Below are 56,724 nucleotides of genomic sequence, written 5' to 3' on the forward strand. Positions count from 1 at the left end.
GATCATTTCGGCCGGCTCGACGGCGTCGTCAACAATGCCGGAATCTTGCGCGACATGATCTTCCACAAGATGAGCGTCGAAGCCTTCGAAGCCGTCATCAAGGTGCATCTGATGGGCTCGTTCTATGTCAGCCACGCCGCGGCGCGCATCTTCCGCGAGCAGGAGTCGGGCTCCTTCGTGCACTTCACCTCGACTTCCGGCCTGATCGGCAATTTTGGCCAGGCCAACTACGCCGCCGCCAAGCTCGGCATCGTCGGCCTCTCCAAATCCATCGCGCTGGACATGGGCCGTTTCAATGTTCGTTCGAACTGCGTCTCGCCGTTCGCCTGGACGCGCATGATCGGCACCATCCCGACCGAGACTGAAGCGGAGAAGGCGCGGGTCGAAAAGATCAAGCAGATGGGGCCGGAGAAGATCGCGCCGCTCTGCGGCTATCTGATCTCCGATTCCGCCAAGGACGTCACCGGCCAGATCTTTGGCGTGCGCATGAACGAGATCTTCCTGTTCAGCCAGAACCGTCCGATCCGCTCGGTGCAGCGGAGCGAAGGCTGGACGCCGCAATCGATCGCGGAACACGGCATGCCGGCGCTGAAGGGCTCGTTCTACAAGCTCGACCGTTCCGCCGACATCTTCACCTGGGATCCCGTCTAGCCGCATTTCCGGCATCCCTGCCCTGCGATCTCCGGTTGTCTTGTCCGGAGATCGCCCCGGTTTACGCCTGATTGCGGGCGAATGGTCGCCTCCCAACAAAACTTTGGGAGGAAACCATGACAAGAATACTGACCAACCCCGACGACACGACTGCAGGCGGCGGTCTCGGCCGCCGCGCGCTGCTGCAGGGTGCAGCGACACTCGCCGCATCGACCCTGCTCGCCTCCAATGCCGACGCCCGCGACTTCGGCGCCAATGCCGAGCCGCAGCGCTATCCCGACCCCGACATCATCGCCATCGATCCCAAGCGCTTCAAGGCCAAGGTCGGCAACACCGCGATCAAGCGGCTCTACACCGGCTGCCTCTGGGCGGAAGGGCCGGCCTGGAATGCGCAGGGACAATATCTCGTCTGGAGCGATATCCCGGCCAACCGGCAGCTGCGCTATCTCGACGATGACGGCCATATCTCCGAGCAATTCCACAAGCCGTCGAACGAGGCCAACGGCAATTCGTTCGACACCGAGGGACGCCAGCTCAGCGCCGAGCGCACCCGCCTCGTCCGCTACGAGCACGACGGTTCGGTGACGACGCTGGCCGAGCAGGCGGGCGGCAAGCCGCTCAACGGCCCGAACGACATGGTGGTGCATCCCAACGACAAGGCGATCTGGTTCACCGATCCCGGCTACGGCGCGATCAGCATCTACGAGGGCAAGCTCGCAAACACCGGCTCGCTGCAGCCGCACCAGAAGGAAGCCGTCTATCGCCTCGACACCCAGACCGGACAGGTGGCGAAGGTCGCGGACGAGCCGTTCAAGCCGAACGGCATCGCCTTCAGCCACGATTACAAGAAGCTCTATGTCTGCGACACCGGCATCACGCACTATCCTGAAGCCAAGAACGTGGTGTGGGCCTACGACATCGACGGGGCCAAGCTGTCCAATCCGAAAAAGCTGATCGACATGACGCTCGACGGCAAGTCCGGCTTCCCTGACGGCTTGCGCGTCGACACCGAGGGCAACATCTGGGTCGGCGCCGGCTGGGTCGGTCCCGGCTATGACGGCGTGCAGGTGTTCGCGCCGACCGACGGCGCGCGGATCGGGCAGATCCTCTTGCCCGAGACCTGCGCCAATGTCTGCTTCGGCGGCAAGAAGCGCAACCGCCTGTTCATGACTGCAAGCCAGTCGCTCTACGCGGTCTATGTGGAGACGCAAGGCGCGCATTTCTGTTGATACTGCGCTCTCATCACGCGTCATGGCCGGGCTTGTCCCGGCCATGACGGCCGAGGGTGTAGCTCTTACCCCGTATTCCGCAACCCCGCCGAAATCCCGTTGATCGTCAGCTGAATCCCGCGCAGCACCTGCTCGTCCGGGTTCTGCGCGCGATGCTCCTTCAAGAGCTCGACCTGCACGTGGTTGAGCGGATCGAGATAGGGGAAGCGGTGGCGCACCGATCGCTCCAGCAGCGGATTGCCCTGCAGCAACCGGTCCTGCCCCATGATGTCCAGGAGCGTCTCGATGCAGGAATGCCATTCGCGGCGGATGCGGCCGAAAATCTTCTCGCGCAAGGCTTCGTCCGGCACCAGCTCGGCATAGCGCGAGGCGATCGCGATCGAGCTTTTGGCGAGCACCATGTCCATGTTCGAGAGCAGCATGCGGAAGAACGGCCATTCCCTGTAGAGCTCTTTCAGGAACGGCATGCCCTTGTCGGGATGCTCCGCGATCCACTGCTCGACCGCGCTGCCAAAACCGTACCAGCCCGGCAGCATCAAGCGGCATTGCGCCCATGAGAACACCCAGGGGATCGCGCGAAGATCCTCGATCGCCCGGGTCTTCTTGCGCGAGGCCGGACGGCTGCCGATGTTCAGCGTCGCGATCTCGTTGATCACGGTCGAGGACCAGAAATAATCGACGAAGCCGTCGGTCTCGTAGACGAGGCCGCGATAAGCCTTGAAGGCGAGATTCGACAATTCGTCCATCGCGGTCAGATATTCGCGACGCGGCGCGCTCTGGCGCGGATGCAGCAGACTTGCTTCAAGCGTCGCCGCCGCAAGAATCTCCAGATTGTTGCGACCGACCTCGGCGTTGGAATATTTCGACGAGATGATCTCGCCCTGCTCGGTGATGCGGATCTGGCCGTTCACGGCGCCGCCGGGCTGCGCGATGATGGCATCATAGCTCGGACCGCCGCCGCGGCCGACCGAGCCGCCGCGGCCATGGAACAGGCGTAAGCGCACGTGATGGCGCTCGAACACTTCGACGAGATTGATCTCGGCCTTGTAGAGCTCCCAGCCCGAGGTGACGAAGCCGCCATCCTTGTTGCTGTCGGAATAGCCGAGCATGACCTCCTGCACGCTGCCGCGGCTGTCGACCAGGCGGCGGTAATCGTGCAGCGACAGCATGCGGTCCATGATGCCGCTTGAAGCCTGCAGATCCTCGATGGTCTCGAACAGCGGCACGATGTTGATGGCGCTGCGCCCGGAGGGATGGACGAGGCCGACCTCCTTCAGGAGCACGGCGACCTCGAGCATGTCGGACATGCCCTTGCACATCGAGATGATGCATTGGGGAATGGCGTCCGAGCCGAACATCGCATGCGCTTCAGCTGCGGCATGGAAGACGTTGAGCTCGCCCATGGTCTCGTCGCTGTATTTGACGAACGGGGAGACCAGTGCGCGCGTCGAGCGCAATTCGTTGGTGAGCAGCGAAATGCGCGCCTCCTCGCCGAGCGCGAGATAGGACATGCCGGGGTTGGCGGCATCCATCAGCTCGGCAATGGTGCGTTCGTGCACCGCCGAGTTCTGGCGGATGTCGAGCCGGGCCAGATGGAAGCCGAAGCAGTCCACCGCGCGCCGCAGCAGCCGCAGCCGGCCGCGGGCGATGACGCGAGCGTTGTTGGAGATCAGCGAGCGGTGCAGCACGTCGAGATCGGCCTGCAGCTCCTTCACGCTCGCATACGGCGCACCCTTGCCGACCGGCCGGCGCGTGATCTCGACCGCGAGCTTTTCGGCCGTCGCGGTCAGGCGCGCATAGATGCCTGACACCGCGAGGCGATAAGGCTCGCCGCTCCGGTGCGGCGAGGTGTCGGGCGAGCGCTCCGCCAGGTTGCGCAGCTCCTCGGAGACGTCGGCGAGATGCGCCGCGATCGACAGTTCCGAGCCGAGCACGTGCAGCTCTTCCAGATAGAACTGCATCACCCGGCTCGACTGCAGCCGCAGCGTGCCGCGCATGACGTCGGCGGTGACGAAGGGATTGCCGTCGCGGTCGCCGCCGATCCAGCTGCCCATGCGCAGGAACGAGGCGAGTTCGGAGGCCGCCTGCTCGCCGCCCTCCTCCAGCCGGTCTTCGAGCGCGTTGACGAGGCGCGGCACCTCGCGCAGGAAGGTGTAGTCGTAGAACGACAGGCCGTTGGCGACCTCGTCGAGCACGGTGAGCTTGGTCCGGCGCAAGAGATTGGTCTGCCACAGCGTCAGCACCTCGCGGCGCAGCTGCTCGTCGCTGGCATCGGCCTCCTCCGCGGTCAGCGCCACGCGCTCGCGGCGGTCGAGCAGGCCGGCGACCTTCATCTCGCGGTCCATGGTGCTCTTGCGGCGGACTTCGGTCGGGTGCGCGGTCAGCACCGGGCTGACCAGCGCGGACTTGAAGAAGCTGCGGAGCTGATCGGGGCCGATGCCGGCGTCCCTGGCGTGGGCCAGCGTCTCCGCCAGCACGCCGGAGCTCTTGCCTGCGCTGCGAGCCCGCATCTGGCGGATGTTGTTCTGGTCCTCGGCGATGTTGGCGAGGTGGGAGAAATAGCTGAAGGCGCGGACGATCCGCACTGTTTCCGAGGTCGACATGCTGTCGAGGATCTGCTCGAGCTCGCGGCGGGCGAGCCGGTCCTCGTCGCGGTGGAAGCGGATCGAGGTCTGGCGGATACGCTCGACCAGGTCGAACACATCGGCGCCCTCCTGATCGCGCACGGTGTCGCCGAGGATGCGCCCGAGCAGGCGGATGTCGTCGCGCAGCCGCGCGTCGGCCTCCAGCGCCTGGACGTCCTCAGGGCGGTTGGCGCGATGCTCGGCGCTGTCGGATGGTGCGGTCTGGAGGGACATGGCTCGCTCCTCTTCAAGAGCTCCCTGCGGCTCCTCAGTCCGGTGGAGTGTGCGATATTTTTCTACCGCAGTGCAAGACGAAGTTGGGGGCGGTGCAAACTGGCCTCGATGCCGCAGTGCCCCGGACGCAGCGCAGCGCGCTTGCGGTGCGCTGCAGAGCCGGGGCCCATCTCTCCCGAGCAATTGTGGAGCTTCTGGGTCCCGGCTCTGCGCAGCAGCGTTGCACGCTGCAGCGCGTCCGGGACACAAGCGGCTGGGACCTTCATCGCCAGACACGCCTTCGCGGTCTCGCGGCGCGTTCCGCCCGAGCTTTGCTGTCCGTTTCGCCCTCCTCGAGAACAAAGGGCGCAGGGAAGGCCGGGGCGCCGGCTGGCACCCAGGGTCCGCACGCGACAAGACGCACGCGGGGTGACCACAGGTGACGCCGGGACATCCCGGCCTTCCCTGCGCAATGGCTTTACGGCTTATGGCGCGCTCTCCCCGGGGAGCGATGCACTATTGCCCCCGTCGCCTTGCGGATGGCTGATGCGCACGCCCGGTTGGGCAGCTCACATCACCGCAAGCCTTGACGCACAGACCCCGGGCGTCAGGACGACACGCTTTTGCCGTACGCGGACCGCACCGGTCGTGTGCGCGCTGCTCAACCGCTCACGGGCCAAACCCGCCCTGCGATTGCTGGCGCGCCGATGCGCTCCCCGTCCACCGCCACCCGGCCCGCGCATCGTGACGATCGCGAAACGCCCCTTATCCTTGGGCCAGGATGCGCGACACATACGACATTTCCGAATTTCGGTCAAGCAGAATTTTGAGATCGCGGCACGGTGTGTCCCGGCTCTGCAGCGCACCGCTGAAGTAGCGCTGCGCTGCGTCCGGGGCACGAGAGAGAGGGAGGCACGCCCTCTCCCGTCATTGCGAGCGCCTCGTCCGCCGAAGCTCGAAGAGCGAAGGCGGAAGCGAAGCAATCCAGGAATGCATCCGCGGAAACGGTCTGGATTGCTTCGTCGCAAGAGCTCCTCGCAATGACGAGGAGGAGAGATTATGCGTGTGGACGCGTTCGACTTCGCCGCGCCAGTCCCTATATCCTGTGGCAACAATCCGATGCAGCGGACAGTTTGATGGCCAGGACACGCAGGACGGACGCCGACGACCTCCCCCGCTATTTCGTCTGGGTTCGGGGCCTCGAAGGCCCCGAACCGCAGAAATGGATGGCGATGGATTTCGGCGTCGGCGACTGGAAGCGGCCGCTCGTGCTGGCCTATCTGGAGCTGCCGGCGGACGAGCGGGATCTGTCGCTATCGCTGTTGGCGCGGCGCTACCCGCCGCCGCGGGTGGATCTCTCGTAACGGCGTCAACACATCCAGCACAAAGCCGTCGCCACGGAGACAACGACCGCCGGAAGCAGCGCCACGGGATCGCCGCTGCCATTCAGCGACGACCCGACACGGCGGGGCGGCATGATCCCACTTGCTACCTCAGCGGGATTGTGCGCAGAATGCACCTGTATTTTCATGTTTCAGAGATTTCAACCATTGATTGATTCCGGGAAATGATGCCCGGTTTGGCCTGACGCTTTCCTTGTTGAATTGCCGGAGGGGCCCATGACGCATCATGATGTCGGGGGGAACGCCGATTCTCCGAGGCCGGAACGCGCGCCCAGCGACAGTGATGGGAATGCCAGCGGGAGCGCGAGCGCGGCCCTGCCAAGACGCAAGCTGGTGCTGTTCGCCGACGGCACCGGCAATGCTTTCACCACGCAGGAATCCAGCGTCTGGCGTCTCTATGAAGCCCTGGACCATACCCAGCCCGATCAGATCGCGCATTACATCAAGGGTGTCGGCACCGCCGGCTGGGCACCGCTCGCCGCGCTCGACGGCGCCACCGGCGTCGGCGTCCCCGGCAACGTCCGCAAGCTCTATCGCTTCCTGTGCTGGAACTGGCGACCGGGCGACGACATCTACATCTTCGGCTTCAGCCGCGGCGCCTTCACCGCGCGCACGCTGGCGGCGCTGATCTCGAGCCAGGGCCTGGTGCCGGCGGAGATCGACGACACGCCGGTGTCGCATGCGGAGATGGGGCGCAACGTCAAAGCCGCCTGGCGCGAGTACCGGCGCGAGACCGTGCCCTGGACCAAGAGCCTGCCGACGATCTGGGTCACGCGCTGGATTCGCGATGTCCTGCTGTTCGTCTATCACTGGCTTTGCCGGCACCGTAGCTATGCCGAGGTGCGGAGCAAGATGAACGGGCGCACCGAGGTCGAGATCGCATTCCTCGGTCTGTTCGACACCGTCGAGGCGTTCGGCGTTCCGGTCGAGGAGCTCCGTCTCGCCGTCGACTGGGCGATCTGGCCGATCTCGTTCCGCAATCACCGGCTGTCGCACAAGGTCAGGCATGCCTGTCACGCGCTCGCGCTCGACGACGAACGCACCACTTTTCATCCGCTGAGGATCGACCAGAGCCATCTGGCGCAGGGACAGATCGTCAAGGAAGTGTGGTTCACGGGCGTTCATTCCGATATCGGCGGCGGCTATCCGGAATCCACGCTGTCCTTCGTGCCGCTGGTCTGGATGGTCGAGCAGCTCGGCGGCCGGCTGCGCTTCCAGGACGGCGAGATCGAGCATTTCAGGGAATATCAATCGGCGCTCGGACCCAGGCATGATTCCCGCAGCGGCGCGGCGGTGCTGTACCGCTACGGGCCGCGTCCGATCCTCGGCGGAGATGAGAATGGCGGGCTGCCGGTGGTGCACTTCGCCGTCATCGAGCGCATGCTGCTCGGCTGCGACGATTACGCGCCGATCATGCTTCCGGCGAACTGCCTGGTGCTGCTGCCGGACGGAACGAGGTTGCCGCTGCGTTCCGAGGGAGAGGACCGCGAGCTCGAAGAGCAGCGCGCGCGCGAGGCTCTGAAAGACGCCTATCTGGCAAAGGCGACGGGCCCTCGACGCGAGGAGGAGGCGAAAGCCTTTACCGCGATGAGCACGCCCGATCCCGATATGTCGAGCCTGACGCGCGACACGGTGTGGTGGCGGCGCGTTGCTTATTTCTCGCTGCTGTTCATGGTCGGATTTATTGCCGTCTTTCCCTGGATCGCGCGCGGCCTCGTCGGCTCGTCCGAGGACGGAGGCCTGCATGACACGTGGTTCCTGAAGCTGATCACCAACGCGGATTGGCTGCTCGGCGCCGTCGTGGCGCCGGTCACCAACATCCTGCGGGACGTGCTGCCCTCCTATGCAAAGCCCTGGCTCGACATCGCGACGTATTACCCGGTGCTGACCTCCATCGTGCTCTTGATCACGCTGTGGGTGTGGAAAGAGAACGCCGCGCTGCGCGACAACATCCAGGAGCGCGCGCGGCTCGCCTGGAACACGCCGCGCCGCAAGGCCAGCAGGAAGCACGTCGCGACATCCAGCCGGGCGCTCGCGATCGCCAACTGGATGCGGCACCATGCCGGACCGGCGCGAACCCTCTTCGCCAGGCGGCTGGTGCCGCTCGCCTTTCTCTTCATCATCTTCAGCTCGGTCTTGCTGATCGCATCCACCAGCTATTTCACCGGCCGCGTCGCGCTCGGCGAAGTCTGTTCACTGCCGGAGACCAAGTCCGCAAGCGGCACGCGCGTCGAGCGCGGCAAGCCCGTGCTCGACGAGCCCTTGCCCGCCCGCGCCGTGTTCGAGACCAGGGACCTTTGCTGGTGGAGCGGACTTGCGGTCGAGAAAGGCCGCAAATACCGGGTCTGGCTCGACATCGACGAGCCCTGGTTCGATCGCACCATCATGACCGGCGTGAACGGCTTCGAGACCGACCTGGCCCACACCGTCTTCGTGCCGATGCGACGGCTCTTTGACGCCGACTGGTTCCAGCCGGTGGTGCGTGTCGGTTCGAAAGGCATGAACGACATTCCGCTCACGGCCGTCAACGTGATGCCGGCAGATGAACTGCCGCGCCGGAAGCGTCCGACGCTTCCCGCCGAGGACGATCTCAACAAGGATCCCGACCACAGATATTGGGTTCGCGTCGAGGAAGAGCTCGGCAAGAACGATCCACATCGCGCGCGGCTGGAAGCGCTCGACGATTTTCAGCCCATCCCCACAGACGACCTGCCTGCCGCCCGCGACGTCTGGAACAGACAGAATCTGACCGGCCGTGTCGTCGCCGAATTCGTCGCACCCGATTCCGGCGAGCTGTTCTTCTATGTCAACGATGCCGTCCAGATATTTCCGACCGTCCTGCCCGGCAGCATGACGCCGTCGTTCCTGGCGCCTTTCCAGGGCCGGCTCAGGAAATTCTACGACAACAACAGCGGCACGGCGCTTATCAGGGTGCAGCGGCTTCCGCCGCCCACCGATCCCGCGAAACCCGCGGAAGCGCCGAAACCTGCCGAAGCGAAATTGTAGGCGCCGGCCTGGACAGGCAGGCCGGCACGGCCCGGTGCTGTTCGGTCCAGACCGCTGGATTCTCCCGCCCCCATGATTATGGGTGTCACGACATCCGCACTGCGGCTAAACTTGCCCTTGCGCCGCGGGGGACACGCGGGTCGCGGGACCAGGATCATGACCGAACAGGGCGGGACGGGTGAAGCCATCACCATCCTCCTCGTCGAGGACGACGCGCCGACCTGCTGGCGGCTGCAGGATGCGCTGGTCAAGGCCGGCTACGAGGTGCGCAGCGCCGGCACGCTCGGTGAAGCCCGTTCCGCCCTCGCCGGCGGCGCGCCCCGCGTGCTGCTGACCGATCTGCGGCTGCCCGACGGCCACGGCGTCGAGCTGATCCGCGAGATGAGGCAGCGCTTCCCCGACACCGAGATCATGGTGATCTCGGCCCTCGGCGACGAGGAAAGCGTGATCTCCGCGATCACGGTCGGCGCCACCGGCTATCTGCTCAAGGATGCCTTCCCTACCGACATCGCCACCACGGTGCGCGATCTGGTCGCCGGCCATTCGCCGATCTCGGCCTCGATCGCGCGCTTCATCGTGCGCAGAACACAAGGTGCCGCGCCAAATTCGGCGGAGCCGCCGCCCGGCCCCGTGCTCAATACGGCGAGGCTCACGCCGCGCGAGATCGACATCCTCTGGGGCATCGCAAAAGGCTTCAGCTATGCCGAGATCGCCAGCCATCTCGGCCTGTCCAAGCAGACCGTGCCCGGCCATATCAAGAACATCTATCGCAAGCTCGAGGTGCACACGCGCGGCGAAGCGGTGTTCGAGGCGGTGCAGCAGGGCCTGATCAAGCTGTGAGCGAGATCGCGGCCAAAGCACCTGCAAAGGCACCCACGCGCCCGCGGCGCCGGCTGATCGCCTCGCGCCTCGTGCCCTATCTGCTGCTGCAGGCCCTGATCGTGATCGCCACCGTTCTCGGGCTGCAGCTGCTGCAGCCGAGCGATCCCGACGATTTTGCGTTGAGCGGGTTTTCGCTGCGGCAGGACGGCGTGACGCTGCCCGTGACGTTGCCGCATTTCACGGCTTCGCGCTATTCCCTGGCCGACCCCCCGCTCTACGCCGGCAGCTTCACGTTCCACCGCGGCGATGCGGCGGCAGGATGGTCGGTCTACCTGCCGCGCTTCAGCAACGCGGTCGAGGTCGCCGTCGACGGCGTCGTCGTGCTCGATTCCCGGCGCGACGCCAACGCCAATCGGCCCGACCGCAACACGCCGCAGATCGCAGCTATCCCCGCCTCGCTGCTGCGCGAGGGCGCCAACGAGATCACGGTGCGCCTGTTCGTGTGGGGGCCGTTGAAGGGCTTTCTCGACACGGTGTATGTCGGACCCGACGCCGCCTTGCGTCCAGCCTATGAGACGCGCACGCTGCTGTTCGTCACCCTGCCGGTGGTGTTTTCGGCCTGGCAGTCGATCCTGGCCGTCATCCTCGCGATCATGTGGCTGATGCGGCGCCGCGAGCCGGTCTATGGTGTGTTGGCGGCTGCGATGGTGCTCGGCGTGGTGCAGGCCTACGTCCCGCCGCCGGTGCCGCCGGCCGCCACGTCGCGGCTTGCCGCCGTGCTGCTGGCGTCCGCGCCGATCGAGAGCGCGTTGGTCGTCATGTTCGGCGTGCTGTTCTTCGGCTGGCGCTGGCCGCGCTACGGCATGCTGCTGTTCGTGCCGGGCCTGGTCGTGTTCGTGGTCGGGCTGATCGGAGGCCCGCCGCTGCCGCGCATTCTTTTTCTGGTGCTCGGCATCCCCACGGTCGGGCTTTGCCTGGTTCTGATGGCCTGGGTGACCGCGACCGCGGTCGTCCGGCGGCAGGACGCGGCAAGCTTCACGATCGGCTGCGCCGTCACCATCGTGCTGGTCTGCTGGATCCAGGACATGCTCACGGTGCTCGAGATCGCGAGCAACGATCGCATCTTCGTTTCGCGCCTGTCCTATTCGGCGATGCTGGTCGCGATCGGCGCGGGACTGACCTGGCGCTTCGCCCGCGCATTGAACCAGGTCGACAGCTTTGCCGGCCAACTGGTGACGCGCGTGCGCGAGGCCGAGGAGCGGCTGAAGGCGAGCTTCGTCCGCGAGGAGGAGCGCGCGCGCGCCGCCGCGCTCGCCAATGAGCGCACGCGCCTGATGCGCGACCTGCATGACGGCCTCGGCGGCCAGCTGGTCAGCATCGTCGCGCTCTCCGAGCGCGGCCATGAGGGCGCGACCATCACCGACGCTGCCCGGGCCGCGCTGAAGGATCTGCGCCTCGTCATCGACTCCATGGACGACATCGGCGGCGACCTGATGCTGGCGCTCGGCTCCTGGCGCGAACGTGCAAGCGCGCAATTGCGGCCGCACGACATCACGCTCGACTGGCGCGTGGCGATCCCGCAGGGGCTGCCGCTGCATCCTGAACTGCGGCCATGGCACGTCATCCAGATCGTGCGCATCCTCGACGAGGCCGTGACCAACGCCGTCAAGCACGCGCAGGCCCGCCACATCGCGGTCACCATCGAGACGCTCGACGCAAGCGAGGGGCCGTACGGCCTGATCAGCGTGACCGACGACGGCCATGGCTTTGCGCCGGCCGGCCATGGAGAGACCGCCCGCGCGGGCCAGACCGCGCGCGGCTTGCGCAACATGAGAAGCCGCGCCGCGCGCTGCGGCGCGGTGCTCGACCTGAGTTCCGATGCTTCCGGGACGCGCGTGCGGCTGCAATTGCCGCAGCGTTTTCCCGACAGCGACGCGGCTGCGGGCTGAAAAGCCCCCTCTCCGAACGTGTGGGACGCGCGGAGAGAGGGAACGGGCCGGGTGGTTTGCCGGCGGAGGACGGGGGGTTCGTCCGCAGGGCGCCCTGGGCCCGAAGCGATGCAATCAATTCAATCGATTGGAAGTATCAGCGCACGCCGACGCGATTGACCGGGCCGCCGCGATTCATCGGCGTTCCCGCGCGCACGCCGACACCGGGCGCGCCGACGCCGGGCGTTACCACCGCGGCCCTTGCGACCGGCGCGCCCGGCGCGACCACCACCGCCGCCGTCGGCCGCACCACGCAGCCCTTGGGCACGCCGACCGTCTTGCAATAGACCACCGCCTGCGCCGGGCTCGTGCCCAGCGACACCATCGCCACGCCCGTCAGCGCCATGACCGTCAGCGCCATGACCGTCAGCCTTGCGCTCAGCGCTCCAGCTCTCTTCGACATCTAGCTCTCCTGCTTCCCGTTCGGCGTCCCGATGCAATCACCGGATTTCGCAGCCGAGGTGCAGCCTGAATGACAAAAGACGGCGGGCGGATACATGCCATGAAGATGGGGGTTGCTGCAGCCGCGAGGCCGGGCCGACGCCATGAACATGGCATGGACCCGCGCCCGGCCTTCGCGAGATGGTCCGGCCCGATCGATCCCGGTCGGGACCAACGTCGATTCCAAAGAGGTGCTTTATGAAGATTTCAGCTGTTGCCGCGCTGCTGCTCGCCGCTACCGCCCTGCCCGCTGCTGCGCAGTCCGGCCCATCGGTCCAGGAGCAAATGGCCTGCCGTGGCGACGCCAGCAAATTCTGCGCCGAACATATCGGCAAGCCGCCGCAGATGAACGCCTGCCTGCGCGAGAACAAGTCGAAGCTCTCGGACAGCTGCCGCAAGGTCGTCGAATCGCGCGGCGGCTGATCCGTTATCCTTCTCTACAAAGAGGGCGGCGGGTTGCCGCCCTCTCGACACCGGCGCCGCTACTCCTGCATCATCTCGCCGCTGCCGCCGAACTCGGCCGGAAAATCCTTCAGCTTGGGCAGGCCGTCGCGCATCGGCAGCACGGTCTCGGCATAGTTGACGTGAACGCCGGGCGCGAATGCCAGCGTCGGGATGGTGGCGGTGAAGACGTCGACCAGTCCGAGCGGCGGATGGTTGGTCATGAGATGGCCGCCGCACTTCTTGCAATATTTGCGCTGGCTGAGCGCCGTCTTGGCAAAGGTCTCGACATGCTGGGCGCCTTCGGTGATGCGCACGGCTTCGGGCTTCCACAGGCTGAAGGCGTTGACCGGGCCGCCCGACCAGGAGCGGCAGGAGCGGCAATGGCAATAGCCCATCGCCTCCGGCGCGCCCGTAACCTCGATCGTGACCGCGCCACAGAAGCAATTTCCGACATGTTTCATTGGGTCGTCTCCGTTTGATGAAGAGAAAGAAATCCTCTCCCCGCTCCTCGTCCACAATATGTCGGGACCGGTGGGATGCGGGGAGAGGTGTCGGGGTGAAGGGGGAGATCACCCCGGGGGACGTCGAGGGGACGGAATGCGTGCGACGCTTGGGGTAGCTCACTCCGCGCGACCGGGCGTCCTCCGTTCGGCGGACGCCCGCGGTGCCGCGCCGAGGCTAGAGTGACCGGCGCCAGGGAATAAGCATCGACACCCGTTGTTTGTACTGCCGGTACTCGTCGCCGAAGAGAGCGACGAGGTCGTGCTCCTCCAGCGCGATGCCGACGAAGATGTAGAGCGTGGTGACGACCGCAAACAGCAGATGCCCCGCGGTCATGGTCGGCGCCGCCCAGAACGCAATGATGAAGCCGAGATAAATCGGATGGCGGACGAAATTGTAGAGCAGCGGCGTCTTGAAGCGCGGCGGCGTCATCTCCTTGCCGACCAGGTGGTTGGTCACCTGATGCAATCCGAACAATTCGAAATGATTGATGATGAAGGTCGAGGTGAACACCAGGATCCACCCCGCGAAGGACAGCGTGACCAATGTCACGGCGAGATCCGGGTCCTCGACATTCCATACGATCGCGGGCAGCGGACGCCACTGCCAGAACAGGAGCAGCAATGACAGGCTCGCCAGCAGCACATAGGTGCTCCGCTCGACCGGCTTGGGGACGAACTGCGTCCACCAGGCCTTGAACTGCTGGCGCGCCATCACGCTGTGCTGAATGGCGAACAGCGACATCAGGAGCAGATTGATGATGACGGCTTCAGTCGTCGGGGTCTGGGTTCCAGTATCGATGGTCTTGGGCACCACCAGACCCATGACGAAGCCGATGGCGTAGAGAATGGTGACGAAAAACACGAGATACGCCGCAATTCCGTACAAAAAGGCGATGAACCTGAAAATGCGCAAGCCCGCAACCTCCGGGCCGACCGAATGAACCTGTTGATCGAGTTGGGTCATATAACAGCTCCGTTGTGCCAAAACGCCGGCACTTCGTTGGTCGCCTCACCATGCATCCCGGACGGGCCTAAGACTTTCGCGACCGGTTGATTTTCGCCTGAGACGACTTTGATTTTTGCTTGAGACGACAGAAACGTGCGATTTCGCTTTGAAAACAACGTGCTCGACGGCGACCTGCGGGAGCTCACCTGCGGCGGGGCTGCCGTGCCGCTGCAGCCGCAAGTGTTCGACCTCTTGCTCTATCTCGTCGCGCAACGGACGCGTGTGGTCAGCAAGGATGACCTGATCAGCCAGGTCTGGAGCGACCGCATCGTCTCGGATTCCGCGCTGAACAGCCGGATCAACGCCGCGCGCAAGGCGCTCGGCGACGACGGCGCGACGCAGCGGCTGATCAAGACCATCCCGCGCAAGGGCTTTCGTTTCGTCGGCGAGGTCCGGGAAGAATTGGCAGCGTCGATCGTGCCGGCCGAAGCCAGGCCCGTGCCCTCACGCGTCGGGGACCGCCCGGCGATCGCGGTGCTCGCCTTCGAGAACATGAGCGGCGATCCCGCGCAGGACTATTTCGGCGACGGCATCAGCGAGGACATCCTCACGGCGCTGTCGAAGCAACGCTGGTTCATGGTGATCGCCCGCAACTCGTCCTTCACCTACAAGGGACGCGCAGTCCATCTCAGGCAGATCGCGGAGGAGCTCGGCGTCAGCTACGTCGTCGAAGGCAGCGTGCGCAAGGCGAACAACCGGGTGCGCATCACCGCGCAGCTCAACGATGCCACATCAGGCAGCCATCTGTGGGCCGAGCGCTACGACCGCGAGCTGGTCGACGTCTTCGCCGTCCAGGACGAGATCACCAACGCGATCGTCGCGGCGATCGAACCACAGATTCACGCGGCCGAAAGTTTTCGCGCCCACCGCAAGGCGCCTGCGAGCCTGGACGCATGGGATCTGCTGATGCGGGCGTTGTCACATTATTGGCGCGTGACCCGGCGCGATCACGACACCGCACGGACGCTGCTCGAACGCGCGATCGGGATCGATCCGAATTACGGCCAGGCGCTGTCGGTGCTGGCGGCGAATTACATGTTCGGTGTGCATCTCGGCTGGGCCGAGCTCGCCGCCGTGGCGCCGGTGGCGGAAGCCGCCGCGCTGGCCGCGGTGCGCTGCGACCATGAGGATGCCTGGGCGCATGTTGCGCTCGGCAGCGTCTGCTTCTCGACACGCAGGCTCGCGGACGCGCTGTCCGCGTTCGAGCAGGCGCTCGCGCTCAATCCGAACTTCTCGCTGGCGCAGGGCTATTACGCACTGGCGCTGTCCTATGCCGGGCGATCGAAAGATTCGTTCGAGGCCGCGCAACGGGCGATCCGGCTGTCACCGCGCGATCCGTCGCTGGCGATCTATCACGGCATCGCTGGCTATGCGCGCTTCACCGAACGCCGTTATGACGAGGCCATCGCGCTGGCGCGCGAGGCGATCCGTCATCGCGGCGATCTCACCGGCGCCTACCGCGTGCTCGCGGTTTCCGCCGGCATGACCGGCGACGAGATGCTTGCGGAGACGGCGCTGAGCGAGCTCCGCCGCACCCAGCCCGACATCTCGCTGCACTGGATCGCGACGCAACTGCCGTGGGCCAATGACGGGGATCGCGAGCACTATCTGGAAGGATTTCGGCGCGCGGGGTTGCGCTAGCGCTTGCGGCGCAAATGGACGATGACGTCGAGCCGCGCGATCTCGTGGCCGGGAAGCGCCTCGGGGATCTTGGTGAAGGCGAGGCCTTCGGCGACGTCGACCAGCATATCCTCGCCTTCGAGATAGAAGTGCGGGTGCACCGATGTATCGGTGTCGAAGAACGACTTGATGCCGTCCGCCGCGATCCGGCGCAGCAGGCCGGCCTCGGTGAACTGGTTCAGGGTGTTGTAGACGGTCGCGAGCGACAGATACGCGCTCGCCGCCATCGCTTCTTCGAAGAGGCTCTCGGCGGTGACATGACGATGGCCGCGCAGGAACAGCAACTGGCCGAGCGCCAGCCGCTGGCGCGTCGGCCGCAGGCCGGCATCAACAAGCAATTGCAGACAGTGCTGCACGCCCGCATCGGGCGGCAGCTCGAGGCCGGCGACATCAGGTCCGCTATCGTCGACCGCAGGGATATTCGTGGCCTGGATGTCCATCGATCGTCTCACGCGTCTCACGGCTCAAGGGAGCAGGACGCACAGCGCCGGGCCCCGCCAGTTGCTATTCGATCGCAAAAGCGGCGGCCTGGCTTTGATCCGGATCAAATCCGAAAGCCGCCTCTGACCTATCGCAAGGCAGCCCGGTTTATTCCCGGCCAGAAATGGCTGATATCGACGAGGTTCAGATGTCCAGGCCGGTTCCCGACAAGGCAGAGATCGCGCTCGAATATCCCGACAAGTTCTATGTCGGTACCTTCGAGCATTCGTCGCGGTTCGAGGCGCGGCTCGACGGCAGCGGCGTCGCGCTGGTGCTGCAGCATCCCGGCGCGGCCGACGAACGCAAATCGGTGCACCTGCACCTCAATTTCGGCCTCCTCGCCGGCATCCTGCGCGAGCTCGCCGTCAGCGTCGCCGCCCTCCCCAAGGACGACATCGCACACCGCGAGCAGCTCGCGGACGCGCTCGACGAATTGCGCCGGGCGCTGCGCAGCTCCTGAAGGCTACTTCGCTTTCGCCTGGATCGGCCTCGGGGCCGGCACCGCCGCCCATTCCTTGTCGGCGCGGGGGCCGTTGAGATCGCCGGTCAGGCCGACGAGCTGGCCGGGCAGCACGTCGAGGGTCTGCTGCCAGGTCTGGGTCTGGCACAGGAATTTGATGAGGCAGCCCTTGAGCTTGAGGCGATCAGGCGACTCGCGCCAGATCGACACCGCGTAGGACTTGCCGTCCTCGGCGTTGTAGATGTCGCCGGCAAAGCGCCCCTCGGGCGTCGCCTGCAGGCCCATGATGAGCTGGTGGCCGAGCAGTGCGCGGGCGCGCTTGTCGGGATCCGGATTCTGGCTGTCGCGGTAAGGCTGGCCGCGCTTGTCGGCCGGCTCCTTCATCCAGACGATGAAGCCGCAAAGGCGATCGCGCGACGGCCCGCAGCGCTCGAGGCGAATGCGGGCGCGGCCGTCCTCGACCAGCCAGGTGCCGCTCGGATCTGTCGGCGTGACGGCGCCGGCGCGGCCGCCGAACGCCAGCATCACGATCGTGATCGCAATGCGCAGCACGAAGCGAAGGAGAATATTCATCAGCAGCACCTTTGGTTGAATGGATCGCGGCGTCAGTTCAGCTGCGCCATCAGCGCGTCGGCGCCCTCGTCGAGGCCGGCCGTGGCGGCCGCGAGCGCGCCGGTGGTGGCCTTGATGTCGTAGGCAGCAGGGTATTGCTTGGTGACGTAGGCGGAGAGCAGCCGCGAGGTCGTGGCGTCGAAGATCTCGACGCCGTAGACGACCGAGCCGGTCATCGTCCCCTCGCCGTCGCGTGCGGCTTGCACGCCGTTGTAGACGGCGCCGGCAAGGTCGAACCGCGAGAGCGTGCCGAGCACCGGCGTGTTGGCGACGGCGCCGGTGAGTGTCAGCCTGATCCGCAGCGTGTTCGGCCCGGGCTCGCGCACCAGCACGAAGCGGCCGCGCAGCCGGTCGGCGAAACAGTTCTGCATGTAGGCAGCGAGCGTCGCCTTGTCCTTGCCGGACATGTCGCCGAACTGATGATCCCGGCCACGATAGATCACGACGGGATCGAGGATCACTTTGCTATAGGTGCGCCAGTCGACCGGCGTGGAATAGCGGTAGGGTACGCGGCCGGAGGCGTCCGATTTGTCCGGCGCCATGTAGGCCGAGGACGCCATCTCCGAATAGGGCACCGGCGCGATCGACGCGCAGCCGGCCGCGGCCACGCAAAGCACCAGCGTTCCCAGACCGCGCACCGCGATCGAGCGATTCATTCCAGACTCCTCTTGGCACTGTTCTGGCGATGGCGACCGCAGCCACGTCAGGGACCAGACGCGGCTGCGGGGCTCACCATTGCCAACCCTCGGCTTCGTCCGGGGCGTTTCGGAAGCGTTGGGCTGCCTCAGTGCCTGGATTTATAAAACCGACTAGGCGGTTTGTAAAGTTCGAAAATCAGACCCTGACGCATTTGGCCGCAGGCGCGGCTTTGGGCAGGCACCGGTTCGATTTCGTTAACGATGAATCAGGCGCGCTTGCGCCGGGTTGCGGCCTTCGCGACCGCTGCCGTTCCGGATTTGGCGGCACGTTTTGCGGCCGGCTGTTCGAGGCCGGTCCACTGCGCATCGTCGAGCAGGCGCGCGAACAGTCGCTGGTGCTCGTCCTTGCTGAGCGGCGACATGCCGAACAGCGAACTCAGCAGCAGTCCCATCGCTCCGGCCCAACGCAGCATCGCGAGATCGGGATCCGTGGCCTCTTCCCTGATCGCGGCCATCCGCTCCATCTCGCGCTCGCGCGGCAGCGCCATCAGACGCGGATTCTCCACCATGGCCGCAACCAGCGCCAGCGCCGCGGAATTCGGCGACGTCGCCGCTTCGCGCACCGTGGCCAGCTGGGTCGCCAGATTGGGATTCGCGGAGGTCTCGCTCGCCTTCGCCATATAACGCGTCGAGAATTCCTCGAAATGCGCCATCTGCCGGTCGAGCAACGCCTTCAGCACCGCCTCCTTGGTGCGGAACTGATGCATCACGCCGCCCTTGCTCAGCCCGCTCTCGCGCGCAATCGCATCGAGCGTCAACCGGCCCGGGCCGTCGCGCGCGATGATCGCGATGGCCGCTTCGAGCGCAGCGTTGCGGGACCGTTCGGAGCGCGTGGCATTGTCCATGGCCGACTTGTCTCCGTGACGCCGAGATGAATCAAGTGAAAACAGGACGCGCTGTACATTTTTTGTGCGAGCACTGTCGCGACTTTCATCTTGCGGCGCCGAACGGGACTGTGTGAGCCTCGATACCGGATGGGGACTGGGATGGGCCGGCCGTAGCTTTGCGCGCCATGACGTGCGAAGCGTTGACGGCTGGTCTCGCTTGAGAAAGATACGACATGCCGAAACGAGTGTTGCTTGGTCTCCTCCTGGCGTGCGGCCTCACGGCCCCGACACTGGCGCAAGAGCCGAAGACGGGAGGTGTGGTCAATGCAGTGATCCAGCCCGAGCCGCCCGGCCTGATGCTGGCGATGGTCCAGAACGGCCCGGTGCAGATGGTGTCGGGCAACATCTTCGAAGGGCTGCTGCGCTACAGCCCCAAGCTCGAGCCGCAGCCGGAGCTCGCCGAGAGCTGGAGCGTCAGCGAGGACGCCAAGACCTACACCTTCAAGCTTCGGAAGGGTGTGACCTGGCATGACGGCAAACCTTTCACCGCCGCCGACGTGCTGTTCTCGATCGAGATGCTGAAGCAGACCCACGCGCGCGCCCGCAACAACCTCGCGCAGGTCGACAAGGTCGAGGCGCCCGACGATTACACTGTCGTCTTCACGCTGAAGCAGCCGTTCGGCCCGTTCCTCGGCATCTTCGAGGTCGGTTCGATGCCGATGGTGCCCAAGCATCTCTATGACGGCACCGACTGGAAGACCAATCCCTACAACAACGCCCCGGTCGGCACCGGCCCCTTCATGTTCAAGGAATGGCAGAAGGGCTCGTTCATTCGCCTGGCCAAGAACCCGAACTATCACGAGAAGGGCAAACCCTATCTCGACGAGATCTACTGGCAGATCATTCCCGACGCCGCCGCGCGCTCGGTGGCCTACGAGACCGGCAAGGTCGACGTGCTGCCCGGCGGCTCGGTCGAGAATTTCGACGTGCCGCGGCTGTCCAAGCTGAAGGACACCTGCGTCACCGGCGCCGGCTGGGAGTTCTTCTCGCCGCTGGCCTGGCTGTGGCTCAACAACCGCCAGGGCCCGCTCGCCGACAAGCGGGTGCGGCAGGCGGTCATGTACGCGATCGACCGCGAATTCGCCAAGGACGTGATCTGGAACGGGCTCGGCAAGGTCGCGACCGGCCCGTCCGCCTCGACCATCAAATACTATACCGACGACGTGCCGAAATATCCGTACGACCCGGCCAAGGCCAAGGCCCTCTTGAAGGAAGCCGGCTACAAGGGCGAGAAGATCCGCCTGCTGCCGCTCGCTTATGGCGAGACCTGGCAGCGCTGGGGTGAAGCGGTGAAGCAGAATCTGCAGGACGTCGGCATCAACATCGAGACGATCGCCACCGACGTTGCCGGCGGCAACCAGAAGATCGGCGACTGGGACTATGACATCGCCTTCACCTATCTCTACCAGTATGGCGATCCCGCGCTCGGCGTCGGCCGAAACTACGTCTCCAGCGCCATCGCCAAGGGCCAGGTCTTCAACAACGTCGAGGGCTACTCCAACCCCGAGATCGACAAGCTGTTCGCCGACGGCGCCGTCGCAACGCCGGACTCCAAGCGCAAGGAGATCTACGAGAAGGCGCAGAAGATCCTGGTCGAGGACGTGCCGGTGGCCTGGATGCTCGAGCTGCAATTCCCGACCATCATGCGCTGCAAGGTCAAGAACCTGATCACCACGGGGATCGGGGTCAATGACGGCTTCAAGGACGCATGGCTCGACAAGTGAGGAGGGGCGCTTCGCGTCTGGTCTCTCGTGCTGTAGCTTTCGCCGAATGATTGCCGTCCGAGCCACGGAAAAGGTGCACCTCTCCCGCTTGCGGGGGAGGTCGACGCGCGCCGGGCGATGCGAAGCATCGTCCCGAGCGCGGCGGGTGGGGGCTTTCTCCGCTCGGGGACCTTCTCTGCGGAAACACCCCCACCCCTACCCTCCCCCGCAAGCGGGAGAGGGAGCGCATCATCGCTGCGGCGACCCTCTCGTCAAACAAGCGTCACTCTAAGTATGCTCTCATTCGTCGCTCAGCGTGTCCTCAAGGGCGTGATCGTCCTGCTTGCGATCGTCGTCCTCAATTTCTTCCTGATCCGGCTTGCGCCCGGCGACCCCGCTGTCGTGATGGCGGGCGAGGCCGGGGCCAGTGACCAGATCTTCGTCAAGCAGCTCAGGGAGAAATTCGGCCTCGACAAGCCGTTGCCCGAGCAGCTCTTTATCTACGTCAAGGGCATCGTCACCCTCGACCTCGGCTTCTCCTTCCGCCAGCAGGCGCCGGTCGCAAAGCTGATCGGCGAGCGGCTGCCGGCGACGCTGCTGCTGACACTGACGGCATTTTCGATCTCGCTCATGCTCGGCATTCTCTTCGGCACCTTCGCAGCGCGCTTTGCCGGGACCTTTCTCGACACCGCCATCACCGTCTTTGCCCTGATCTTCTACGCCATGCCGATCTTCTGGGTGGCGTTGATGGGCATCCTGCTGTTCTCGGTGACCATGGATTGGCTGCCGAGTTTTGGTTACGAGACGGTCGGTGCGAACCTCACCGGCTTCGCCCACGCGGTCGACGTCGCAAGACACCTGATCATGCCGGCGATGACGCTCGGCCTGTTCTTCATGGCGACCTATACCCGCATGACGCGCGCCTCGATGCTGGAGGTGAAGCGGCTCGACTTCGTCAAGACCGCGCGCGCCAAGGGCCTCTCCGACGCCGTGATCCAGCGCCGCCACGTGCTACGCAACGCGCTGCTGCCGGTCGTGACGCTGGCCGGCGTGCATTCCGGCACGCTGATCGGCGGCGCCGTCATCACCGAGACCGTGTTCGCCTGGCCCGGCATCGGGCGGCTGATGTACGACGCGCTGCTGCAGCGGGACTACAATCTGCTGCTCGGCGTCTTCGTGATCTGCTCGGCCATGGTCCTGATCTTCAACCTCATCACCGACCTCGTCTATCGCCTGGTCGATCCGCGCATCGAATTCGCCTCATGAAACAATTCTGGAAATCGATGCTGCGCAGCCCGAGCGGCGTCATCGGGCTCATCATTCTGGTTCTCGCGATCTCGGTCGCATTGTTCGGACCGATGCTGTTCCCGAACTCGCCCTGGCGCATGGTGCAGCGGCCGTTCCTGCCGCCCTTCACGCTCTCGACGGTGCCGCTCGGCACCGACGCGCTCGGCCGCGACGTGTTCGCCGGCATGATTTTTGGCGCGCGCGTCTCGCTGCTTGTCGGTCTCGTCTCCACGCTGGTCGCGCTGATCGTCGGCGTCCCCATCGGCGCCATGGCCGGCTATTTCGGCGGCAGGATCGATGACGCCCTGATGCGCTTCACCGAGTTCTTCCAGACCATTCCGAGCTTCGCGCTTGCGATCGTGCTGGTCGCGATCCTGCAGCCCTCGATCTACTCGATCGTGACCTCGATCGCGCTGGTGAGCTGGCCGCCGGTCGCCCGCCTCGTGCGCGGCGAGGTGCTGTCGCTGCGCACGCGCGAATATGTCCAGGCCGCCGTGGTCACCGGCCAGAGCAATAGCTGGATCATCATGCGCGAGATCCTGCCGAACGCGCTGTCGCCCGTGATCGTGCTGGCCTCGCTGATGGTGGCGACCGCGATCCTGCTGGAGTCCTCGCTGTCGTTCCTCGGCCTCGGCGATCCCAATCTGATTTCCTGGGGCTACATGGTCGGCGCCGGCCGCACCGTGATCCGCCAGGCCTGGTGGATCACGGTGTTTCCCGGCGTCGCCATCCTGATCTCGGTGCTGGGTCTCAACCTGATCGGCGAAGGCCTCAACGACGCGCTCAATCCGCGGCTGTCGCGGGAGGGACGCTGACGATGACCGCCCCGCCCGCCGTCTCCATCAAGAACTTGCGGATCGCGCTGCCGGAGGGAGCCGAGCGCCCCTTCGCCGTCGACGGCGTCTCGCTCGATTTGCGGCCCGGCAAGATCGTCTGCGTCGTCGGCGAATCCGGCTCCGGCAAGTCGATGTGCGCGCATGCGCTAATGGGCCTGTTGCCCGATACGGTCTCGGTCGCCTCCGGCGAGATTCAGTTCGAAGGACGCGACCTGCTCAAGCTCGACGACGACGGCTGGCGCGATCTGCGCGGCCGCCGTCTCGCGATGATTTTTCAGGAGCCGATGACCGCGCTCAATCCGCTGATGCGGATCGGCGACCAGATGGCGGAGATGTTCGAGGCCCACGGCCTGCTGACGCCGAGGGAGCGGCGCGCCAGAGCGCTCGCTTTGGCACGGGAAGTCGGCCTGCCCGACCCCGAGCGCATCGTCCGCGCCTATCCGCACCAGCTCTCCGGCGGCCAGCGCCAGCGCGCCATGATCGCGATGGCGCTGGCGCTGGAGCCGGCCGTGCTGGTCGCGGACGAGCCGACCACCGCGCTCGACGTCACCACGCAGGCGCAGATTCTCAAGCTGATCCGCAACCTCCAGCGCAATCGCAACATGGCGGTGATGTTCATCACCCACGATTTCGGCGTGGTCGCCGATATCGCCGATCAGGTCGTCGTGCTCCGGCACGGCAAGGTGGTCGAGGAAGGCCCGGCCGCGACCGTCTTCAAAGCGCCGCAGCACGACTACACCAAGGCGCTGCTCGCCGCGGTGCCCTCGATGGATCCGCCGGCGCGCGCGCCGCTCGACGACCAAGCCAGGGCCGTCGAGGTGATCGGGCTCGACAAGACCTATGTCACCTCGGGCGGCTGGTTTCGCGAAGACCGCCGCGTCGATGCCGCGCGCGCGGTCAATTTTGACCTCCTCAGGGGCGAGACGCTCGGCCTCGTCGGCGAATCCGGCTCCGGCAAATCGTCGGTGGCGCGCCTGGTGATGCGGCTGATCGAAGCCGACCGCGGCACGGTGCGGATCGGCGAGACCGATCTCACCTCGCTGTCGGGCAAGGCGCTGCGCGCCGAACGCCATCGCATCCAGATGATCTTCCAGGATCCGTTCGCCTCGCTCAATCCGCGCCGCAAGGTCGGCCACATCATCGCCGACGGCCCGATCGCGGCCGGCCTTGATCCAAAGGCGGCGTTCGACCGCGCCCGCGATCTCCTCAAGATGGTCGGACTCGATGCCGGCGCGCTCGAGCGCTATCCGCATGAATTCTCCGGCGGCCAGCGTCAGCGCATCGGCATTGCGCGCGCGCTGGCGCTGGAGCCCGAGATCATCGTCGCCGACGAGGCCGTCTCCGCGCTCGACGTCTCCGTGCAGGCGCAAGTCTTGCGGCTGCTCGAAGACCTCAAGGCGCGACTCGGTCTCTCGATGCTGTTCATCACCCACGATCTACGCGTCGCCGCCCAGATCTGCGACCGCATCGCGGTGATGCAGCGCGGCGCCATCGTCGAGCTGAAGCCGACCGCGCAGCTCTTCGCCGCGCCGGAGCATGCCTATACGCGCGAGCTGCTGGCGGCGGTGCCGGGACGGAAAGAGCGCGCGCCGGCGGCGTGAGGATCGACCGCACCGAGTCGCCGAATTCCGGGATGGTTCCAAAAACTTGCACGCGGCCCGAGGTGAAACCTATTCGGTCCAGAAGAATTTTCTCCACGAAAATATCCTTGCCGATGATCGCAGGGAGCAAGTCGACACCGGCATTCGCTCGCGCGGCTTCCGAAGCCCCGTGACGGATGTGAGCTGGTGGGCGGTCTCTCAACCCGGCGCATCAAAGGCACTGGAGACGTTGGGATTCCGGAGTGCGCTCACGCGCTTTTTATTCCTTCGTGATCGGCGACACCGCTTCAAAGCCGAAGACGGCGTCATAGATGACGATGAAATGATGGTCGTCAGCTGATGACGGGATTTGCCAACTGATATTCGGAGCCAACATGGGCGAAGTCATTCGATTTGTCTCAAAGTCCGAGCGCGAGCGCGCACGTCTCATCCAGGAGGCGCGCGCCATCTACGACAGTATCTTCCCACCGACCGACCCGGCCAGCGAAGGCCAGGATAAGGCCGCGATCGGCCGTACCTATATCGGCCGCGACGGGGGTAACCTGTCGTGATCAAGATCATCGCCGTGCTTTGCAGCCTTGCCTCCCCGACCAATTGTCACGAGCAGGTCGTCACCACCTCGGATTTCGCGCAGGTCTCGGTGCAGTCCTGCCTGATGGGCGCGCCGCAACTCGCCGACTGGATGAGCCAGCATCCGGCGGAGCGACTGGCTGCGTGGCGCTGCGTGATCGGTCAACAGGCCGGCCGGGGCATCTGAGGCCGAAGGCCGTGCCCTATCTCGTGGTGTTGCTCCAGGTGGGCACCGAGTTGGTCACGCCGACCGAGGGCCAATTGTACGATCCGACCGACGGCGCCGTGACCGTCCCGGCCGTCTGGCCGGACGAGCCGTAGGACGCCCTCGGCTGCGCTGCGGGCGCTCCGGCGCCGCCATAGGTCGGGGCCACCACGCCCGTGCTGTAGTTTCGGCTCGACCGGGCCTTCTTCGCTTCAGCCGCAAAGGGCGCGGCAAGCAGCCCGGTCGTGATGAGCGCGGCAATCGCGAGTTTGATGCTTGTCATGGCTGATCCCTCGGTCGCTGGGGGCCCCTTGTGCCATGTGTTCATTGATCGGACGAAGTCCATAGGCACAAGTTCATAACTCCGTGCGCGGGCGAAGGTGCCGAGGCAATGCCGCCACCTCCATTTCGGACGGATCATGCCCGCCTTCGGATGGACCCGAATCAGCGCTAGGGCATTGCCCTCAGCGACTTCGCGTATTGAGGCGACATGACCGGGCCCGAACTGAAGCAACTCCGCGCCGACCTCTCCGATGCCCTCGAGCGGAAGCTCACTGCCGCCGACATGGCAAAGCTCTGCGGATTGCCGGAGAAAGGCGGCGGCGACACCATCCGGCGCTGGGAGGTGAGCGGCCCGACACCGGCGGTGACCAAGGTGCTGCGCGTGCTTGCGATGGCGAGCGAGCGCTATCCCATCCTGGAGAAGTTCGACATCTTCGATCGCCATGACGTGCGCGAGGAGGACCGCCCCGCAAAGCGCGCGGCGTTCCGCGAACAGATGCGCGATGAGGCGCGACGGCGTCTTGGTTAACGAAGGACGCGCAGAGGTTACCGGCAGCTTGTGAAGTTAAGCCTTCCTTCACCACTTCTTAAGCCGGCATTAAGCACGAAAATCATTTGCAGCCCAATAAGTTAGGTTGGGTCTCGTTGTGCCATGCATGTGACAGCATTTTCGTCAAAAGCGAGCTATCTGCAAAACCAACGCGGCGCGGAAAGCGCGCCTGCCGGGGACCTTAAGTGTCGGAGTTCAAGACGATGAAGAAGATTCTGTTTGCGACCGTTGCGCTGCTCGTGGTGGGCGCTGCTGCGCCGGCCGTCGGTGCCGATCTCGGCAACCGCAACTATTACAAGTCGCCCGCGCCGGCCTATGCCGCGCCGATCTACAACTGGACCGGTTTCTACATCGGTGGCCACGTCGGCGGCGCGTTCTCCAGCGACAACAATTTCAACGGCCTTTCCACCGGCAACAACGGCAACGGCCGTTTCCTCGGCGGCGTGCAGGTCGGTGGCGACTGGCAGTTCCACCCGAACTTCGTGGTCGGCGTCGAGGGCCAGTATTCCTGGCTCTCCGGCAGCGTCGGCGCCGTGTTTCCGGGCGGCATCGCCTACACCAACGATCAGCGTGGCCTCGGCTCGATCACCGGCCGCGTCGGCTACACCTGGGGCCCCGGCCTCGTCTATGTGAAGGGCGGCTACGCCTATTCGGACAACAACGAGAAGGTAACCGTCGGCGGCGTGCCCGCCGCGTTCGTCATCACTGGCGATCACCGCAACGGCTACACGGTCGGCGCCGGCCTCGAATACATGTTCGCCCCGAACTGGTCGGCCAAGGCCGAGTACCAGTACTACAATTTCGGCGAAGCGAGCTTCACCGGCGGTCCGCTCGCAGGCACCGGCAGCTTCACCACCGACGACCACACCATCAAGGCGGGCGTCAACTACCGCTTCAACTGGGCAAGCCCGGCCGTCGCGCGCTACTGATCGGTTACCACAACCTTACCATGACGGGGGGGGCCGGCGATTTCGCCGGCCCTTCTTTTTTCGCCCTGCGGAACACATGCAACCGTTTGCGGAGATTGCGAATTTTTAACCCGCCGTGCGGATACTGCCGGCCACAAACAGAAGCAAGAACGTTGGGGGAATTTCGATGGCGATCCGTTTCAGCCTTGGCAGCTCACTTGGCGGCCCACTTGGCCGAATGCGGCCTCGTTTCAAAATGCCGACCTGGGGCGTACGCGGCAGCCTGTTCGCCGCCTTCGCGGTGATCGCCGGCATGGGCCTCGTGATCGCGGCCGGCGCCGGCCTGGCGTTGCAGAATCTCGGCGGGCGCATGACCGAACTGAGCGGGCGGGACATTCCGCGCCTTGCCGCCAGCCTGCAATTGTCGGCATTGAGCGCGAGCCTTGCGGCACAGGGACCTGCCCTGCTCGCGGCGCAAAGCGAGGAAGCGCTGAACGAGCGCACCAAGAAGCTCAAGGAGCTGCAGGAGCAAACACAGCAGAAGCTCAACGAGATCATCCAGCTCGGCGGCGACAAGGCCGTCGTCTCCGGACTCAGCGAGACGATGAAGAGCATCAACGAGGCGGCCCAGAGCCTGGCCAAGGCCGCGCGCGAACGGCTCGATATCGCCGCCCTCCACGACAAGCAATATGACGCGCTGCGCAGCGCCCAGGGCGCCTTCGTCGGCGCGGCCAGCCCGGCGATGCTCGACGCGCAGACCCGGGTCAACGCCATTCTCGGCTCGGCCGACCTGTCCGCGGCCGATGCCAGCGACGCCGCACAGACCGTCGGCCAGCTCGGCAACGTCGTCGCCAGCGGCAATCTCGCAGCCGCCGACATGAGTGCGGCGCTGTCGGCCAACACGAGCGACAAGCTCGACGACATCCAGAAGGGCTTCAAGACGGCACAGGGCCGCCTGCGATCCAACCTCGACCTGTTGCCCGACAACCAGGGCAACAAGATGCTGCGCGAGACCGCGGAGAAGCTGCTCGCGCTCGGCACCGGCAAGACCGGCGTCTTCAACCTGCGTGAGAAGGAGCTCGACTCCGTCGACTACGGCCAGACCATCCTCGACGAGACCCGCAAGCTCAATGTCGGCCTCGGCATCAGCGTGCAGCAGCTCGTCGACGGCGTGCAGAAAGAGACCAACGCCTCGACCTCGCAGGCGCAGCAGGAGACCTCGCTCGCGACGACCGTGATGCTGGCGCTCGGGGCCTTGATGCTGGTCGGCTCGGCGCTGTTCGTCTGGCTCTATGTCGGCCGCAACATCCTGCGCCGCATCCGCGAGCTTCAGCGCGCCATGCAGCTGCTGTCGGCCGGCGACCTCGACACCGAGATCGTCCGCTCCCGGCAGAACGACGAGATCGGCGTGATGAAGGAAACGCTGACCGTGTTCCGCGACAGCATGATCGAAGCCCGGGCGCTCGCCGGCGAGCAGGACAAGGACCGGATCGCCAAGGCCGAGCGGGCCGCGCGCATGGAAGCCAAGATCGCCGAATTCGAAAGCACGGTGCGCTCCGCGCTCGACAATCTGGCGCAGTCGGCCAATTCGATGCAATCGACCGCGCAGAGCATGTCGACCACCGCCGACCAGTCCAACGCGCTGGTCAACGCGGTCGCCTCCGCCGCCGAGGAGACCTCGGTCAACGTCCAGACCGTGTCGTCAGGCACCGAGCAGCTGTCGTCCTCGATCGAGGAGATCAGCAAGCAGGTCGTCACCTCGGCCGCGATCGCCAAGAAGGCGGTCGACGAGGCCGGCGCCACCGACACCACGGTGCAGAGCCTCGCCGACAGCGCGAGCCGCATCAGCGTCGTGGTCGACCTGATCCAGACCATCGCCTCGCAGACCAATCTGCTCGCGCTCAACGCCACCATCGAGGCGGCGCGTGCGGGCGAGGCCGGCCGCGGCTTTGCGGTGGTTGCCTCCGAGGTGAAGAGCCTCGCGAGCCAGACCGCCAAGGCCACGGAGGAAATCCGCACCCAGATCGCCAGCATGCAGGAGATCACGACCTCGGCGGTCGGCGCCATCCAGGGCATCGGCCGGATCATCGGCGAGATCGACAACGTGACCACGACGATCGCAGCCGCGGTCGAGGAGCAGGGCGCCGCCACCCGCGAGATCGCGCGCAACATCCAGCATGCCGCCGGCGGCACCAGCGAGGTCTCCAGCAACATCGTCGGCGTCTCCACCGCCTCGGCCGAAGCCGGCGCCGCGGCAAACGAAGTGCTGGGCGCCTCCGACGCGCTCCGCCGCGAAGCCGACATGCTGCGCGGAGAGATCGACGCGTTCCTCAACAACATGCGGGCGGCGTAACAGCGCCGGCCCGTAGCCCGGACGGCGCTCCATCCGGGCTACGGAAAAACACGCCCGGTATGACCGCCATGCGGAGACCACGGGCCAGCCTTTTTCGGCTGGCGCCCCGCGCGCGCTGGGTTTAAGCCGATAGCATGAACGCGAAAACCGACACCGCACAGTCCTCAGCCGAAGCCCTGCGCTACCCCTGGGAGCAGCACCCTGGCCACGACGAGATCGTCGAGGTCAGGCCCGGCGTGCTGTGGGCGCGGCTGAAATTGCCGTTCCGCCTCAACCACGTGAACATCTACCTGCTCGCCGACGGCGACGGCTATGCGATGGTGGATACCGGCTTCGGCAACGAGGAGACGATCGAGGCCTGGACCAAGCTGTTCGACGGACCGCTGAAAGGCGTCCACATCACGCGCCTGATCGTCACCCACTCCCACCCCGACCATGTCGGACTCGCGGGGTGGGTCGTCGAGCGGTTCAACTGCCCGCTGGTGATGTCGCAGGTCGAATATCTGCAATCGGTCTATCACCAGAACCGCGGCACCGCGGAGCGGCAGGAGGCGCAGCGGCTGTTCTTCCGTCGCCACGGCATGGACGAGTCGCTCACCGAAAAGCTGCTCGGCCGCGGCCAGGATTATCTCAAGCGCGTCTCGGTGCTGCCGCCCTCCTACCGCCGCATCTCCCATGGCGAGGACGTCGTGATCGGCACGCGCCGCTTCAAGGTGATCACCGGCGGCGGCCACGCGCTCGACCAGGTGATGCTGTATTGCGCCGACGACAAGCTGTTCCTCTCCGCCGACCAGGTGCTGAGCAAGATCTCGCCCAATGTCAGCGTCTGGGCGGTCGAGCCCGACCAGAACTCGCTCGGCGAATATCTGGCCTCACTCGCCAGCCTCACCACGACGCTGCCCTATGACGTGCTGGTGCTGCCCGGCCATGGCGTGCCGTTCTACGGATTGAAGACCCGGATCAAGCAGCTCGCCGACCACCATGAAGAGCGCTGCCGCCTGATCGCGGAAGCCTGCCGCGAGGTGCCGCAGACCTCGCGCGCCTTGGTACCCGTCGTGTTCAACAAGCATGTGCTCGACGAACACCAGATGGGCTTTGCCGCCGGAGAGCTCGTCGCCCACGTCAACTACATGATCGTCGAGGGCCGGCTGACGGCGGAGACGAAGGACGGCGTGCTGCAGTTCAGGACGACGTGAGCGTTTCTTAGCCTCTCACCGTAAGAACGGCGCGAGGGAGCGCACCGCCCTCCCCGCGAACACCTCACTTCATATTTGCGATCGCATGCAGCGCCGCGATGTAGCCGAACGGGCCCAGGCCGCAGATCACCCCGGTCGCCACGAACGAGATCTTGGAGTGGCGGTGATATTCGTCGCGGGCGTGGATGTTGGAGATGTGGACTTCCAGCACCGGCCCTTCGAACGTCTTGATCGCGTCCATGATCGCGACCGAGGTGAAGGAGAAGCCGGCCGGATTGATGATGATGGCGTCGGCGTCCTGCCGCGCCGACTGGATCAGGTCGACCAGCACGCCTTCGTGGTTGGATTGGTGGAAGGCGAGCTTGAGCCCGAGCGTTGCGGCGGCCGCCTCGCAACTCGCGTTGACCTCTGCGAGCGTCGTGGTGCCGTAGATATGCGGCTCGCGAATGCCGAGCATATTGAGGTTGGGACCGTTCAGAATCATGACTCGCTTCATCGGGCGTCCTTTCGCATGAGCTTGCCGCCGGGCGCCGATCCGCGCCTCGCAGAAAGCAAGGCTACGACATCGGCGCGACCGGCTCCGCCATCATGGACGGAGCGCGCCCCATGGACAAAATGTCCATGGCAGCGGCAACGGTCCCTGGCTTTCCCGGGGGCCTCGGCCCGCGCGGGCGGGCCAGTGTTAGGCGTTTGATCCACATCAACTATCGCCGGCGAGACGCCGCTATCAATGGACCCGCGCACCCCGTCACAAATGTGTGCGGGCGCATGGACATTGGAGCTGGAAAAGCTCTAAAAATGAGCGGCCGCCGTGGCCGGGTTCCGTTGCAGGTTTTGCCGATGGATTACAACCAGTTCTTCGATTCCGCCCTCGATCGTCTCCACTCCGAGCGGCGCTACCGCGTGTTCGCCGACCTCGAGCGCACGGCCGGCCGATTCCCGCACGCGGTCTGGCACTCGCCCAAGGGCAAGCGCGACGTCGTGATCTGGTGCTCCAACGATTATCTCGGCATGGGCCAGCATCCGAAGGTGGTCGGCGCCATGGTCGAGACCGCGACGCGCGTCGGCACCGGTGCCGGCGGCACCCGCAACATCGCCGGCACGCATCATCCGCTGGTTCAGCTCGAGGCCGAGCTCGCCGATCTCCACGGCAAGGAAGCCGCGCTGCTGTTCACCTCGGGCTATGTCTCGAACCAGACCGGCATCCCGACCATCGCAAAGCTCATTCCGAACTGCCTGATCCTGTCGGACGAGCTCAACCACAATTCGATGATCGAGGGCATCCGCCAGTCCGGCTGCGAGCGGGTCGTGTTCCGCCACAACGATCTTGCGCATCTGGAGGAGCTGTTGAAAGCGGCCGGCCCGAACCGGCCGAAGCTGATCGTCTGCGAGAGCCTCTATTCCATGGACGGCGACGTCGCCCCGCTCGCCAAGATCTGCGATCTCGCCGAGAAGTACGACGCGATGACCTATGTCGACGAGGTCCACGCGGTCGGCATGTACGGCCCGCGCGGCGGCGGCATCGCCGAGCGTGACGGCGTCATGCATCGCATCGATATCCTCGAAGGCACGCTGGCGAAAGCGTTCGGCTGCCTCGGCGGCTACATCGCCGCCAGCGGCCAGATCATCGACGCCGTGCGCTCCTATGCGCCGGGCTTCATCTTCACCACCGCGCTGCCGCCGGCGATCTGCTCGGCCGCGACCGCCGCGATCAAGCATCTGAAGACCTCGAACTGGGAGCGCGAGCGCCACCAGGACCGTGCTGCCCGCGTGAAGGCGATCCTCAACGCCGCCGGCCTGCCCGTGATGTCGAGCGACACCCACATCGTGCCGCTGTTCGTCGGCGATCCCGAGAAGTGCAAGCAGGCGTCCGACCTGCTGCTCGAGGAGCACGGCATCTATATCCAGCCGATCAACTATCCGACCGTCGCCAAGGGCAGCGAGCGGCTGCGCATCACGCCCTCGCCCTATCACGACGACGGCTTGATCGATCAGCTCGCCGAGGCCCTGCTGCAAGTGTGGGACCGTCTCGGCCTGCCGCTGCGCGAGAAGTCGCTGGCGGCGGAGTAGGCCTCTTCGCCTCTTCTTGAATCCAACTCGGACCGTCCCCGGAGCTCCCCCCCTCCCCGACCCTCCCCCGCAAGGGGGGAGGGAGCGAAACAGGTGTGCCCGCCTCACGTCGATTGAGCGCGACTGCCTGACGCTGCACTAGTCTCGCCCTTGTCCCTAGTCTCACCCTTGTTGCAGCGATAGACGCTCTCTCCGTTCCCTCCCCCCTTGCGGGGGAGGGTCAGGGAGGGGGGTGCCACACGGGGACTCTCTCGGTGGGCCTCAAGCGACCAGCTTAACGACAACCCCAGTTCCCGCCCCGGCGCGGTATTTCGCTGTCGCCTCCACTCGCCCAACGCGCTAGAACTAAAGGGAAAATGAGCTCGGGCGCGGCCAGCGCCCAGGGAGAAGCGCGCTCGCCATGCTGCACGATTGGGGCGTGATCGCCGCCGCCTTCGGCTATATCGGCTTCCTGTTCCTGGTGGCGAGCCATGGCGACCGCCGCTCGCCGGCCGGGCGCGGCCGTGCCTCCGGGCTGATCTATCCGCTGTCGCTGGCGATCTACTGCACCTCCTGGACCTTCTTCGGCTCGGTCGGCTTCGCCACCCGCACCTCGACCGACTTCCTCGCCATCTATGTCGGCCCGATCCTGATGATCGGGTTAGGGGCCGGCGTGTTGCGCCGCGTGATCCAGCTCGCGAAAGCCCACAACATCACCTCGATCGCCGACTTCATCGGGGCCCGCTATGGCAAGAGCCAGGCGGTGGCGGCCACCGTCGCGCTGATCGCGATCATCGGCTCGGTGCCCTACATCGCGCTCCAGCTCAAGGCGGTCGCCTCCTCGCTCGAAACGATCCTGAGCGAGGACCAGGCCTTCTCCCACATTCCGATCGTCGGCGACATGGCGCTGATGGTGACGCTGGCGATGGCGGCCTTCGCCGTGCTGTTCGGCACGCGGCAGACCGACGCCACCGAGCACCAGCACGGCCTGATGCTGGCGGTTGCGACCGAATCCATCATCAAGCTGGTCGCCTTCCTCGCCGCCGGCATCTTCGTCACCTTCTGGATGTTCTCGCCGCACGAATTGATCGAGCGCGCCATGAAGACACCGGAGGCGGTGCGCACCATCAACTATTCGCCCTCGATCGGCAACTTCCTCACCATGACGCTGCTGTCGCTCTGCGCGATCATGCTGTTGCCGCGCCAGTTCCACGTCAGTGTGGTCGAGAACTCCTCGGATGCCGAGGTCGGCCGCGCGCGCTGGCTGTTCCCGCTCTACCTCGTCGCCATCAATCTGTTCGTGATCCCGATCGCGCTCGCCGGCCTCGTCAGCTTCCCGTTCGGCGCGGCCGACCCCGACATGTACGTGCTGGCGCTGCCGATGGAGGGCGGTGCGGGGCCTCTCAGCGTCGCCATCTTCGTCGGCGGCCTGTCGGCCGCGACCGCGATGGTGATCGTCGAATGCGTCGCGCTCTCGATCATGGTCTCGAACGACCTCATCGTGCCGCTGGTGCTGCAGCGACGGCCGGAGGGACGCACCGGCGGCGCGGATTTCAGCGACTTCCTGCTGCGCTCGCGGCGGCTCGCGATCTTCGCCATCATGGTGATGGCTTATTTCTACTATCGCGCGCTCGGCAATACCCAGCTCGCGGCGATCGGCCTGCTCTCCTTTGCCGCCATCGCCCAGCTTGCGCCGAGCTTCTTCGGCGGGCTGCTGTGGCGGCGCGGGACCGCGCGCGGCGCCATCGGCGGCATGCTGGTCGGCTTCGCGGTCTGGCTCTACACGCTGTTCATGCCGAGCTTCATGGATTCCTCGACATCAGGCATCCTGCTGCTCCAGCACGGCCCCTTCGGCATCGAGGCGCTGCGGCCGCAGGCGCTGTTCGGCGCCGATCTGCCTCCGCTGATGCACGGCGTGATCTGGTCGCTGTCGCTCAACATCCTGACCTATGTACTGCTGTCGCTGGCGCGAAGGCCGTCGTCCATCGAGTTGCTGCAGGCCGATCTGTTCGTGCCCAATACGCTCGCGCCGATCTCGCCGAGCTTCCGCCGCTGGCGCACCACCGTCACCGTGCAGGACATCCAGACCACCGTGGCGCAATATCTCGGGCCCGACCGCGCCCGGCATTCCTTCGAGGCATTCTCCGCACGGCGCAATGTTCGTCTGGAGGCGGGAGCGCCCGCCGATTTCGAGCTGTTGCAGCACGCCGAGCATTTGATCGCCTCCTCGATCGGCGCGGCCTCCTCGCGCCTCGTGATGTCGCTGCTGCTGCGCAAGCGCACGGTATCGGCCAAGGCCGCGCTAAAACTGCTCGACGATTCGCACGCGGCCCTGCATTTCAACCGCGAGATCCTCCAGACCGCGCTCAACCACGTGCGCCAGGGCATCGCCGTGTTCGATGCCGACCTGCAGCTGATCTGCTCCAACCGGCAGTTCGGCGACCTCCTCAACGTGCCCCCGCACATCGTCCAGTTCGGCACGCCGCTGCGCGAGATCCTGGAATTCATCGGCGTGAGCGATCCGGACGATCCGGTCGAGCGCGAAGCCATGCTGGAGCGGCGTCTCGCCGCCTACACTACCGACAGCGAGCCATATCTCGAACGCCTGCCGGAACGCCACATGGTGATCGAAGTGCTCACCAACCGCATGCCCGGCGGCGGCTTCGTCATCACCTTCACCGATGTCACGCCGACCTTCGAAGCGGCGGAGGCGCTGGAGCGTGCCAACGCGACACTAGAAAAGCGCGTGCGCGACCGCACCGAGGAGCTGACGCGGCTGAACTCCGAGCTGGCGCTGGCCAAGAGCGCGGCGGAAGACGCCAGCATCTCCAAGACGCGCTTCCTCGCCGCCGCCAGCCACGACATTCTCCAGCCACTGAACGCGGCGCGGCTCTATGTCACGAGCCTCGTCGAGCGCCAGCACAGCGGCGAGGAGACGCGGCTGGTCGAGAACATCGACGAATCCCTGCAGGCGATCGAGGAGATCCTCGGCGCGCTGCTGGACATCTCGCGGCTGGACGCCGGCGCGATGACGACCTCGATCTCGAGCTTCAAGATGGCCGATCTGATGCGTTCGCTGGAAATCGAGTTCGCGCCGGTCGCGCGCGCCAAGAACCTGGAGCTCGCCTTCGTGCCGTGCTCGCTGCCGGTCGAATCGGACCGGCTGCTGCTGCGGCGCCTGCTGCAGAACCTGATCTCGAACGCGATCAAATACACCCCGCGCGGCCGCGTGCTGGTCGGCTGTCGCCGACAAGGCCCTTCGCTCAAGATCTGCGTCTACGACACCGGCGTCGGCATCCCGCCGGTCAAGCGCGGCGAGATCTTCAAGGAATTCCACCGCCTCGAGCAGGGGGCGCGGATCGCGCGCGGGCTGGGGCTCGGCCTGTCGATCGTCGAACGCCTGGCGCGCGTGCTCAAGCACGGCATCGCCATCGACGGCAACAGAAGCGGCGGCTCGGTCTTCTCCGTGACGGTGCCGACGGCGAAGGCGATCACCCACACCGCCGCCGTGACCAGCGCGACGCCGCTGGCACGGACGCCGATCTCGGGCGCGCTGATCGTCTGCATCGAGAACGACGCGGCGATCCTCGACGGCATGCGCACGCTGCTGAAGGCCTGGGACGCCGAGGTGATCGCGGTCGCCGATCCCGAAGGCGCGATCGCCGCAATCGAAACGGCGGGACGACGCGTCACCGGCCTTCTGGTCGACTATCATCTCGACCGCGGCAACGGCATCGCCGCCATCCGCGACATCCGCCGCCGCTTCGGCGACGCGATCCCCGCGATCCTGATCACGGCCGACCGCAGCCCCGCCGTGCAAGTCGCCGCCCGCGACGAGAAGGTCGCGGTACTGAACAAGCCGGTGAAGCCGGCCTCGCTCCGCGCGCTCCTCGGCCAGTGGCGCACGCAACAGATGGTGGCAGCGGAATAGGTGTTACTGGAAATCGGGCTTGCACATTCCTGACCCGTCATTCCCGCGCAACGGCGACGCCGTTGTCGCTAGAGGCGCGAGCCATGCGGTGCGGCAGCACCGCATGGCGAGCCTCGAAGGATGACGGATTTGATAACACGATGAACTCACCCCGTCGGCGTGCCCGACTTCCACTGGCCACTGGCGATCTTGGCGGCCGCGATCACCGCCTGGGTGCGGCTTTCGACGCCGAGCTTTTGCAGGATCGCCGAGACATGCGCCTTGATGGTGGCCTCGGAGACGCCGAGCTCATAGGCGATCTGCTTGTTGAGGAGGCCCTCCGACAGCATCATCAGGACCCGGACCTGCTGCGGCGTCAGCGTCACCAGACGGTCGCGCAGGCGCGTCATGTCGGGGTCGGCCGCAGCCGACAAATCGGTGTCGGCGGGAACCCAGACGTCGCCCTCCATCACCTTGAGGATGGCGTCGCGCAGGGTCTCGACGCCGAAACGCTTGGGAATGAAGCCGGAGGCGCCGAAATCGAGCGAACGGCGAATCGTGGCGCTGTCGTCGGACGCCGAGACGATCACCACCGGGATCGCCGGATATTGCGCACGCAGATAGATCAGGCCGGAAAAGCCTGAAATCCCGGGCATCGAGAGGTCGAGCAGGATCAGGTCGACGTCCGAGGTCTGTTCCAGGAGCTTGGTCAGATCCTCGAACGATCCGGCCTCGTCGATCCTGGCCGAGGTCAGGACGCCAGCCACCGCCTGTCGCAGCGCATCGCGGAAAAGAGGATGGTCATCGGCGATGACGAGATGGGTCGAGGGAGCGTTCATCGTTCTCTTGCTGTCGTTCGCGGGCCGGCGGACAGATCCCGGGTCCGTCAATTCTTCCCCGAGCGGCCGTGGCATGCAAGTGCACATTATCCCTTTGCTGCAAAGGGGTTAATCCGGAAGCCTACGTGGCGGCGCGCCGGTACCCGATACCGGGCGTCAGCTACGCGTCAGTGCGCAAGGCCGAAAGTCGTATTGGGGCGGGTTTCACGCCGATGTTACCTTGCAGCCAAGACCTGGGTTGATCCGGCATGTCCGGACGTCTGGGGCGCGAGGAAACGCATTTCGGGGAGCGACTCAACATGTCGACAATGGCTGTATCTCAAGCAGGCGCGGGAGGAATGACGAAGGACGAACGGTTCGTCATTCTCGCCTCCTCGCTCGGTACCGTCTTCGAGTGGTACGATTTCTACCTCTACGGTTCGCTGGCCGGCATCATCGGCGCGCAGTTCTTCTCGGCCTATCCGCCGGCAACCCGCGACATCTTCGCGCTGCTGGCGTTCGCCGCCGGCTTCCTGGTGCGTCCGTTCGGCGCGATCGTGTTCGGCCGCGTCGGCGACATCGTCGGCCGCAAATACACCTTCCTCGTCACCATCCTGATCATGGGTCTGTCGACGTTCATCGTCGGCCTGCTGCCGAACGCGGCGACCATCGGCATCGCGGCTCCGATCATCCTGATCGCGCTGCGCCTCGCCCAGGGCCTCGCCCTCGGAGGTGAGTATGGCGGCGCGGCGACCTACGTCGCCGAACATGCTCCGAACGGCAAGCGCGGCTACTACACCTCCTTCATTCAAACCACGGCGACGCTCGGCCTGTTCCTGTCGCTGCTGGTGATCCTGTTCACCCGTAGCGCCCTCGGCGAACCCGATTTCGCCGCCTGGGGCTGGCGCATCCCGTTCCTGGTCTCGGTGCTGCTGCTCGGCGTCTCGGTCTGGATCCGGCTCCGCCTCAATGAATCGCCGATCTTCCAGAAGATGAAGGACGAGGGCAAGGGCTCGAAGGCGCCGCTGACGGAAGCCTTCGGCAACTGGCAGAACGGCAAGCTCGTGCTGCTCGCGCTGCTCGGCGGCGTGATGGGCCAGGGCGTCGTCTGGTACACCGGCCAGTTCTACGCGCTGTTCTTCCTGCAATCGATTCTGAAGGTCGATGGCTACACCGCCAACCTGCTGATCGCCTGGTCGCTGCTGCTCGGCACCGGCTTCTTCATCGTGTTCGGCATGCTGTCGGACCGTATCGGCCGCAAGCCGATCATCCTCGGCGGCTGTCTGATCGCGGCGCTGACCTTCTTCCCGATCTTCAAGATGATCACCACCAATGCCAACCCGGCGCTGGAAAAGGCGATCGAATCGGTCAAGGTCGACGTGGTGGCGGATCCCGCGGGTTGCGGCGACCTGTTCAACCCGGTCGGCACCCGTGTCTTCACCGCACCTTGCGACACCGCACGCGCTTATCTGTCGCAGTCGTCGGTCAAGTACTCGACCACGCCGGGCGCAGCCGGCTCGGGCGTGAAGGTGGTGGTCAACGGCAAGGACGTCGCCTACGCCAACGCCAAGGACGGCAACCCGGCGGTTCTCGCCGCGGTGCAGGCGGCCGGTTATCCGAAGGGCGGCGACGCCGGAATCGTAAAGATGGCGCATCCGTTCGACATCTTCCGTCCGCAGGTGGCGGCGATCATCGGCCTGTTGTTCGTGCTCGTGGTCTACGTCACCATGGTGTACGGCCCGATCGCGGCGATGCTGGTCGAACTGTTCCCGACCCGCATCCGCTACACCTCGATGTCGCTGCCCTACCACATCGGTAACGGCTGGTTCGGCGGCCTGCTGCCGGCGACCGCCTTTGCCATCGTGGCCTCGACCGGCGACATCTATGCCGGCCTCTGGTACCCGATCATCTTCGCCTCGATTACCGTCGTGATCGGCTTCTTCTTCCTGCCCGAGACCAAGGACGTCGACATCAAGGCGACCTGATCGAAAGCACCGATCGACAACACGAACCGGCCGCGGTCTCCGCGGCCGGTTTTGTTTTATGGGCTTCTCGTTGCGACGCGTTTTCTTGACGCGAACCGGCGCCCACTTCGCTCGAATACGCTCTACTGATTGCTGCCGACGAATTGCAGCACCACCTCGCGCCGGTGCGGGCGCTTGCGGTGCTCGATCAAATAGATCGCCTGCCAGGTGCCGAGGGCAAGCCGGCCATTCAGGACCGGGACCTGAAGCGAGGCCCCGGTCAGCATCGTCTTGATATGTGCCGGCATGTCGTCCGGTCCTTCGGTGTCGTGGGTCCACCCGGCATCCTCCGGCGCGAGCCGGGACAGCGCCGTGGTGAGATCGACGAGCACGGACGGATCGGCGTTCTCCTGGATCGTCAGCGAGGCCGAGGTATGGCGGATGAACAGCGTCAGCGCACCGTCGCGCGCGTGAACCTCGGCGATGAATTTTGCAGCCTCGCTGGTCAGATCGGTAAAGCCACGCCCCTGCGTCTGCACGGTGAGCAGCGACGAAGAGATGGCGGTGGCCTGCACGGACGACGGTGACGAGCGCGTGATGGATTTGGCTGATGTCATGGAAGGTCTCTCAACTCGGGAAGCTGCCGTACGGTGGGCAAAGGCGCGTATGCGCCGTGCCCACGTCTTCTGTCATTGTCGTAGAGGCATGGTGGGCACGGCACTGATGCGCCTTTGCTCACCCTACGGCAGCTCAACGCATGGATGGCGCGAAGGGACCATCAAATCTTTCCCGACACGTCCTTCTGGACGCGGTGGGCCATGTCGATCAGCCGCCGCCAGGCCTTTTCCAGAAACGACATCACACGGTCGACGTCCTGGTCGCTCGGCAGCGGGATCTCGATTTTGCGCTCGCCCTCGGCGCCCTTGGGCTCCGCTTTCTTCAGCGGGTCGGATTTCGGCAGCGCCTCGTCGATCTTGCCCGACACCGTGGGCCCGGCCGCGAGCTGTCCCTTCAGACTCTCGACCTCGGCCTGGAGCCTGCCGATCTCGGCGTCGAGCGCGGTCCGTTCGTCGGGCACCGCATAGCAGGCCCAGCCGGCGCCGTTCTTGGTACAGGTCGATACCGTGCCGGTGCGCGTGTCGAGCCGCAGCACGCCCTCGGGGATCGGCGCCATGCTGTAGCGGCCGTTCTCGCTGTCGGGCGCGGATTGCGCGGCCTCGAGGTCGCCGCCGATCGCCATCGCGGCGGCGAACGCCGCCAGCGCAAGCCATGATGTTGTGGATGACGTCACTGGTCTCATCGCGCTCTCCGCCACGACGTGCAGGTGGCACTTTCGCAAATTCTACACCCCGGTGAGGCGATCCGCCGCCCAAAACACACACCGGCATCAACGATCACGGCGGCGTCTTCGATCCCGGCAGCGTGGCGAAAGGGCGGCCGCATCCGCCGATCATGAGGCCTGCTGCTGCGGTGCGGCGTCACGCTGTGTGCAGCGCTGCCGTGCTCGCCAATATCATCAAGTAAATCAGCTACATAACCGAAAGCGACGCAATCGTGACTTGGCTTGACTTGATTATGGGCCATCAGTATGGTCCGCGCGGCTTTTGAGGGTGGCGGGCGCAATTTCCATTCAGCCGCGGCGTTTCGGGTCTTCGTTGCATGACACAGGGCACGGGACACGGCGAGAATGGGGATCGCGATAGATCGTCCGAGGAAGCTGCGCTTTCCGAACGGCTCGGAAATCTTGATCAGCGGTTGTCCGAACTCCGGGACCGACGAATCAAGACCGAGCAACCCGCAGGTGACGGTGAAGACAGAGCGGCCAGAGCTTCGGCGATGGCGCTTGGTTTCCGGTTATCCTCCGAGTTGGTCGCCGGGGTCGTCGTCGGAGCGGGGATTGGCTGGGGTTTCGACCGCTTGCTGTCGACGTCGCCTTTCGGATTTATCGTGTTCCTGTTGCTGGGCTTCGTCGCTGGCGTGGTGAATGTGGTGAGAACGGCGGGTGCGGGTCAAAACAGGCGCGGTGGGTCTTAGCCGATCCGCACCAGCAGAGGAATGATCGTGCCGGCATCGCCGGTACGGGCCGGCCCGGCCGGCAGACCGAGACCCGCCGGCATTGCCCGGCAGACCAAGAGATGCCGCGCTGATGAAAATCGACCCGATCCACCAGTTCAACATCGAGCCTCTCTTCACCCTGGGCCATATCGGCAATCACACGATCGCCTTCACCAATTCGTCGCTCTACATGCTGGTGACAATCGCGATCATCTCGCTCCTGATGCTCGCCAGCGGAACGCAGCTGGTTCCCGGGCGCCTGCAGTCGGTCGCCGAGATCTCCTACGAATTCGTCGCCTCGACCATCCGTTCGACGGCCGGCGCGGAAGGCATGAAGTTCTTCCCGCTGATCTTCTCGCTGTTCATGTTCATCTGCGTCTCGAACCTGGTCGGCATCATCCCCTACACCTTCACGGTGTCGAGCCATCTGATCGTCACCGCGGCGCTGGCGCTTCTGGTCTTCTTCACCGTGCTGATCTACGGCGTCGCCAAGAACGGCCTGAAATTCTTCTCGATCTTCGTGCCCCACGGTGTCCCCGGCTACATCCTGCCGCTGGTGATGTTCATCGAGGTCCTGTCGTTCTTCCTGCGGCCGGTCTCCCACAGCGTCCGTCTGTTCGCCAACATGCTGGCCGGCCACATCGCGCTGAAGGTGTTCGCGGGCTTCGTCGCCATGCTCGGCTTCTCGCTCGGCGCGCTGGGCTGGGTCGGCGGCGTGCTGCCGCTGGCTCTCACGGTCGCGCTGTACGCGCTCGAGATTCTGGTCGCGTTCCTGCAGGCCTATGTGTTTGCGATCCTGACCTGCATCTACCTCAACGACGCCATTCATCCGGGACACTGAGCGGTCCGGGGAATTTCCACCCAAAACCCAATCTTTCTTCCAAGGAGTCTAAAATGGATCCGGCAGCAGCAAAACTTATCGGCGCGGGCATCGCATGCATCGGCATGGGCGGCGCAGGCGTCGGCGTCGGCGTGATCTTCGGCAACTACCTCGCCGCAGCCGTTCGCAACCCGTCGGCCGCTCAGGGCCAGTTCGGCAACCTGATCTTCGGCTTCGCCGTGACCGAAGCGCTCGGCATTTTCTCGCTGCTGATCGCGCTGCTGCTGCTGTTCGTTCCGCTCTGAGGACGAAGTTTCGCGCCGCTTCGACCGAAGCGGCGCGCATGACGGCAACAGGAGTAATCCATGGCTGAAAGTCATGGCGGGGCGAAAAGTCCGGCGGCGGGCGCCCACACCGGGGCCGAAGGCGGTCACGGTGGTGGTTTTCCGCCGTTCGAGAGCAGCACCTACGCTTCACAGCTGGTGTGGCTCGCGATCTTCTTCGTCGCGCTTTATGTGATCGTGTCCAAGCTTGCTCTGCCGCGTGTCGGCGGTGCGATCGAGGCCCGTCAGAACAAGATCGAGGGCGACCTCGCCGAAGCGCAGAAGCTGAAGGACCAGTCCGACGCGGCGCTGAAGGCCTATGAGAACGAGCTTGCTTCGGCACGCTCGCGCGCGCAGGCGATCGGCAACGAATCCCGCGACAAGGCGAATGCGCAGGCGGACGCCGAGCGCAAGACGCTGGAAGAGCAATTGGCGGCCAAGCTCGCCGGGGCGGAGAAGACCATCGCCTCGACCCGCGCAACCGCCATGAGCAACGTTCGCGGCATCGCAGCCGATGCGGCAGGCCAGATCGTGCAGCAGCTCACCGGCGTGGTTCCGGACGCGGCGTCGGTCAATGCCGCCGTTGATGCGTCCTTGAAGGGTTAGTCGATATGTTCTTCGATCCTGAAACCTGGGTCGCCATCGCTTTCGTGATCCTGATGGTCCTGTTCGGCTATCTCGGGGTCTTCAAGAAAGCGATGGTTGCGCTCGACCATCGCGCCGACCGCATCAAGGCCGAGCTCGACGACGCGACGCGTCTCAAGCAGGAAGCCGCCAAGGTGCTCGCCGACTACAAGGCGCGCACCGCCTCGGCCGAACGCGAGGCCGCCGACATCATCGCCAACGCCAGGAGCGAAGCCGAGCGCATCGCGGCTGAGGCCAAGGCGAAGATGGAAGACTTCGTCGCCCGCCGGACCAAGACCGCGGAGAGCAAGATCGCGCTCGCCGAAGCCCAGGCGCTCGCCGATGTCCGCGCCGCAGCCGCGGAAGCCGCCGTCCAAGCCGCCTCGACGATCCTGTCGCAGTCGGTCAAGGGCTCGGTTGCCGACGATCTGATCGCCAAGGGCATCACCGAGGTCCGGCAAAAGCTGAACTGAGCGTTCTGCCTTCACCAATCAAAAAGCCGGCGCAATGGGCGCCGGCTTTTTTTTCGACACCGCAATCCACGAATACGGTGTCATCACCCGCGAAAGCGGGTGATCCGATATTCCAGAGACAGCAATGAGATACGGAGAAGCCGCGGCGTACTGGATGCCCCGCCTGCGCGGGGCATGACAGCGTTCTTCGTGACGACTTACTTATCTACTTCTTCTTCCGTCCCTTCGGCTCGGGGGACAGCGCCTGCGGGTCGAAGCCGACATAGAAGACATAGGAATCGGCGGTCGCGGCGGAGGGCGTCGGATAAGCCAGATCCTCGACGATGAAGGTGAAGGGCACGCTGCCGCCTTCCGACATCTCGACCGTGGTCCGGTAGGCCTTCGAGGCGATCACTTTCTCGCCGACCCCACCCTGCACCACCGCGACGCGCAAGGGGACCTCGACGGTGGCGGGCGCGCCGGCCGGACCGGCGATCACGCGGCCCTGGATTCCGATCCGGGCCGTGATGCCGGCGCTGCTGCGGGCACATTCCCGCGCCATCTTGGTGATCGAGGCCTGGAAGCGGATCTCGTTGCCGACAGCCGGCTTGCCGGCAGCCCCAACCGCGTAGGTCGATGCGCCCGCGCGCACGGTGACCTGCGGGCAATCGACGTCGTCTTCCGCCGGCTGGCCAGGTGCGGGGGCTGGCTTGGGCGGGGCCGGCTCATCCGAATTGCCGCCGAACAGGCTCTTGAAGCGGTCGGTCAAGGACTGGGCGGCCACCGGCGAAACCGCCGCGAACGACATCGACAAGACAAGCGCGATCACCGGCATCCGCCGCAGCACATCCCGCGATGACCGAAGCTGCTTCACCATCAAAGCCCGTACTCCATGACAAAATCCCGGCCGGTCGCCGGCCGGGACATGCGGGTTATATCGCCAAAATCGGCGAACCCAAGGCAGCAAAAAGGGGGGACTTGACCAGGGGGGACCTGGCTGGGGGACGTGCAAGGGGCTCGGCGACATGAATCGAGCGGCTCAGCCGCGAAAATCCTCATGCAGCAGGCCGAACAGCAAATGGTCCTGCCAGACCCCGTTGATGCAGAGATAGCGGCGCGCCAGGCCCTCGCGGGAGAAACCGCACTTCTCCAGCACCCGGATCGACGGCGCATTGGTGGGGATGCAGGCAGCCTCCACCCGGTGCAGATTGAGCTCGCCGAACAGCGTCGGCAGCAGCACCCGCAGTGCAGCCGTCATGTAGCCGCGATGGGCGTGGGGTTGCCCGACCCAATAGCCGATGGTGCCAGCCTGCACGATGCCGCGCCTGACATTGGCCAGCGTGATGCCGCCGACCATGGCACCATCGAGCTCCCGGAAGATCAGAAAGGGATAGGAACGGTCCGCGGCAATGTCCTCGGAATAGCGGCGCAGGCGGCGGCGGAAGCCGGAGCGGGTGAGATCGTCAGATGGCCAGATCGGCTCCCAGGGCGTCAGGTAATCGCGGCTGGTTTCGCGCAAATGCGCCCATTGCAGGAAGTCCGACATTTGCGGCGCGCGCAGCAACAATCCGTTGCCGCGTGGCGCGAGGGCGGCGGGTCCACTGGACGGCAGGCGAAAGAGGGCCATGGTGATGCTTCCCGGGGCAGCTCAGCCCGCGCGCGGCTCCTAATGCAACCGCGCCTTGGCACGTGCCCGCGTCAATCCTTCCGCAAAAGACACCGCCGTGTCCAGACCCCTGCCACTGCCCAATGCGACAACGGCAGGCCGGCTCCGCGACAACAGCGCACGCGCCGCGTCCCGGGTCGATTCGACGCTGACGGCGTCGATCCGGCCCACCAGCTCCTCGACCGTCTGCGGCCGGCCATAGGCCAGCACGTGGCGTGCCAGCTGCTCGGCGCGCGATGAGCAGCTCTCCAGCGCCATCAGGAGGCCCGCCTTCATCTGCGCCTTGGCCCGCGCGATCTCGGCCTCGGTCAGCGTCTCCACCGAATCGTTCATGATGTCGACCACGACCTCCATCATCTCCGGCGCATCGGCCGGGTCGGTGCCGGTGTAGAGGCCGAAGAAGCCGGTGTCGGTATAGGGCGCGTGGAACGAGTAAATCGAGTAGCAGAGGCCGCGCTTCTCGCGGACCTCCTGGAACAGGCGCGACGACATTCCGCCGCCGAGGATGTTGGTGAAGACCTGGAGCGAGAACAGCGACAGATCGCTCTGCGGCACGCCTTCCAGCGCCAGCGTCAGATGCGCCTGCTCGAGCTCGCGATGCACCACCTTGGCGCCACCCTTGCCGAACTGAGCGGTTTGCGGCTTGGGGCCCGGCGTCCCCTCGAAACTCGCAAAGCGGTTCTCGACCTCGGCGACGACCTGCTTGTGATCGACCGCGCCGGCCGCGGCCACCACCATGTCGGGCCCGCGATAATGCGTCGAGAGGTAGCCGCGCAGCATGTCACGGTTGAAGGCGCGCAGCGTCTTGGCCGTGCCGAGCAGCGAGCGGCCCATCGGCTGATCGGGATAGCAGAGCTCGTTGAGATGCTCGAACACGACGTCATCGGGCGTATCCTGCGCGGCACCGATCTCCTGCACGATGACGTTCTTCTCGCGCTCCAGCTCGTCCGGCTCGAAGGCGGGATTGGCGAGGATGTCGGCGAGCACGTCGAGCGCGAGCGGGACGTCGGCCTTGAGCACCCGCGCATAATAGGACGTGGTCTCGGTCGAGGTGCCGGCATTGAGGTCGCCGCCGACCGCCTCGATCTCCTCGACGATCTCGCGCGAGGAGCGCTTCGTCGTGCCTTTGAATGCCATGTGCTCGAGCAGATGCGAGATGCCGTGCTCGTTCGGCTTCTCGTCGCGTCCGCCGACGCCGGCCCAGACGCCGAGCGCCGCGGTCTCGAGATGGGGCATCTTGTCGGTGACGACGGTCAGGCCGGAGGCAAGCTTGGAAATCTCGACGCTCATCCGGCAACTCCTTGCTTTGCGGCGCGGCTGACCGACAGCACGAACCGCTCGACCTCGGCCTGATCGTTCTTCATCACCTTCATGTGTTCGGATTTGGTCATCAATCCGTCGAGCCAGGCCGGCAGTTGCGGCCGCTGGCCGCAGGCCGCTTCGACAGCATCGGGGAATTTGGCCGGATGGGCAGTGGAGAGCACGATGCTCGGCACCCTCGTATCGGTGGTGTCACGGTCGGCGACGGCGAGCGCCACCGCCGTATGAGGATCGACCAGCTCGCCTGCCTCGCGCCAGCCGGCGCGGATCGCAGCCGCGGTCTCGGTCTCGTCGGCGCGCCCGGCGTCGAACTCCTCGCGGATTGCGGCCAGCGTCGCATCGGGCAGCACGAAACGTCCCGACTGCTTCAGCGAATCCATCAGACGGCGCACGCCTGCCGCATCGCGCTTGCCGGCTTCGAATAGCAGCCGTTCGAAATTGGACGAGATCTGGATGTCCATCGATGGCGACGCCGTCGCGTGCACCTCGCGCACCTCGTAGATCCCCGTCTTCAGCGTGCGCGCCAGGATGTCGTTGACGTTGGCCGCGATGCGCAGCGTCCGCACCGGCAGCCCCATCCGCTTGGCGACGTAGCCGGCAAAGATGTCGCCGAAATTCCCGGTCGGCACGACGAAATCCACCGCGCGCGCCGGCGCGCCAACGGCAACGGCGGAGGTGAAATAGTAGACGACCTGGGCGACGATGCGCGCCCAGTTGATGGAATTGACGCCGGAGAGCGAGGTCGCATCGCGGAAGCGATGGTTGTTGAACATCCCCTTCACGAGCGCCTGGCAGTCGTCGAAATTGCCCTCGATGGCGAGCGCATGGACATTGGCCGCGCCGGTCGACGTCATCATCCGCCGCTGCACCTCGGAGATGCGGCCGTGCGGGAACAGCACGATGAGATCCACGTTCTCGAGGCCGGCGAAGGCTTCGACCGCAGCGCCGCCGGTATCCCCCGACGTGGCGACCACGATGGTGGTGCGCTGGCCGCGCTTGGCGAGCACATGGTCCATCAGCCGCGAGATCAGCTGCATCGCCACGTCCTTGAAGGCGAGCGTCGGACCGTGGAACAGCTCCAGCACGAACTGGTGCGGCGACATCTGGCGCAGCGGCACCACTGCCGGATGACGGAAGGTCGCGTAGGCCTCGTTCGCCATGCGACCGAGTTCGGCATCCGAAATCTCGCCGCCGGCGAAGGGACGGATCACGTCGACCGCGACCTCCCAATAGGGGCGGCCGAAGAAGCCGGCGATGGTCTCGGCGGAGAGCTGCGGCCAAATCGTCGGCACGTACAGGCCGCCGTCGCGCGCAAGCCCGGTCAGCATCACGTCGCAGAAGCCGAGTTCGGGGGCCTCGCCCCGGGTCGAGATATAACGAGTCAAACTGCCCTCCAAAGGCCGACCGGGCCTGAGCCCGCTCGTTAAGCCTTTGATTTTACGAAATTACTTGTTAACAGCCAGAGGCTTTGGGCCACCATAAAGTGTTTTGCGGCATCAGGAAACCGCTTCCCGCCGGCACCCCTGCCCAGCAAAAAGGGCTGCGGCGGTACCGCAGCCCTCTCTTGGAAGGTCTGTCGTTGATATGTGCAGACCGATTTGCCTCTGGGGTCGCCGCCCCTGCTGAAACTTGTCCGCCAACCTTTCGTCGCCAGTCACGAAATCGTCAAGAGCGAAAACGACGAGTGCGGGAAGATGTTCCTATTTTTCCCGACATGCCCAAGCTTTTGCGAGCGCGTTCCAGCGAACCGGCGTCAAGGATTTCCATTTTATCCCGCCAATTGCGGGACTCCGGAACGAATGCCAGCTCGGCCCATTGTGTCCGCGGATGGGTGTCGGCGGTATCCATGCATTGCCCGGCTGCGCGCTGACACCCATCCGTTCCGCCGAACCGGCTGCATCCTTGAGTAGCCGGTTCGGTACTCCCAGGCCGTTAGTGCCCGGGCCGTTAGTGCCCCGGGCCGTTAGTGCCCCGGGCCGCGAGCGCCCCAGGCGGTCAATTCATCCCGATTTCCACGGCGATCCTGATCAGGTCGGAATGGTTCTTGGCCCCTAGCTTCTGCTTGAGCAGGGACGTGGTGTTGGCGACAGTCTTGTAGGAGATGCCGAGCGCCTCGGCGACTTCCACGATCTTGTCGCCGCGTCCGAGCAGGCGGAGAATTTCGAGCTCCCGCGGCGTCATCTGCGAGGCCGGGTTGGCCTTGATTGCCGCGCCGGAAAACGTCACGGCTTCCGCGAGTTGCGGTGAGATGAAATTGTCGCCCGCGACCACCTTGCGCACCGCTTTCAGCAGGATCCTGGGATCATCGCCCTTGGAGACATAGCCCTGCGCCCCAAGCTCGACCGCCCGCACCACGAAGGCCGGATCGTCGTTCATGCTGAACATGATGATCTTGGCGTCGGGATCGTCCTTGCGGATGCGTCGCATCAGCTCGAAGCCGGAGACATCGGGCAGGCTGATGTCGATCACGGTGACGTCGGGCCGCTTGCTGACATAGGCGCGATGGCCGGATTTGGCGTCGGTCGCCTCGTCGATACGGATCGAATGGTCCGAAGCGAACAGGGTGCGGCAACCGGACAGCACCACGGGATGGTCGTCGACAATCAGGACCCTGGTCGCCGGCTTGGCGGTATCTTGCATCGCGCACTCTCTTGTTTTTCGACTCATAGACCGACGGGAACAAATGGAAAGAGTAAATCCCGCCGATGCGCGTTAGAATTGACCTAATGTGGCAACGGCTCTCGTTCAGAACGCAACTGTTTCTTCCGCTCGGCGCAAGCTTTCTCGCGGCGCTGATCCTGGGCGGCGTGCTGCTCCAGATCTTCGCGACCGGTCAGCTCGCCGACGAGAACGAGCCCGCCCGACGTTCGACCCGGACGATCGCCGCCGCACTCAACAACACTTTGCGCGCGTCGGACGACCCGGGGAAGACGCTCGACGCCTTTGTCCAATCCTTGACCACCTCCTCGGACATCCAATTCCGTTCCGCGGAAGGCACGCCTGCGATATCGCCAAAGGACCGCTTGCACAACCTGCAAGGAGTTCCGCAGTGGTTTGTCAATCTGCTTATGGTCCCGGACATGGACGCTGCGGCCCCGGTGCTGATCGATGGCAGACGCATCGGCGATATCGTGTTCCTGCCGGACCTGTCGGCCGACCTGTTCGAGAAGTGGATCGGCTTCCTGGCGCTGACCAGCCTCGTCGCCGTGCTGACCGTGCTCACCGGAATCATCGCCTACGTCTTCGCGGGATCGGCACTGCGTCCCCTGCAGCATCTCGGCGAAGGTCTCACACGGATGCGGCGCGGCGACTACGCAAAGCCGATTCCGGTCGGAGGGCCGCCGGAAATCCGGCAGAGCTGTGAGGAAGCAAATGCGCTGGCTGCAACGCTGGCGCAATTGAGTCAGGACAATCGCGATCTGATGCACCGCCTGGTGTCGCTCCAGGACGACGAGCGGCGCGACCTCGCCCGCGAATTGCACGACGAGCTCGGACCGCTGCTGTTCAGCATCCGCGCTGGCACGATCGCGCTGATCGACGCCTCGCCGCAGGTGGGAAATCTCGGCAAATCTGCCCAGGACGTGCTGCAATCGGTCGAGGCGCTCCAGCAGACCAACCGCCGTATCCTCGACCGGCTGCGGCCGCTCTACATCGAGGAGCTGGGCCTTTCGACCTGCGTGCAGACGCTGCTCCAGAACTTTCGCAAGCAGGCACCGCATATCGTCCTGACGGACACGATTGATCCGGGTCTCAACGGCATCGCCGGGCCGCGGGCCCAGACCGTCTATCGCTTGATCCAGGAGGCGCTGACCAACGTGCTACGCCACGCCAAGGCCAGCAACGCCCATGTCCAGGCGAGCGTCATCGATAAGGCGCTCGTCATCGAGATCTCCGACGACGGCGGCGGCTTTCCCGAGGGCAATGTGTTCGGCCGCGGCCTGACCGGCATGCATGAGCGCGTGCGCGCGCTCAGCGGATCGCTGTCACTGTTGCGCGTGGATGAGCGAACCCATGTCCGCTGCCGCCTGCCGGCCGAAATGGCACGCGAGGCGCCGGTCAACCGCTAAAGCATGACCCGGAAAAGTGCGCAGCGGTTTTCCGAAAAGATCATGCTTCAGCACGCGCAGCCATTATGCGCGTTCTGTCGCGCCGGCTCGCACAGCGTGCTGTGGATCTTGCCCTCCGGGCTGAAGCGAAACGAGGCGTGGATGCGCAGCGCGCCGGCCACGGAATATTCGAGAGCGACTCCTTGAGGCACCGGGCGGATCTCCTCCAGCCCGAACCCGGCCAGCGAGAAGGTGCTGAGCCGCGGCTGCCAATAGGCTTCGAGCTCGCTCCGGCCGCGGTAGAGTTGCGTGCCGTTACAGGTGCATTCGACCTGGGCGTCGTCCGCATAGAGGTCGAGCAGCGTCATGAGGTCGCCCTTCCGGCAGGCATCCACCCAGTCGACGACAATTCCCATCTGATCGAAATCGCTCACGCCGCAATCCTGTCTGCCGCGAAAATTTGCGCTGCGGCTTAGAACCACACTCGTGAATGTGCGCTGAATGGTAAACCCCGGGCGATACCGGGTTCCCGTGCGGAAACCGGCCGGCTCAGCTCTGCCGCCGGCCTCTTGCCCACACCGCGAAGGCGATCAGCACGGCACCTGCAAGCAGGAACCAGGTGACGGCATATTGCAGGTGATCGTCCTTCAGATGGACGTCGAGCGGCCCGGGGCGCGGAATGCCGTTCTCGGGCGCCGGCTGCTCGAGGTCGACATAGAACGGCGCCACCGCGCCCCAGCCGAGCGCACTGGCGATGGCCGAATGATCGCGCACGAACCAGAGCCGCTTGTCGCGGTTCTCCGCCGGCGTCAGCCAGCCGGGCGGCTCGGGAAAGCGCAGATAACCGGTGAGCGCGACCGGCTGCCCGGTGACGAGCTTCTTCACCGCGCGATCCTCGACGCTGCGGTCCTGCATGGTATTCTCGACGAAGCCCGCATCGATCACGACGGTCTCGCCGCTGGAAAGCCGCGCCGGCAGGAACGCCCAGGTGCCGGGGCCGGAGGCGTCCTTGCGCACCGCCGAGCCGGAGGAATAGACCATCGCGTCCGGCAGGGCTGCGTAGGTCGCGGTGAAGCTGACGCGGCGGAATTCATCGCGCGCGGGATTGAGCGCAGCCCATTGCGAAGGCGGCGGCAGCGCGATGGGCGCGTCTGCGAGGCGCTCGGTGAGCGCCGCGACCAGCGCGTGCTTGGCGGTCCGGCGCTGCAATTGCCAGGTACCGAGCGCGATGAAGACGGCCATCAGGAACAGCGTGAACAGCGCGAAGCCGGCCACGCGGGGCTTGCGCGCAGGCTGGTTCATTTCGCGCGATCGATCAACCGGCCCGGCGCTGCCTTGTGGTGGAATTGCAGCGCGATCAGCAGCGACTTCATCGCACGCAGCGGCAATAGCGTGGTGGCCAGGATCAGCGGCAACCACAGTGCCGCATGCAGCCAGTACGGCGGCTGGTATTTGACCTCGACGATGAGCGCGGCCGCAACGACGATGCCACCGGCCAGCATGATGATGAAGATCGCGGGCCCGTCGCCGGTATCGATGAAGGCGTAGTCGAGACCGCAGCGGTCGCAGGCGGGCGCGAGGTTGAGGAAGCCTGCATAGAGCTTGCCCTGGCCGCAGCGCGGGCATCTGCAGGCTAGCCCGCGCAGTGCGCTCTGCAGGACGGTGGTCTCGGGCTCGGTCTTGCCGGCGGTGTCGTTCATGATGACGGACTCTATCACACTTTCTGCCGAAACTTCCGGCGGCCCAAAAGCGAAAGGGCGGCCCCGCGGCCGCCCTTCCTGATCTCCTCGTCGCGGCTCAGTGCGCTCCGTGGGCCATGGTCTCGGCGCCGTGTCCCCAGACGTAGATGCAGAGGAACAGGAACAGCCAAACCACGTCGACGAAGTGCCAGTACCAGGCGGCGAACTCGAAGCCGAGATGCTGCTTCGGCGTGAAGTGGCCCGCGTAAGCGCGGAACAGGCACACCAGCAGGAAGATGGTGCCGACCAGCACGTGGAAGCCGTGGAAGCCGGTCGCCATGAAGAAGGTCGCACCATAGACGTTGCCGCCGAACGAGAACGCTGCGTGGCTGTACTCATAGGCCTGCACGCAGGTGAAGAGCGCGCCCAGCACGACGGTGAGGATCAGGCCGTATTTCAGGCCCTGGCGGTCGTTCTCCAGCAGCGCATGGTGCGCCCAGGTCACGGTGGTGCCTGACGTGAGCAGGATCAGCGTGTTCAGGAGCGGCAGGTGCCAGGGATCGAAGGTCTCGATGCCATGCGGCGGCCAGGTGCCGGGGACGGCACAGGCGCCGGCCGCAGTACCGAGGCCGCAACCGAACACCGCATCGCGGGTGGCGTGGACCGCGTCGGCGGGAAACAGCGCCGCGTTGAAATAGGCCCAGAACCAGGCGACAAAGAACATCACCTCGGAGGCGATGAACAGGATCATGCCGTAGCGGTGATGCAGCTGCACGACGCGGGTGTGGTCACCCTTGTACTGGGCTTCCTTGATCACGTCGCCCCACCAGCTCGCCATGGTGTAGAGCACGCCGACGGTGCCGACGCCGAACACGATCGGCGCGGCCGCGAACATGTGATGCATCCAGGTGATCGCGCCGACAGCCATGATGAAGGCCGAGAGCGAACCGATGGCCGGCCAGGGCGAGGGATCGACCAGGTGATAGTCGTGTTGCTTGGTGTGCGCCGTAGCCATTTCGGTCTCTCTCCTCAATCCCGTGCCTGTCAGGCACTTATCCCCTTGTTCCCAACCGCCTGAGCGTGAGCCCGGCGATCAAAGATTTCCCTTGCGCTTGCCGTCCTCGCTGGACGCGAGCGGCTTCACCACGGGATCCTTCACCGGATAGAAGGTGTAGGACAGCGTGATGGTGTTCAGCCCGTCGTTCTCGTGATCGTCGGCGATCGAGGGATCGACGTAGAACACCACCGGCATCTCGCGCTTCTCGCCGGGCGCCATGGTCTGCTCGGTGAAGCAGAAGCAGTTGATCTTCTGGAAATAGGAGCCGACCGTCAGCGGCGCGACATTGTAGGCGGCCTGCGCGGAAGTGGTGCGCGCGGCCTGGTTGGTCACGGTGTAGAAGACGGTCGTGACCTGGCCGATATTGACCTCGATCTCGCTCTGCTCCGGCTCGAACTTCCAGGGCAGGCCCGGGGCGACGTTGGAATCGAAGCGCACCGAGATTTTCCGCGCGATCGGGCCGGTGGCCGGCGCGGAGGTCGCGACCTGGGTCGTGCCGTTGAAGCCGGTGGCACGGCAGAACCAGTTGTAGAACGGCACCGCCGCATAGGAGGCACCGACCATCAGCGCGACCACGCCGCCGCAGATGGAAGCAACCACCACATCGCGGCCCAGCCCGCGGCCCTTGGCCGGCTTACGCTCGGCCGGCTTGGCGCTGACATCCTGCGATATGGTGGGCTCGTGATCCATGTTTCCTACATCGGCCGCACGAGGACTGCCGGTCCCTTGACCATGGTGACGGCGAAGAACAGCACCACGAGCACGCCGAGCGCGAGCGCGATCGCAATCGAACGCTGACGACGGCTCTTCTTCTGCGCCTCGGTGAGGACGATTCCATCTGGCTCGGGTTTGTCGACCATTCCTGCGATCATGCGCCCCCTACCAGCGGAGCAAGCGCCCGGAACACGACCTCGGCCAGCAGGGTCGCGAACAGCACGAACAGATAAAGGATCGAGAAGGCGAACAGCTTGCGGGTCGCGCGCAGCGACGCAGCTCGCTCGCGGCGCATATAGACGTTGATCGCGAGCACCAGCATGCCGGCGCCGAGGATCAGCGAGACGATGCCGTAGACGGCGTCGAAATAGCCGAGCGCCCAGGGCGCGGCGGCGACCGCGATCAGCACGATGGTGTAGAGCAGGATCTGGAGCCGCGTCGCGTCGGGACCGGCGACATTGGGCAGCATCGGAATGCCGGCGCGCGCGTAATCGTCGGAGCGGAACAGCGCCAGCGCCCAGAAGTGCGGCGGCGTCCAGAAGAAAATGATGGCGAACAGCAGCAGCGGCTCGACGTCGACCGTGCCCGTGACCGCGGCCCAGGCCACCACCGGCGGCAGCGCGCCGGCGGCGCCGCCGATCACGATGTTCTGCGCGGTCCAGCGCTTCAGGCCCATCGTGTAGATCACGACGTAGAAGAAGATGGTGAAGGCGAGCAGCGCGCCCGCGATCCAGTTGACGAGGATGCCGAGCGTCATCACCGAGAAGAAGGACAGCGTCAGACCGAACGCCATGGCCTCAGGGCGGGTGATGCGGCCGCGCGGAATCGGCCGGTTCGCCGTGCGCGACATCTTGGAGTCGATATCGCCTTCCAGCGCCATGTTGAGCGCGCCGGAGGCGCCGGCGCCGACGGCGATGCAGAGCAGCGAGGTGATCGCCAGCACCCAGTGGAAATGCCCGGGCGCCATCGCCATCCCGACCAGCGCGGTGAAGATCACCAGCGACATCACCCGCGGCTTCAAGAGCGCGATGTAGTCGCCCACCTCGGCTTCGGAGATGCGGGGATTGATGTCGATGGCGTTGTGGTCGAGGACGGACACTTAATTCAACTCGCTTCGTTATAGAGCCGCGGCGCCCGTCACGGGCGCCGCGGGAGATCGATCACTGCACGCGGGGCAGCACTTCGAACTGGTGGAAGGGCGGCGGCGAGGGCAAGGTCCACTCCAGCGTGGTCGCGCCTGCACCCCACGGATTGTCCCCGGCCGGCACCTTCTTCATGAAGGCGTCGAGCACGCAGTAGAGGAAGATCAGCACGCCGAAGCCGGAGATGTAGGAGCCGACCGACGAGACCAGGTTCCAGCCCGCGAACGCGTCGGGATAGTCGACGTAGCGGCGCGGCATGCCCGACAGGCCGAGGAAGTGCTGCGGGAAGAACACCAGATTGACGCCGATGAAGGTGACCCAGAAGTGCGCCTTCGCGAGCGTCTCGTTGTACATGTAGCCCGACATCTTCGGGAACCAGTAGTACCAGCCGGCGAAGATCGCGAACACCGCGCCGAGCGACAGCACATAGTGGAAGTGGGCGACGACGTAATAGGTCTCCTGCAGCACGCGATCGACGCCCGCGTTCGCCAGCACGACGCCGGTGACGCCGCCGACCGTGAACAGGAAGATGAAGCCCACCGCCCAGATCATGGGGGCGCGGAATTCGATCGAGCCGCCCCACATGGTGGCGATCCAGGAGAAGATCTTCACGCCGGTCGGAACCGCGATCACCATCGTCGCAGCGACGAAATAGGCCTGCGTCGCGCTGGACATGCCGACCGTGTACATGTGGTGCGCCCACACCACGAAGCCGATGCCGCCGATCGCGACCATGGCGTAGGCCATGCCGAGATAGCCGAACACGGGCTTGCGCGAGAAGGTGGAGATGATCTGGCTGACCATGCCGAAGCCGGGCAGGATCAGGATGTAGACCTCGGGGTGACCGAAGAACCAGAACAGATGCTGGAACAGCACGGGGTCGCCGCCGCCGTCAGGCGCGAAGAACGTCGTGTGGAAGTTGCGGTCGGTGAGCAGCATGGTGATCGCACCGGCAAGCACCGGCAGCGACAGCAGGAGCAGGAACACCGTCACCAGGATCGACCACACGAACAGCGGCATCTTGTGCAGGGTCATGCCCGGCGCGCGCATGTTGAAGATCGTGGTGATGAAGTTGATGGCGCCGAGGATCGACGAGGCACCCGCCAGATGCAGCGACAGGATCGCGAAGTCGACGGCCGGGCCCGGATGGCCGGAGGCCGACAGCGGCACGTACATGGTCCAGCCGGCGCCGACGCCGTTGGCACCCGGCTCGCCCTCGACGAAGGTCGACATCAGGAGCAGGCCGAACGAGGCCGGCAGCAGCCAGAACGAGATGTTGTTCATGCGCGGGAACGCCATGTCGGGCGCGCCGATCATCAGCGGCACGAACCAGTTGCCGAAGCCGCCGATCATCGCGGGCATGACCATGAAGAAGATCATGATCAGGCCGTGAGAGGTCACGAACACGTTATAGGTGTGCGTCTCGTGGAAGATCTGCACGCCCGGA

General features: G+C 65.3%; 55 protein-coding genes (2 of these 55 running past the window's edge). 29 read left to right on the plus strand and 26 right to left on the minus strand.

Annotated features, from left to right (window positions below; genetic code table 11):
- Both AABA86_RS17250 and AABA86_RS17255 read left to right on the plus strand, forming a co-directional pair.
- On the plus strand, positions 1-651 hold the 3' portion of the coding sequence (locus tag AABA86_RS17250) for an SDR family oxidoreductase (RefSeq protein WP_038947755.1). 264 nt of this gene lie to the left of the window's left edge; 651 of the gene's 915 nt are visible here — the last part of the coding sequence; the start codon falls outside the window, past its left edge; the stop codon is at positions 649-651.
- Between the two features lie 116 nt (positions 652-767).
- Positions 768-1,880: an SMP-30/gluconolactonase/LRE family protein gene (locus AABA86_RS17255; protein ID WP_212251271.1), complete on the plus strand. Its 1,113-nt coding sequence runs from the start codon at positions 768-770 to the stop codon at positions 1,878-1,880.
- A 65-nt stretch (positions 1,881-1,945) separates the two neighbouring features.
- Here the strand turns inward: AABA86_RS17255 and ppc are convergent, their stop codons facing one another.
- Complete coding sequence (ppc, locus tag AABA86_RS17260; protein ID WP_338307639.1) at positions 1,946-4,738, minus strand: phosphoenolpyruvate carboxylase; 2,793 nt, start codon at positions 4,736-4,738, stop codon at positions 1,946-1,948.
- 1,115 nt (positions 4,739-5,853) lie between these two features.
- Here ppc and AABA86_RS17265 point away from each other — a divergent pair.
- The 4 genes from AABA86_RS17265 to AABA86_RS17280 all read left to right on the plus strand — a co-directional run bounded on the left by AABA86_RS17265 (position 5,854) and on the right by AABA86_RS17280 (position 11,897).
- Positions 5,854-6,081, plus strand: a complete 228-nt coding sequence (locus AABA86_RS17265; RefSeq protein WP_038948568.1) for a hypothetical protein — start codon at positions 5,854-5,856, stop codon at positions 6,079-6,081.
- Between the two features lie 255 nt (positions 6,082-6,336).
- Positions 6,337-9,126: a DUF2235 domain-containing protein gene (locus AABA86_RS17270; protein WP_338307640.1), complete on the plus strand. Its 2,790-nt coding sequence runs from the start codon at positions 6,337-6,339 to the stop codon at positions 9,124-9,126.
- A gap of 156 nt (positions 9,127-9,282) precedes the next feature.
- Entirely contained in the window at positions 9,283-9,966 is a 684-nt protein-coding gene (locus AABA86_RS17275) for a response regulator transcription factor (RefSeq protein WP_338307641.1), read from the plus strand.
- The gene (locus tag AABA86_RS17280; protein WP_338307642.1) at positions 9,963-11,897 is read left to right on the plus strand and encodes a sensor histidine kinase; all 1,935 of its coding nucleotides are present in this window, start codon (positions 9,963-9,965) and stop codon (positions 11,895-11,897) included. Before AABA86_RS17275 ends, AABA86_RS17280 begins: the two co-directional genes overlap by 4 nt.
- A gap of 136 nt (positions 11,898-12,033) precedes the next feature.
- Here AABA86_RS17280 and AABA86_RS17285 read toward each other — a convergent pair whose 3' ends face one another.
- The gene (locus AABA86_RS17285; RefSeq protein ID WP_338307643.1) at positions 12,034-12,339 is read right to left on the minus strand and encodes a hypothetical protein; all 306 of its coding nucleotides are present in this window, start codon (positions 12,337-12,339) and stop codon (positions 12,034-12,036) included.
- Between the two features lie 236 nt (positions 12,340-12,575).
- Between AABA86_RS17285 and AABA86_RS17290 the strand changes: the two genes are divergently transcribed.
- Positions 12,576-12,800 (plus strand): hypothetical protein, encoded by a 225-nt coding sequence (locus AABA86_RS17290; RefSeq protein WP_212247278.1) that lies wholly within the window; start codon positions 12,576-12,578, stop codon positions 12,798-12,800.
- A 59-nt stretch (positions 12,801-12,859) separates the two neighbouring features.
- On the opposite strand, the gene AABA86_RS17295 is transcribed toward AABA86_RS17290, so the two are convergent.
- Both AABA86_RS17295 and mddA read right to left on the minus strand, forming a co-directional pair.
- Complete coding sequence (locus AABA86_RS17295) at positions 12,860-13,282, minus strand: GFA family protein (RefSeq protein ID WP_212247279.1); 423 nt, start codon at positions 13,280-13,282, stop codon at positions 12,860-12,862.
- Positions 13,283-13,499: 217 nt separating this feature from the next.
- Entirely contained in the window at positions 13,500-14,288 is a 789-nt protein-coding gene (gene mddA / locus AABA86_RS17300; protein ID WP_212247280.1) for a methanethiol S-methyltransferase, read from the minus strand.
- Positions 14,289-14,423: 135 nt separating this feature from the next.
- Between mddA and AABA86_RS17305 the strand changes: the two genes are divergently transcribed.
- Positions 14,424-15,971, plus strand: coding sequence for a winged helix-turn-helix domain-containing tetratricopeptide repeat protein (locus AABA86_RS17305; RefSeq protein ID WP_338307644.1), 1,548 nt, complete (start codon positions 14,424-14,426; stop codon positions 15,969-15,971).
- Here the strand turns inward: AABA86_RS17305 and irr are convergent.
- The gene (gene irr, locus AABA86_RS17310) at positions 15,968-16,450 is read right to left on the minus strand and encodes a Fur family transcriptional regulator Irr (protein ID WP_246550133.1); all 483 of its coding nucleotides are present in this window, start codon (positions 16,448-16,450) and stop codon (positions 15,968-15,970) included. The genes AABA86_RS17305 and irr overlap by 4 nt on opposite strands.
- A gap of 188 nt (positions 16,451-16,638) precedes the next feature.
- On the opposite strand from irr, the gene AABA86_RS17315 reads away from it, so the two are divergent.
- Positions 16,639-16,950: a hypothetical protein gene (locus tag AABA86_RS17315; RefSeq protein ID WP_212247284.1), complete on the plus strand. Its 312-nt coding sequence runs from the start codon at positions 16,639-16,641 to the stop codon at positions 16,948-16,950.
- A 3-nt stretch (positions 16,951-16,953) separates the two neighbouring features.
- Here the strand turns inward: AABA86_RS17315 and AABA86_RS17320 are convergent, their stop codons facing one another.
- The 3 genes from AABA86_RS17320 to AABA86_RS17330 all read right to left on the minus strand — a co-directional run bounded on the left by AABA86_RS17320 (position 16,954) and on the right by AABA86_RS17330 (position 19,105).
- On the minus strand, positions 16,954-17,523 hold the full coding sequence (locus tag AABA86_RS17320) for a DUF2147 domain-containing protein (RefSeq protein ID WP_338307645.1): 570 nt from the start codon (positions 17,521-17,523) through the stop codon (positions 16,954-16,956).
- 32 nt (positions 17,524-17,555) lie between these two features.
- On the minus strand, positions 17,556-18,218 hold the full coding sequence (locus tag AABA86_RS17325) for a DUF3313 domain-containing protein (protein ID WP_338307646.1): 663 nt from the start codon (positions 18,216-18,218) through the stop codon (positions 17,556-17,558).
- 248 nt (positions 18,219-18,466) lie between these two features.
- Positions 18,467-19,105: a TetR/AcrR family transcriptional regulator gene (locus AABA86_RS17330; RefSeq protein ID WP_338307647.1), complete on the minus strand. Its 639-nt coding sequence runs from the start codon at positions 19,103-19,105 to the stop codon at positions 18,467-18,469.
- A gap of 215 nt (positions 19,106-19,320) precedes the next feature.
- Here AABA86_RS17330 and AABA86_RS17335 point away from each other — a divergent pair, with 215 nt between their 5' ends.
- From AABA86_RS17335 to AABA86_RS17365, 7 genes are all read left to right on the plus strand, one after another.
- Positions 19,321-20,871 (plus strand): ABC transporter substrate-binding protein, encoded by a 1,551-nt coding sequence (locus AABA86_RS17335; protein ID WP_212247291.1) that lies wholly within the window; start codon positions 19,321-19,323, stop codon positions 20,869-20,871.
- A 273-nt stretch (positions 20,872-21,144) separates the two neighbouring features.
- Complete coding sequence (locus AABA86_RS17340) at positions 21,145-22,116, plus strand: ABC transporter permease (RefSeq protein WP_338307648.1); 972 nt, start codon at positions 21,145-21,147, stop codon at positions 22,114-22,116.
- The gene (locus tag AABA86_RS17345; protein WP_338307649.1) at positions 22,113-22,952 is read left to right on the plus strand and encodes an ABC transporter permease; all 840 of its coding nucleotides are present in this window, start codon (positions 22,113-22,115) and stop codon (positions 22,950-22,952) included. Before AABA86_RS17340 ends, AABA86_RS17345 begins: the two co-directional genes overlap by 4 nt.
- Positions 22,953-22,954: 2 nt before the next feature.
- Positions 22,955-24,574, plus strand: coding sequence for an ABC transporter ATP-binding protein (locus AABA86_RS17350; RefSeq protein WP_338307650.1), 1,620 nt, complete (start codon positions 22,955-22,957; stop codon positions 24,572-24,574).
- A gap of 46 nt (positions 24,575-24,620) precedes the next feature.
- Complete coding sequence (locus AABA86_RS17355; RefSeq protein WP_338307651.1) at positions 24,621-24,914, plus strand: hypothetical protein; 294 nt, start codon at positions 24,621-24,623, stop codon at positions 24,912-24,914.
- Between the two features lie 34 nt (positions 24,915-24,948).
- Positions 24,949-25,125 (plus strand): hypothetical protein, encoded by a 177-nt coding sequence (locus AABA86_RS17360; RefSeq protein ID WP_338307652.1) that lies wholly within the window; start codon positions 24,949-24,951, stop codon positions 25,123-25,125.
- The gene (locus tag AABA86_RS17365) at positions 25,122-25,331 is read left to right on the plus strand and encodes a hypothetical protein (protein WP_212247302.1); all 210 of its coding nucleotides are present in this window, start codon (positions 25,122-25,124) and stop codon (positions 25,329-25,331) included. Before AABA86_RS17360 ends, AABA86_RS17365 begins: the two co-directional genes overlap by 4 nt.
- Before the next feature lie 16 nt (positions 25,332-25,347).
- Here AABA86_RS17365 and AABA86_RS17370 read toward each other — a convergent pair whose 3' ends face one another.
- A complete protein-coding gene (locus tag AABA86_RS17370; protein ID WP_212247304.1) occupies positions 25,348-25,632 on the minus strand; it encodes a hypothetical protein in 285 nt (94 codons plus the stop codon).
- A gap of 207 nt (positions 25,633-25,839) precedes the next feature.
- On the opposite strand from AABA86_RS17370, the gene AABA86_RS17375 reads away from it, so the two are divergent.
- From AABA86_RS17375 to AABA86_RS17390, 4 genes are all read left to right on the plus strand, one after another.
- On the plus strand, positions 25,840-26,160 hold the full coding sequence (locus AABA86_RS17375; protein WP_028139866.1) for a hypothetical protein: 321 nt from the start codon (positions 25,840-25,842) through the stop codon (positions 26,158-26,160).
- A 224-nt stretch (positions 26,161-26,384) separates the two neighbouring features.
- Positions 26,385-27,110, plus strand: a complete 726-nt coding sequence (locus AABA86_RS17380) for an outer membrane protein (RefSeq protein ID WP_212247305.1) — start codon at positions 26,385-26,387, stop codon at positions 27,108-27,110.
- Between the two features lie 166 nt (positions 27,111-27,276).
- On the plus strand, positions 27,277-29,442 hold the full coding sequence (locus AABA86_RS17385) for a methyl-accepting chemotaxis protein (protein WP_338307653.1): 2,166 nt from the start codon (positions 27,277-27,279) through the stop codon (positions 29,440-29,442).
- 134 nt (positions 29,443-29,576) lie between these two features.
- The gene (locus AABA86_RS17390; RefSeq protein ID WP_212247307.1) at positions 29,577-30,638 is read left to right on the plus strand and encodes an MBL fold metallo-hydrolase; all 1,062 of its coding nucleotides are present in this window, start codon (positions 29,577-29,579) and stop codon (positions 30,636-30,638) included.
- A gap of 64 nt (positions 30,639-30,702) precedes the next feature.
- Here AABA86_RS17390 and aroQ read toward each other — a convergent pair whose 3' ends face one another.
- Positions 30,703-31,134 carry a type II 3-dehydroquinate dehydratase gene (aroQ, locus tag AABA86_RS17395; protein WP_091960086.1) on the minus strand — a complete coding sequence of 144 codons (432 nt, stop codon included), beginning with the start codon at positions 31,132-31,134 and terminating at the stop codon, positions 30,703-30,705.
- A 344-nt stretch (positions 31,135-31,478) separates the two neighbouring features.
- Here aroQ and hemA point away from each other — a divergent pair, with 344 nt between their 5' ends.
- On the plus strand, positions 31,479-32,708 hold the full coding sequence (gene hemA / locus AABA86_RS17400; protein WP_338307654.1) for a 5-aminolevulinate synthase: 1,230 nt from the start codon (positions 31,479-31,481) through the stop codon (positions 32,706-32,708).
- Between the two features lie 400 nt (positions 32,709-33,108).
- The gene (locus AABA86_RS17405) at positions 33,109-36,618 is read left to right on the plus strand and encodes a PAS domain-containing hybrid sensor histidine kinase/response regulator (protein ID WP_212247308.1); all 3,510 of its coding nucleotides are present in this window, start codon (positions 33,109-33,111) and stop codon (positions 36,616-36,618) included.
- Between the two features lie 146 nt (positions 36,619-36,764).
- Here the strand turns inward: AABA86_RS17405 and AABA86_RS17410 are convergent, their stop codons facing one another.
- On the minus strand, positions 36,765-37,436 hold the full coding sequence (locus AABA86_RS17410) for a response regulator (protein ID WP_338307655.1): 672 nt from the start codon (positions 37,434-37,436) through the stop codon (positions 36,765-36,767).
- A 338-nt stretch (positions 37,437-37,774) separates the two neighbouring features.
- Here AABA86_RS17410 and AABA86_RS17415 point away from each other — a divergent pair, with 338 nt between their 5' ends.
- Positions 37,775-39,400, plus strand: coding sequence for an MFS transporter (locus AABA86_RS17415; protein WP_212247312.1), 1,626 nt, complete (start codon positions 37,775-37,777; stop codon positions 39,398-39,400).
- A 122-nt stretch (positions 39,401-39,522) separates the two neighbouring features.
- Here the strand turns inward: AABA86_RS17415 and AABA86_RS17420 are convergent, their stop codons facing one another.
- A complete protein-coding gene (locus AABA86_RS17420) occupies positions 39,523-39,996 on the minus strand; it encodes a secondary thiamine-phosphate synthase enzyme YjbQ (RefSeq protein ID WP_212247314.1) in 474 nt (157 codons plus the stop codon).
- Positions 39,997-40,157: 161 nt separating this feature from the next.
- Positions 40,158-40,679 (minus strand): hypothetical protein, encoded by a 522-nt coding sequence (locus tag AABA86_RS17425; RefSeq protein WP_212247316.1) that lies wholly within the window; start codon positions 40,677-40,679, stop codon positions 40,158-40,160.
- Between the two features lie 359 nt (positions 40,680-41,038).
- On the opposite strand from AABA86_RS17425, the gene AABA86_RS17430 reads away from it, so the two are divergent.
- From AABA86_RS17430 to AABA86_RS17450, 5 genes are all read left to right on the plus strand, one after another.
- Positions 41,039-41,413: an AtpZ/AtpI family protein gene (locus AABA86_RS17430; protein ID WP_212247318.1), complete on the plus strand. Its 375-nt coding sequence runs from the start codon at positions 41,039-41,041 to the stop codon at positions 41,411-41,413.
- A gap of 112 nt (positions 41,414-41,525) precedes the next feature.
- Positions 41,526-42,275 carry a F0F1 ATP synthase subunit A gene (locus AABA86_RS17435; protein ID WP_094973330.1) on the plus strand — a complete coding sequence of 250 codons (750 nt, stop codon included), beginning with the start codon at positions 41,526-41,528 and terminating at the stop codon, positions 42,273-42,275.
- Between the two features lie 53 nt (positions 42,276-42,328).
- A complete protein-coding gene (locus AABA86_RS17440) occupies positions 42,329-42,559 on the plus strand; it encodes a F0F1 ATP synthase subunit C (protein ID WP_007599451.1) in 231 nt (76 codons plus the stop codon).
- A 60-nt stretch (positions 42,560-42,619) separates the two neighbouring features.
- Positions 42,620-43,183: a F0F1 ATP synthase subunit B gene (locus tag AABA86_RS17445; RefSeq protein ID WP_338307656.1), complete on the plus strand. Its 564-nt coding sequence runs from the start codon at positions 42,620-42,622 to the stop codon at positions 43,181-43,183.
- Between the two features lie 5 nt (positions 43,184-43,188).
- Complete coding sequence (locus AABA86_RS17450) at positions 43,189-43,674, plus strand: F0F1 ATP synthase subunit B family protein (protein ID WP_338307657.1); 486 nt, start codon at positions 43,189-43,191, stop codon at positions 43,672-43,674.
- A gap of 205 nt (positions 43,675-43,879) precedes the next feature.
- Here AABA86_RS17450 and AABA86_RS17455 read toward each other — a convergent pair whose 3' ends face one another.
- From AABA86_RS17455 to AABA86_RS17475, 5 genes are all read right to left on the minus strand, one after another.
- Positions 43,880-44,530, minus strand: coding sequence for a hypothetical protein (locus AABA86_RS17455; protein ID WP_338307658.1), 651 nt, complete (start codon positions 44,528-44,530; stop codon positions 43,880-43,882).
- 162 nt (positions 44,531-44,692) lie between these two features.
- Complete coding sequence (locus AABA86_RS17460; protein WP_018316343.1) at positions 44,693-45,280, minus strand: GNAT family N-acetyltransferase; 588 nt, start codon at positions 45,278-45,280, stop codon at positions 44,693-44,695.
- Positions 45,281-45,319: 39 nt separating this feature from the next.
- Complete coding sequence (locus AABA86_RS17465) at positions 45,320-46,609, minus strand: M16 family metallopeptidase (protein WP_212247324.1); 1,290 nt, start codon at positions 46,607-46,609, stop codon at positions 45,320-45,322.
- On the minus strand, positions 46,606-48,024 hold the full coding sequence (gene thrC, locus AABA86_RS17470) for a threonine synthase (protein ID WP_212247325.1): 1,419 nt from the start codon (positions 48,022-48,024) through the stop codon (positions 46,606-46,608). The genes AABA86_RS17465 and thrC overlap by 4 nt, the downstream gene beginning before the upstream one ends.
- Before the next feature lie 610 nt (positions 48,025-48,634).
- On the minus strand, positions 48,635-49,279 hold the full coding sequence (locus AABA86_RS17475) for a response regulator transcription factor (RefSeq protein ID WP_008541266.1): 645 nt from the start codon (positions 49,277-49,279) through the stop codon (positions 48,635-48,637).
- 86 nt (positions 49,280-49,365) lie between these two features.
- On the opposite strand from AABA86_RS17475, the gene AABA86_RS17480 reads away from it, so the two are divergent.
- Positions 49,366-50,706 (plus strand): histidine kinase, encoded by a 1,341-nt coding sequence (locus AABA86_RS17480; protein WP_338307659.1) that lies wholly within the window; start codon positions 49,366-49,368, stop codon positions 50,704-50,706.
- Positions 50,707-50,753: 47 nt separating this feature from the next.
- Here AABA86_RS17480 and AABA86_RS17485 read toward each other — a convergent pair whose 3' ends face one another.
- The 8 genes from AABA86_RS17485 to ctaD all read right to left on the minus strand — a co-directional run.
- Entirely contained in the window at positions 50,754-51,119 is a 366-nt protein-coding gene (locus AABA86_RS17485) for a nuclear transport factor 2 family protein (RefSeq protein ID WP_212247327.1), read from the minus strand.
- A gap of 115 nt (positions 51,120-51,234) precedes the next feature.
- Positions 51,235-51,987, minus strand: a complete 753-nt coding sequence (locus AABA86_RS17490; protein ID WP_338307660.1) for an SURF1 family protein — start codon at positions 51,985-51,987, stop codon at positions 51,235-51,237.
- Positions 51,984-52,385: a DUF983 domain-containing protein gene (locus AABA86_RS17495; RefSeq protein ID WP_338307661.1), complete on the minus strand. Its 402-nt coding sequence runs from the start codon at positions 52,383-52,385 to the stop codon at positions 51,984-51,986. The genes AABA86_RS17490 and AABA86_RS17495 overlap by 4 nt, the downstream gene beginning before the upstream one ends.
- A 97-nt stretch (positions 52,386-52,482) precedes the next feature.
- The gene (locus tag AABA86_RS17500; RefSeq protein WP_212247330.1) at positions 52,483-53,379 is read right to left on the minus strand and encodes a cytochrome c oxidase subunit 3; all 897 of its coding nucleotides are present in this window, start codon (positions 53,377-53,379) and stop codon (positions 52,483-52,485) included.
- Between the two features lie 78 nt (positions 53,380-53,457).
- Complete coding sequence (locus tag AABA86_RS17505; protein WP_212247332.1) at positions 53,458-54,111, minus strand: cytochrome c oxidase assembly protein; 654 nt, start codon at positions 54,109-54,111, stop codon at positions 53,458-53,460.
- Positions 54,112-54,116: 5 nt separating this feature from the next.
- Positions 54,117-54,293, minus strand: coding sequence for a hypothetical protein (locus tag AABA86_RS17510; RefSeq protein ID WP_018316353.1), 177 nt, complete (start codon positions 54,291-54,293; stop codon positions 54,117-54,119).
- Positions 54,290-55,234, minus strand: a complete 945-nt coding sequence (locus tag AABA86_RS17515; protein ID WP_212247334.1) for a heme o synthase — start codon at positions 55,232-55,234, stop codon at positions 54,290-54,292. The genes AABA86_RS17510 and AABA86_RS17515 overlap by 4 nt, the downstream gene beginning before the upstream one ends.
- A 61-nt stretch (positions 55,235-55,295) precedes the next feature.
- A protein-coding gene (gene ctaD / locus AABA86_RS17520; protein ID WP_338307662.1) for a cytochrome c oxidase subunit I crosses the window boundary here: on the minus strand, positions 55,296-56,724 show its 3' portion. It continues 197 nt past the right edge of the window; 1,429 of the gene's 1,626 nt are visible here — the last part of the coding sequence; its start codon lies beyond the right edge, outside the window; the stop codon is at positions 55,296-55,298.

The sequence above is a fragment of the Bradyrhizobium sp. TM233 genome (assembly GCF_036247965.1).
GTDB classification, from domain to species: Bacteria; Pseudomonadota; Alphaproteobacteria; order Rhizobiales; family Xanthobacteraceae; genus Bradyrhizobium; species Bradyrhizobium ottawaense.

Coding starts and splice junctions, on each gene's coding strand:
- AABA86_RS17340 (WP_338307648.1), top strand. CDS start 21,145: ATGCTCTCATTCGTCGCTCAGCGTGTCCTCAAGGGCGTGATCGTCCTG.
- AABA86_RS17380 (WP_212247305.1), top strand. CDS start 26,385: ATGAAGAAGATTCTGTTTGCGACCGTTGCGCTGCTCGTGGTGGGCGCT.
- AABA86_RS17475 (WP_008541266.1), bottom strand. CDS start 49,279: ATGCAAGATACCGCCAAGCCGGCGACCAGGGTCCTGATTGTCGACGAC.
- AABA86_RS17275 (WP_338307641.1), top strand. CDS start 9,283: ATGACCGAACAGGGCGGGACGGGTGAAGCCATCACCATCCTCCTCGTC.
- AABA86_RS17295 (WP_212247279.1), bottom strand. CDS start 13,282: ATGAAACATGTCGGAAATTGCTTCTGTGGCGCGGTCACGATCGAGGTT.
- AABA86_RS17440 (WP_007599451.1), top strand. CDS start 42,329: ATGGATCCGGCAGCAGCAAAACTTATCGGCGCGGGCATCGCATGCATC.
- hemA (WP_338307654.1), top strand. CDS start 31,479: ATGGATTACAACCAGTTCTTCGATTCCGCCCTCGATCGTCTCCACTCC.
- AABA86_RS17415 (WP_212247312.1), top strand. CDS start 37,775: ATGACGAAGGACGAACGGTTCGTCATTCTCGCCTCCTCGCTCGGTACC.
- AABA86_RS17500 (WP_212247330.1), bottom strand. CDS start 53,379: ATGGCTACGGCGCACACCAAGCAACACGACTATCACCTGGTCGATCCC.
- AABA86_RS17445 (WP_338307656.1), top strand. CDS start 42,620: ATGGCTGAAAGTCATGGCGGGGCGAAAAGTCCGGCGGCGGGCGCCCAC.
- AABA86_RS17460 (WP_018316343.1), bottom strand. CDS start 45,280: ATGGCCCTCTTTCGCCTGCCGTCCAGTGGACCCGCCGCCCTCGCGCCA.
- AABA86_RS17465 (WP_212247324.1), bottom strand. CDS start 46,609: ATGAGCGTCGAGATTTCCAAGCTTGCCTCCGGCCTGACCGTCGTCACC.
- AABA86_RS17375 (WP_028139866.1), top strand. CDS start 25,840: ATGACCGGGCCCGAACTGAAGCAACTCCGCGCCGACCTCTCCGATGCC.
- AABA86_RS17255 (WP_212251271.1), top strand. CDS start 768: ATGACAAGAATACTGACCAACCCCGACGACACGACTGCAGGCGGCGGT.
- AABA86_RS17430 (WP_212247318.1), top strand. CDS start 41,039: ATGACACAGGGCACGGGACACGGCGAGAATGGGGATCGCGATAGATCG.
- AABA86_RS17270 (WP_338307640.1), top strand. CDS start 6,337: ATGACGCATCATGATGTCGGGGGGAACGCCGATTCTCCGAGGCCGGAA.
- AABA86_RS17410 (WP_338307655.1), bottom strand. CDS start 37,436: ATGAACGCTCCCTCGACCCATCTCGTCATCGCCGATGACCATCCTCTT.
- irr (WP_246550133.1), bottom strand. CDS start 16,450: ATGGACATCCAGGCCACGAATATCCCTGCGGTCGACGATAGCGGACCT.
- AABA86_RS17265 (WP_038948568.1), top strand. CDS start 5,854: ATGGCCAGGACACGCAGGACGGACGCCGACGACCTCCCCCGCTATTTC.
- AABA86_RS17455 (WP_338307658.1), bottom strand. CDS start 44,530: ATGGTGAAGCAGCTTCGGTCATCGCGGGATGTGCTGCGGCGGATGCCG.
- AABA86_RS17285 (WP_338307643.1), bottom strand. CDS start 12,339: ATGTCGAAGAGAGCTGGAGCGCTGAGCGCAAGGCTGACGGTCATGGCG.
- AABA86_RS17345 (WP_338307649.1), top strand. CDS start 22,113: ATGAAACAATTCTGGAAATCGATGCTGCGCAGCCCGAGCGGCGTCATC.
- AABA86_RS17390 (WP_212247307.1), top strand. CDS start 29,577: ATGAACGCGAAAACCGACACCGCACAGTCCTCAGCCGAAGCCCTGCGC.
- AABA86_RS17405 (WP_212247308.1), top strand. CDS start 33,109: ATGCTGCACGATTGGGGCGTGATCGCCGCCGCCTTCGGCTATATCGGC.
- AABA86_RS17450 (WP_338307657.1), top strand. CDS start 43,189: ATGTTCTTCGATCCTGAAACCTGGGTCGCCATCGCTTTCGTGATCCTG.
- AABA86_RS17325 (WP_338307646.1), bottom strand. CDS start 18,218: ATGAATCGCTCGATCGCGGTGCGCGGTCTGGGAACGCTGGTGCTTTGC.
- AABA86_RS17420 (WP_212247314.1), bottom strand. CDS start 39,996: ATGACATCAGCCAAATCCATCACGCGCTCGTCACCGTCGTCCGTGCAG.
- AABA86_RS17360 (WP_338307652.1), top strand. CDS start 24,949: ATGGGCGAAGTCATTCGATTTGTCTCAAAGTCCGAGCGCGAGCGCGCA.
- AABA86_RS17290 (WP_212247278.1), top strand. CDS start 12,576: ATGAAGATTTCAGCTGTTGCCGCGCTGCTGCTCGCCGCTACCGCCCTG.
- AABA86_RS17505 (WP_212247332.1), bottom strand. CDS start 54,111: ATGGATCACGAGCCCACCATATCGCAGGATGTCAGCGCCAAGCCGGCC.
- AABA86_RS17385 (WP_338307653.1), top strand. CDS start 27,277: ATGGCGATCCGTTTCAGCCTTGGCAGCTCACTTGGCGGCCCACTTGGC.
- AABA86_RS17370 (WP_212247304.1), bottom strand. CDS start 25,632: ATGACAAGCATCAAACTCGCGATTGCCGCGCTCATCACGACCGGGCTG.
- AABA86_RS17425 (WP_212247316.1), bottom strand. CDS start 40,679: ATGAGACCAGTGACGTCATCCACAACATCATGGCTTGCGCTGGCGGCG.
- AABA86_RS17510 (WP_018316353.1), bottom strand. CDS start 54,293: ATGATCGCAGGAATGGTCGACAAACCCGAGCCAGATGGAATCGTCCTC.
- AABA86_RS17315 (WP_212247284.1), top strand. CDS start 16,639: ATGTCCAGGCCGGTTCCCGACAAGGCAGAGATCGCGCTCGAATATCCC.
- AABA86_RS17480 (WP_338307659.1), top strand. CDS start 49,366: ATGTGGCAACGGCTCTCGTTCAGAACGCAACTGTTTCTTCCGCTCGGC.
- mddA (WP_212247280.1), bottom strand. CDS start 14,288: ATGACCCAACTCGATCAACAGGTTCATTCGGTCGGCCCGGAGGTTGCG.
- AABA86_RS17435 (WP_094973330.1), top strand. CDS start 41,526: ATGAAAATCGACCCGATCCACCAGTTCAACATCGAGCCTCTCTTCACC.
- AABA86_RS17330 (WP_338307647.1), bottom strand. CDS start 19,105: ATGGACAATGCCACGCGCTCCGAACGGTCCCGCAACGCTGCGCTCGAA.
- AABA86_RS17320 (WP_338307645.1), bottom strand. CDS start 17,523: ATGAATATTCTCCTTCGCTTCGTGCTGCGCATTGCGATCACGATCGTG.
- aroQ (WP_091960086.1), bottom strand. CDS start 31,134: ATGAAGCGAGTCATGATTCTGAACGGTCCCAACCTCAATATGCTCGGC.
- ppc (WP_338307639.1), bottom strand. CDS start 4,738: ATGTCCCTCCAGACCGCACCATCCGACAGCGCCGAGCATCGCGCCAAC.
- AABA86_RS17490 (WP_338307660.1), bottom strand. CDS start 51,987: ATGAACCAGCCTGCGCGCAAGCCCCGCGTGGCCGGCTTCGCGCTGTTC.
- AABA86_RS17495 (WP_338307661.1), bottom strand. CDS start 52,385: ATGAACGACACCGCCGGCAAGACCGAGCCCGAGACCACCGTCCTGCAG.
- AABA86_RS17335 (WP_212247291.1), top strand. CDS start 19,321: ATGCCGAAACGAGTGTTGCTTGGTCTCCTCCTGGCGTGCGGCCTCACG.
- AABA86_RS17350 (WP_338307650.1), top strand. CDS start 22,955: ATGACCGCCCCGCCCGCCGTCTCCATCAAGAACTTGCGGATCGCGCTG.